The sequence below is a fragment of the Klebsiella sp. M041 genome (genome assembly GCF_059759695.1).
The window spans coordinates 284,080-340,279 of the sequence record NZ_JCAXWU010000005.1; the positions used below are offsets into that span (position 1 = coordinate 284,080).

General features: G+C 60.3%; 56 protein-coding genes (2 of these 56 running past the window's edge). 24 read left to right on the top strand and 32 right to left on the bottom strand.

What is annotated here, in order from left to right; genetic code table 11:
• From AC6CWS_RS08655 to AC6CWS_RS08665, 3 genes are all read right to left on the bottom strand, one after another.
• Nucleotides 1–1,791, bottom strand: the 5' portion of a protein-coding gene (locus tag AC6CWS_RS08655; protein ID WP_023288587.1) for an amidohydrolase. It extends 78 nt beyond the left edge of the window; only the first 1,791 of its 1,869 coding nucleotides appear in the window; its start codon is at nt 1,789–1,791; the stop codon falls past the left edge of the window.
• A gap of 24 nt (nt 1,792–1,815) precedes the next feature.
• Nucleotides 1,816–2,361 carry an antibiotic biosynthesis monooxygenase gene (locus tag AC6CWS_RS08660; protein WP_023288586.1) on the bottom strand — a complete coding sequence of 182 codons (546 nt, stop codon included), beginning with the start codon at nt 2,359–2,361 and terminating at the stop codon, nt 1,816–1,818.
• A gap of 136 nt (nt 2,362–2,497) precedes the next feature.
• A complete protein-coding gene (locus AC6CWS_RS08665; protein WP_002890357.1) occupies nt 2,498–3,139 on the bottom strand; it encodes a hydrolase in 642 nt (213 codons plus the stop codon).
• A 265-nt stretch (nt 3,140–3,404) separates the two neighbouring features.
• Here AC6CWS_RS08665 and AC6CWS_RS08670 point away from each other — a divergent pair, with 265 nt between their 5' ends.
• The gene (locus AC6CWS_RS08670; protein ID WP_498256398.1) at nt 3,405–4,307 is read left to right on the top strand and encodes a LysR substrate-binding domain-containing protein; all 903 of its coding nucleotides are present in this window, start codon (nt 3,405–3,407) and stop codon (nt 4,305–4,307) included.
• Here AC6CWS_RS08670 and malZ read toward each other — a convergent pair.
• The 5 genes from malZ to phoB all read right to left on the bottom strand — a co-directional run bounded on the left by malZ (nt 4,304) and on the right by phoB (nt 11,473).
• On the bottom strand, nt 4,304–6,121 hold the full coding sequence (gene malZ / locus AC6CWS_RS08675; RefSeq protein WP_080901329.1) for a maltodextrin glucosidase: 1,818 nt from the start codon (nt 6,119–6,121) through the stop codon (nt 4,304–4,306). The two genes, AC6CWS_RS08670 and malZ, sit on opposite strands and share 4 nt — an antisense overlap.
• Nucleotides 6,122–6,272: 151 nt before the next feature.
• Nucleotides 6,273–7,646 (bottom strand): proline-specific permease ProY, encoded by a 1,374-nt coding sequence (gene proY, locus AC6CWS_RS08680; RefSeq protein ID WP_044521225.1) that lies wholly within the window; start codon nt 7,644–7,646, stop codon nt 6,273–6,275.
• Between the two features lie 86 nt (nt 7,647–7,732).
• Nucleotides 7,733–9,052 (bottom strand): branched-chain amino acid transporter carrier protein BrnQ, encoded by a 1,320-nt coding sequence (gene brnQ, locus AC6CWS_RS08685; protein WP_023288582.1) that lies wholly within the window; start codon nt 9,050–9,052, stop codon nt 7,733–7,735.
• 414 nt (nt 9,053–9,466) lie between these two features.
• Nucleotides 9,467–10,762, bottom strand: coding sequence for a phosphate regulon sensor histidine kinase PhoR (phoR, locus tag AC6CWS_RS08690; protein WP_023288581.1), 1,296 nt, complete (start codon nt 10,760–10,762; stop codon nt 9,467–9,469).
• Nucleotides 10,763–10,783: 21 nt separating this feature from the next.
• Nucleotides 10,784–11,473, bottom strand: coding sequence for a phosphate response regulator transcription factor PhoB (gene phoB, locus AC6CWS_RS08695; protein WP_004204861.1), 690 nt, complete (start codon nt 11,471–11,473; stop codon nt 10,784–10,786).
• A 182-nt stretch (nt 11,474–11,655) separates the two neighbouring features.
• On the opposite strand from phoB, the gene sbcD reads away from it, so the two are divergent.
• On the top strand, nt 11,656–12,861 hold the full coding sequence (gene sbcD, locus AC6CWS_RS08700) for an exonuclease subunit SbcD (protein ID WP_065882837.1): 1,206 nt from the start codon (nt 11,656–11,658) through the stop codon (nt 12,859–12,861).
• Nucleotides 12,858–15,995 (top strand): exonuclease subunit SbcC, encoded by a 3,138-nt coding sequence (sbcC, locus tag AC6CWS_RS08705; RefSeq protein WP_065882838.1) that lies wholly within the window; start codon nt 12,858–12,860, stop codon nt 15,993–15,995. Before sbcD ends, sbcC begins: the two co-directional genes overlap by 4 nt.
• Nucleotides 15,996–16,069: 74 nt before the next feature.
• Here the strand turns inward: sbcC and mak are convergent, their stop codons facing one another.
• The gene (gene mak, locus AC6CWS_RS08710) at nt 16,070–16,984 is read right to left on the bottom strand and encodes a fructokinase (RefSeq protein WP_049013804.1); all 915 of its coding nucleotides are present in this window, start codon (nt 16,982–16,984) and stop codon (nt 16,070–16,072) included.
• 91 nt (nt 16,985–17,075) lie between these two features.
• On the opposite strand from mak, the gene rdgC reads away from it, so the two are divergent.
• The gene (gene rdgC / locus AC6CWS_RS08715) at nt 17,076–17,987 is read left to right on the top strand and encodes a recombination-associated protein RdgC (RefSeq protein ID WP_002890285.1); all 912 of its coding nucleotides are present in this window, start codon (nt 17,076–17,078) and stop codon (nt 17,985–17,987) included.
• Nucleotides 17,988–18,059: 72 nt separating this feature from the next.
• Here rdgC and ppnP read toward each other — a convergent pair whose 3' ends face one another.
• The 4 genes from ppnP to aroL all read right to left on the bottom strand — a co-directional run bounded on the left by ppnP (nt 18,060) and on the right by aroL (nt 20,148).
• Nucleotides 18,060–18,344 (bottom strand): pyrimidine/purine nucleoside phosphorylase, encoded by a 285-nt coding sequence (gene ppnP, locus AC6CWS_RS08720; protein ID WP_002890284.1) that lies wholly within the window; start codon nt 18,342–18,344, stop codon nt 18,060–18,062.
• 77 nt (nt 18,345–18,421) lie between these two features.
• Entirely contained in the window at nt 18,422–19,102 is a 681-nt protein-coding gene (locus AC6CWS_RS08725) for an AroM family protein (protein WP_074442636.1), read from the bottom strand.
• A 249-nt stretch (nt 19,103–19,351) separates the two neighbouring features.
• Nucleotides 19,352–19,543: a YaiA family protein gene (locus AC6CWS_RS08730; RefSeq protein WP_008805350.1), complete on the bottom strand. Its 192-nt coding sequence runs from the start codon at nt 19,541–19,543 to the stop codon at nt 19,352–19,354.
• A gap of 71 nt (nt 19,544–19,614) precedes the next feature.
• Nucleotides 19,615–20,148, bottom strand: a complete 534-nt coding sequence (aroL, locus tag AC6CWS_RS08735; protein ID WP_023288577.1) for a shikimate kinase AroL — start codon at nt 20,146–20,148, stop codon at nt 19,615–19,617.
• 328 nt (nt 20,149–20,476) lie between these two features.
• Between aroL and AC6CWS_RS08740 the strand changes: the two genes are divergently transcribed.
• Nucleotides 20,477–21,169, top strand: a complete 693-nt coding sequence (locus AC6CWS_RS08740; RefSeq protein WP_023288576.1) for a DUF2076 domain-containing protein — start codon at nt 20,477–20,479, stop codon at nt 21,167–21,169.
• Here AC6CWS_RS08740 and AC6CWS_RS08745 read toward each other — a convergent pair.
• Nucleotides 21,166–21,624 (bottom strand): YaiI/YqxD family protein, encoded by a 459-nt coding sequence (locus tag AC6CWS_RS08745; protein ID WP_004204870.1) that lies wholly within the window; start codon nt 21,622–21,624, stop codon nt 21,166–21,168. The genes AC6CWS_RS08740 and AC6CWS_RS08745 overlap by 4 nt on opposite strands.
• A 116-nt stretch (nt 21,625–21,740) precedes the next feature.
• On the opposite strand from AC6CWS_RS08745, the gene proC reads away from it, so the two are divergent.
• Nucleotides 21,741–22,550, top strand: a complete 810-nt coding sequence (gene proC, locus AC6CWS_RS08750; RefSeq protein WP_023288574.1) for a pyrroline-5-carboxylate reductase — start codon at nt 21,741–21,743, stop codon at nt 22,548–22,550.
• Nucleotides 22,551–22,617: 67 nt separating this feature from the next.
• Here the strand turns inward: proC and psiF are convergent, their stop codons facing one another.
• From psiF to AC6CWS_RS08775, 5 genes are all read right to left on the bottom strand, one after another.
• Entirely contained in the window at nt 22,618–22,935 is a 318-nt protein-coding gene (psiF, locus tag AC6CWS_RS08755) for a phosphate starvation-inducible protein PsiF (protein ID WP_023288573.1), read from the bottom strand.
• 91 nt (nt 22,936–23,026) lie between these two features.
• A complete protein-coding gene (phoA, locus tag AC6CWS_RS08760; RefSeq protein WP_074442637.1) occupies nt 23,027–24,457 on the bottom strand; it encodes an alkaline phosphatase in 1,431 nt (476 codons plus the stop codon).
• A gap of 89 nt (nt 24,458–24,546) precedes the next feature.
• Nucleotides 24,547–24,807 carry an anti-adapter protein IraP gene (gene iraP / locus AC6CWS_RS08765; RefSeq protein ID WP_004204875.1) on the bottom strand — a complete coding sequence of 87 codons (261 nt, stop codon included), beginning with the start codon at nt 24,805–24,807 and terminating at the stop codon, nt 24,547–24,549.
• Nucleotides 24,808–25,108: 301 nt separating this feature from the next.
• The gene (locus AC6CWS_RS08770; protein WP_023288571.1) at nt 25,109–26,308 is read right to left on the bottom strand and encodes a multidrug efflux MFS transporter; all 1,200 of its coding nucleotides are present in this window, start codon (nt 26,306–26,308) and stop codon (nt 25,109–25,111) included.
• Between the two features lie 169 nt (nt 26,309–26,477).
• On the bottom strand, nt 26,478–27,161 hold the full coding sequence (locus AC6CWS_RS08775) for an extensin-like domain-containing protein (protein ID WP_065882841.1): 684 nt from the start codon (nt 27,159–27,161) through the stop codon (nt 26,478–26,480).
• 99 nt (nt 27,162–27,260) lie between these two features.
• On the opposite strand from AC6CWS_RS08775, the gene ddlA reads away from it, so the two are divergent.
• Nucleotides 27,261–28,358, top strand: coding sequence for a D-alanine--D-alanine ligase (gene ddlA / locus AC6CWS_RS08780; RefSeq protein ID WP_023288569.1), 1,098 nt, complete (start codon nt 27,261–27,263; stop codon nt 28,356–28,358).
• Between the two features lie 31 nt (nt 28,359–28,389).
• Here ddlA and AC6CWS_RS08785 read toward each other — a convergent pair whose 3' ends face one another.
• The gene (locus AC6CWS_RS08785; RefSeq protein WP_004204881.1) at nt 28,390–28,593 is read right to left on the bottom strand and encodes a DUF2754 family protein; all 204 of its coding nucleotides are present in this window, start codon (nt 28,591–28,593) and stop codon (nt 28,390–28,392) included.
• A gap of 252 nt (nt 28,594–28,845) precedes the next feature.
• On the opposite strand from AC6CWS_RS08785, the gene AC6CWS_RS08790 reads away from it, so the two are divergent.
• A complete protein-coding gene (locus tag AC6CWS_RS08790; RefSeq protein ID WP_023288568.1) occupies nt 28,846–29,148 on the top strand; it encodes a YaiY family protein in 303 nt (100 codons plus the stop codon).
• Here the strand turns inward: AC6CWS_RS08790 and AC6CWS_RS08795 are convergent.
• The 3 genes from AC6CWS_RS08795 to AC6CWS_RS08805 all read right to left on the bottom strand — a co-directional run bounded on the left by AC6CWS_RS08795 (nt 29,145) and on the right by AC6CWS_RS08805 (nt 32,120).
• Nucleotides 29,145–30,251: a DUF1615 domain-containing protein gene (locus AC6CWS_RS08795; RefSeq protein WP_017898945.1), complete on the bottom strand. Its 1,107-nt coding sequence runs from the start codon at nt 30,249–30,251 to the stop codon at nt 29,145–29,147. The two genes, AC6CWS_RS08790 and AC6CWS_RS08795, sit on opposite strands and share 4 nt — an antisense overlap.
• Before the next feature lie 18 nt (nt 30,252–30,269).
• Nucleotides 30,270–31,490 (bottom strand): peptide antibiotic transporter SbmA, encoded by a 1,221-nt coding sequence (gene sbmA / locus AC6CWS_RS08800; protein ID WP_032453450.1) that lies wholly within the window; start codon nt 31,488–31,490, stop codon nt 30,270–30,272.
• A gap of 117 nt (nt 31,491–31,607) precedes the next feature.
• On the bottom strand, nt 31,608–32,120 hold the full coding sequence (locus AC6CWS_RS08805) for an isochorismatase family protein (protein WP_072096510.1): 513 nt from the start codon (nt 32,118–32,120) through the stop codon (nt 31,608–31,610).
• 219 nt (nt 32,121–32,339) lie between these two features.
• Between AC6CWS_RS08805 and ampH the strand changes: the two genes are divergently transcribed.
• The 4 genes from ampH to olsF all read left to right on the top strand — a co-directional run bounded on the left by ampH (nt 32,340) and on the right by olsF (nt 37,225).
• On the top strand, nt 32,340–33,500 hold the full coding sequence (gene ampH, locus AC6CWS_RS08810; RefSeq protein ID WP_044521218.1) for a D-alanyl-D-alanine-carboxypeptidase/endopeptidase AmpH: 1,161 nt from the start codon (nt 32,340–32,342) through the stop codon (nt 33,498–33,500).
• Nucleotides 33,501–33,606: 106 nt separating this feature from the next.
• Nucleotides 33,607–34,581 (top strand): porphobilinogen synthase, encoded by a 975-nt coding sequence (gene hemB / locus AC6CWS_RS08815; protein WP_002890201.1) that lies wholly within the window; start codon nt 33,607–33,609, stop codon nt 34,579–34,581.
• 255 nt (nt 34,582–34,836) lie between these two features.
• A complete protein-coding gene (locus AC6CWS_RS08820) occupies nt 34,837–35,328 on the top strand; it encodes an REP-associated tyrosine transposase (RefSeq protein ID WP_072013399.1) in 492 nt (163 codons plus the stop codon).
• Between the two features lie 178 nt (nt 35,329–35,506).
• Complete coding sequence (gene olsF / locus AC6CWS_RS08825; protein ID WP_065882842.1) at nt 35,507–37,225, top strand: bifunctional ornithine lipid synthase OlsF; 1,719 nt, start codon at nt 35,507–35,509, stop codon at nt 37,223–37,225.
• Between the two features lie 161 nt (nt 37,226–37,386).
• Here the strand turns inward: olsF and tauD are convergent, their stop codons facing one another.
• The 7 genes from tauD to AC6CWS_RS08860 form a co-directional block, all read right to left on the bottom strand.
• Complete coding sequence (gene tauD, locus AC6CWS_RS08830; RefSeq protein ID WP_023288563.1) at nt 37,387–38,238, bottom strand: taurine dioxygenase; 852 nt, start codon at nt 38,236–38,238, stop codon at nt 37,387–37,389.
• On the bottom strand, nt 38,235–39,062 hold the full coding sequence (tauC, locus tag AC6CWS_RS08835; protein ID WP_032453385.1) for a taurine ABC transporter permease TauC: 828 nt from the start codon (nt 39,060–39,062) through the stop codon (nt 38,235–38,237). The genes tauD and tauC overlap by 4 nt, the downstream gene beginning before the upstream one ends.
• Nucleotides 39,059–39,826, bottom strand: a complete 768-nt coding sequence (tauB, locus tag AC6CWS_RS08840; protein ID WP_023288561.1) for a taurine ABC transporter ATP-binding subunit — start codon at nt 39,824–39,826, stop codon at nt 39,059–39,061. The genes tauC and tauB overlap by 4 nt, the downstream gene beginning before the upstream one ends.
• Nucleotides 39,827–39,837: 11 nt before the next feature.
• Nucleotides 39,838–40,800 (bottom strand): taurine ABC transporter substrate-binding protein, encoded by a 963-nt coding sequence (gene tauA, locus AC6CWS_RS08845; RefSeq protein ID WP_065882843.1) that lies wholly within the window; start codon nt 40,798–40,800, stop codon nt 39,838–39,840.
• 240 nt (nt 40,801–41,040) lie between these two features.
• Nucleotides 41,041–41,973, bottom strand: coding sequence for a homocysteine S-methyltransferase (gene mmuM, locus AC6CWS_RS08850; protein WP_064157847.1), 933 nt, complete (start codon nt 41,971–41,973; stop codon nt 41,041–41,043).
• Entirely contained in the window at nt 41,960–43,369 is a 1,410-nt protein-coding gene (gene mmuP / locus AC6CWS_RS08855; RefSeq protein ID WP_065882844.1) for an S-methylmethionine permease, read from the bottom strand. The genes mmuM and mmuP overlap by 14 nt, the downstream gene beginning before the upstream one ends.
• An 82-nt stretch (nt 43,370–43,451) precedes the next feature.
• Nucleotides 43,452–43,580 (bottom strand): hypothetical protein, encoded by a 129-nt coding sequence (locus tag AC6CWS_RS08860; protein ID WP_072199122.1) that lies wholly within the window; start codon nt 43,578–43,580, stop codon nt 43,452–43,454.
• A gap of 62 nt (nt 43,581–43,642) precedes the next feature.
• On the opposite strand from AC6CWS_RS08860, the gene eat reads away from it, so the two are divergent.
• From eat to eutC, 3 genes are read left to right on the top strand one after another with little or no spacing between them, the layout of a single operon-like run.
• A complete protein-coding gene (gene eat / locus AC6CWS_RS08865; protein WP_032453381.1) occupies nt 43,643–45,022 on the top strand; it encodes an ethanolamine permease in 1,380 nt (459 codons plus the stop codon).
• Nucleotides 45,023–45,031: 9 nt separating this feature from the next.
• Complete coding sequence (locus AC6CWS_RS08870) at nt 45,032–46,420, top strand: ethanolamine ammonia-lyase subunit EutB (RefSeq protein WP_023288556.1); 1,389 nt, start codon at nt 45,032–45,034, stop codon at nt 46,418–46,420.
• A complete protein-coding gene (eutC, locus tag AC6CWS_RS08875; protein WP_023288555.1) occupies nt 46,417–47,193 on the top strand; it encodes an ethanolamine ammonia-lyase subunit EutC in 777 nt (258 codons plus the stop codon). The genes AC6CWS_RS08870 and eutC overlap by 4 nt, the downstream gene beginning before the upstream one ends.
• A gap of 441 nt (nt 47,194–47,634) precedes the next feature.
• Here the strand turns inward: eutC and AC6CWS_RS08880 are convergent, their stop codons facing one another.
• Nucleotides 47,635–47,778 (bottom strand): hypothetical protein, encoded by a 144-nt coding sequence (locus AC6CWS_RS08880; protein WP_032428606.1) that lies wholly within the window; start codon nt 47,776–47,778, stop codon nt 47,635–47,637.
• On the opposite strand from AC6CWS_RS08880, the gene AC6CWS_RS08885 reads away from it, so the two are divergent.
• The 5 genes from AC6CWS_RS08885 to AC6CWS_RS08905 are packed head-to-tail and all read left to right on the top strand — an operon-like array spanning nt 47,771 to nt 52,302.
• Entirely contained in the window at nt 47,771–48,877 is a 1,107-nt protein-coding gene (locus tag AC6CWS_RS08885; RefSeq protein WP_072096492.1) for an ABC transporter substrate-binding protein, read from the top strand. The genes AC6CWS_RS08880 and AC6CWS_RS08885 overlap by 8 nt on opposite strands.
• A 19-nt stretch (nt 48,878–48,896) precedes the next feature.
• Nucleotides 48,897–49,796 carry a branched-chain amino acid ABC transporter permease gene (locus tag AC6CWS_RS08890; protein ID WP_002890128.1) on the top strand — a complete coding sequence of 300 codons (900 nt, stop codon included), beginning with the start codon at nt 48,897–48,899 and terminating at the stop codon, nt 49,794–49,796.
• The gene (locus AC6CWS_RS08895) at nt 49,796–50,845 is read left to right on the top strand and encodes a branched-chain amino acid ABC transporter permease (protein WP_065882845.1); all 1,050 of its coding nucleotides are present in this window, start codon (nt 49,796–49,798) and stop codon (nt 50,843–50,845) included. Before AC6CWS_RS08890 ends, AC6CWS_RS08895 begins: the two co-directional genes overlap by 1 nt.
• Nucleotides 50,832–51,614 carry an ABC transporter ATP-binding protein gene (locus tag AC6CWS_RS08900; RefSeq protein ID WP_032453292.1) on the top strand — a complete coding sequence of 261 codons (783 nt, stop codon included), beginning with the start codon at nt 50,832–50,834 and terminating at the stop codon, nt 51,612–51,614. The genes AC6CWS_RS08895 and AC6CWS_RS08900 overlap by 14 nt, the downstream gene beginning before the upstream one ends.
• The gene (locus AC6CWS_RS08905) at nt 51,607–52,302 is read left to right on the top strand and encodes an ABC transporter ATP-binding protein (protein ID WP_004204908.1); all 696 of its coding nucleotides are present in this window, start codon (nt 51,607–51,609) and stop codon (nt 52,300–52,302) included. Before AC6CWS_RS08900 ends, AC6CWS_RS08905 begins: the two co-directional genes overlap by 8 nt.
• Before the next feature lie 116 nt (nt 52,303–52,418).
• Here AC6CWS_RS08905 and AC6CWS_RS08910 read toward each other — a convergent pair whose 3' ends face one another.
• On the bottom strand, nt 52,419–52,589 hold the full coding sequence (locus AC6CWS_RS08910) for a hypothetical protein (RefSeq protein WP_002890108.1): 171 nt from the start codon (nt 52,587–52,589) through the stop codon (nt 52,419–52,421).
• Between the two features lie 833 nt (nt 52,590–53,422).
• Between AC6CWS_RS08910 and AC6CWS_RS08915 the strand changes: the two genes are divergently transcribed.
• The 4 genes in view from AC6CWS_RS08915 to AC6CWS_RS08930 are tightly spaced (at most 1 nt apart) and all read left to right on the top strand, a layout consistent with a single transcriptional unit that may run on beyond the window.
• Complete coding sequence (locus tag AC6CWS_RS08915; protein WP_002890106.1) at nt 53,423–54,232, top strand: ABC transporter substrate-binding protein; 810 nt, start codon at nt 53,423–53,425, stop codon at nt 54,230–54,232.
• Nucleotide 54,233: 1 nt separating this feature from the next.
• Nucleotides 54,234–55,052: an amino acid ABC transporter ATP-binding protein gene (locus tag AC6CWS_RS08920; RefSeq protein WP_023288551.1), complete on the top strand. Its 819-nt coding sequence runs from the start codon at nt 54,234–54,236 to the stop codon at nt 55,050–55,052.
• Entirely contained in the window at nt 55,049–55,801 is a 753-nt protein-coding gene (locus AC6CWS_RS08925) for an amino acid ABC transporter permease (RefSeq protein WP_023288550.1), read from the top strand. The genes AC6CWS_RS08920 and AC6CWS_RS08925 overlap by 4 nt, the downstream gene beginning before the upstream one ends.
• A protein-coding gene (locus tag AC6CWS_RS08930) for an amino acid ABC transporter permease (protein WP_017900979.1) crosses the window boundary here: on the top strand, nt 55,791–56,200 show its 5' portion. The gene runs 280 nt beyond the window's last position; 410 of the gene's 690 nt are visible here — the first part of the coding sequence; its start codon is at nt 55,791–55,793; its stop codon lies beyond the right edge, outside the window. Before AC6CWS_RS08925 ends, AC6CWS_RS08930 begins: the two co-directional genes overlap by 11 nt.

Sequence of the window (56,200 nt, forward strand, 5' to 3'; positions counted from 1 at the left end):
GATATCATGCTGATGGCCGTGAACGCCGCAGCTACCGCAGCACTGGTGCATCTGTACCATGGCGCCAATTTTAGCCGCCGCCGGCGGAGCGGAACGGTAATGGCCCGGGACCTTCACCACCGGCGACCACTCCGGCAGCACCGGAATCGGCGGCGGCGCCAGCGGCGAGAAGTGACCGGCGGCATACACCACTTTGCCGTCAACCACCGTCAGCACCGACTCAATGCCTTTGATCTCCTCTTCCGCGACGCTGAAATAGTCCTTCGACAGCACCACCAGATCGGCAAGCTGACCGGCGGCCAGACGGCCCTTTTTCCCCTGCTCGCTGGAGAACCAGGCGCTGCCCGCCGTCCACAGCTCCAGCGCGACATCGCGCGGCAGCCGGTTGTTGTCGTCATACATCGCCATCCCGCCGACGGTGCGCCCGGAGACCAGCCAGTACAGCGCGGTCCACGGGTTATAGCTGGCGACGCGAGTGGCATCGGTCCCCAACCCTACCGGTACGTCCAGCTCCAGCATTTTCGCCACCGGCGGCGTATGTTTCACCGCCTCTTTGCCGTAGCGATCGACAAAATATTCGCCCTGGAAGGCCATCCGGTGCTGCACCGCAATGCCGCCCCCCAGCGCCTTCACCCGCTCAATATTGCGCTCGGTAATGGTCTCGGCATGGTCGAAGAACCAGTGCAGGCCATTAAACGGAATGTCGCGGTTCACCTTCTCAAACACGTCCAGCATCCGGCTGATGGACTCGTCGTAGGTGGCATGCAGGCGGAACGGCCAGCGATGTTCCACCAGGTGGCGCACCACCCGCTCCAGCTCATCCTCCATGCCTTGCGGCAGATCCGGCCGCGGCTGCAGGAAATCTTCAAAATCCGCCGCCGAAAATACCAGCATCTCGCCGGCGCCGTTGGCGCGATAGAAGTCGGTCCCCTGCCCCGGCTTCAGCATGTCGGTCCAGCGTTCGAAGTCCTCCAGCTCCTGCTTCGGCCGCTGGGTAAACAGGTTGTAGGCGATGCGCACGGTCATTTGCTCTTTCGCGTGCAGCTGTTCGATAATTTCGTAATCTTCCGGGTAGTTCTGGAAACCGCCCCCGGCGTCGATGGCGCTGGTCAGCCCCAGCCGGTTCAGCTCGCGCATAAACTGGCGGGTGGAGTTCACCTGCAGATCCAGCGGCAGCTTCGGCCCTTTGGCCAGGGTGGCGTAGAGGATCATGGCGTTTGGTTTGGCGATCAGCATCCCGGTCGGGTTGCCGTGGCTATCGCGGACGATCTCGCCGCCCGCCGGATCCGGCGTCTCTTTGGTATATCCCACAGCTTTCAGCGCCGCGCGGTTCAGCAGCGCGCGATCGTAAAGATGCAGCACAAACACCGGCGTATCGGGCGCCGCGTCGTTTAGCTCTTCCAGGGTCGGCATCCGTCGTTCGGCGAACTGGAATTCGCTCCAGCCGCCGACCACCCGCACCCACTGCGGGGAGGGTGTCCGATCCGCCTGCTCCTTGAGCATTCGCAGCGCATCGGCCAGCGAGGGCACCCCCTCCCAGCGGAGCTCAAGGTTGTAGTTCAACCCACCGCGGATCAGGTGCAGGTGAGAATCGTTGAGGCCCGGGATCACCGTATGCCCTTTGAGATCGACGATCTGCGTCCCCTCGGCGGCAAAGCTCATGATCCGATCGTGGCTTCCGGTGGCAACAATTTTTCCGTCGGCGATGGCCACGGCTTCCGCCAGCGGATTCGCGCGATCGAGGGTATGAATCTGGCCGTGGGTCAGAATCAGTGTGGCAGTTTGCGACATAACGCACTCCTTGGGGAGGCTGACTCAGTTTTTCTTCAACCAGCCAGCAAACAGGCGGGTCACGATGGGCATCCAGAACCAGACCACCAGCGCAACCACGCAGGCATCATTGATCAGGTGCAGCAGCAGGCTCCCCTTCAGCGAGGGCAACAGCATGCCGGTCACCGCCGGCACCAGGTTGGTGCTGGGGAAAATCACCAGCAGGGTGATCAGAAACTGTTTCCAGCGCCGCGGCTGGCGCACATTTGCCACCGGCGGGGTAAACCAGAAGGCCGGTTCGGTCCGCACCTCCGTCCGATCGCCCTCCGTCAGCAGCGGGGCAATCTCTGCCACCAGCTGACGACGGGTTTCCGACTGCGTCCAGGCGTAGAGATGCTCCAGGGTGTCGAAGCGGATAATCACGCTCCACAGATTCTGCCCTGCGGCGGGCCGGATCACATTCGCCCCGAGATGGCCGGGAAATTCAGCCGCGATGGGCATGATTTTGCCGAGCCACTCTTCGTAGCGCTGGCCGTGTTGCGGATCGAGCAGATGGCTGATGACCAGGGTCACCGATTTTTGCTGCGCCATAAAGAGTTCCTTGCTTCAGGGGAATGGCAGGATTGCTCCTGCCATTAGCGATAAATGGCTCTGCACAACATCATTCATGCTGCGTCTGGGCGGACAAACCCAGCCAACAAAGAGGCAGCCTGAAGGATGAAGTGAGTTACGCTTTACGCTCTGGCGCGCCGTGCACCATGGTATAAGCGTAATCCACGCCCATCCCGTAGGCGCCGCTGTGTTCGCGCACCAGGTCCATGACCGCATCGTAAGTCGCTTTGCGCGACCAGTCGCGCTGGTACTCCAGCAACACCTGCTGCCAGGTCACCGGCACCGCACCCGCCTGCACCATCCGGTCAATAGAACGCTCATGGGCGTCGACAGAAGTACCGCCGGAGGTATCGGTGACCACATACACTTCGTAGCCCGCCTCCAGGGCCATCAGCGCCGGAAACGTCAGGCAAACTTCGGTCCACAGAGCGGAGATCACCAGCTTTTTACGGCCGGTCGCTTTCACCGCCGCGACGAAGGCATCGTCTTCCCAGGAGTTCATTGAAGTACGCTCAATCGGCTTGACGTCAGGATGCACGGCCAATAATTCCGGCCAGATATAACCGCTGAAGCTTTTGGTCTCTACGGAAGTGTAAATCACCGGTACATTAAAAATTTTGCCGGCTTTGGCCAGCGCCACGGTGTTATTTTTGAGGGTCTGGCGATCGATATTCGCCACGCCAAATGACATCTGTGGTTGATGATCAATAAAGATAAGGGCGGAATTAGTGGGATCGAGCAGTTCACGAATGGACATTAAATACCTTCTTAATCAATGAGTTAAAAAGATGACATGATGGTTAATGCGTCGTGTAGATCCTGACTGATAAAGCATGGTGAGTATAGCCAGTTATTTCTAACAAGTTATTAAAGTTTTTTTGTGATTTATATTTTGTCGGCGGTTAGTATTGACTCACGCCAGCTTTCATCAAATTTTTACGTCAAACTGTTCTGATTTATTCACTGGCATTGATTATTGCGCTTAGGTACAACAAGGGAAAATAAATTAATGGAAACCCCTGATGCGCGTAAACTTTGATGTTCTGATGATCCTTGATGCGCTGGACCGACACGGATCCTTCGCCACCGCTGCGGAGTCGCTGTATAAAACCCCCGCGGCGCTGAGCTATATGATCCAGAAGCTGGAGAACGATCTGGACATTGTCTTATTGGATCGCCCCGGTCACCGGGCGAAGTTTACCGATACCGGGCGATTGATGCTCGAGAAAGGACGCCAGCTGTTGAGCGCCGCCAGAGATCTGGAAAAGCAGGCCCAGCAGCTAAGCGCCGGCTGGGAGCGAGAGCTGGCGATCGCCCTCGACGCCTCGTTTCCCTTTTCAGCCCTGCTGCCGCTGATCGCCGAGTTCTACGCGCAAAACCCGCAGACGCGGCTGAACTTCAGTCATCACACCCTCGCCGGTTCGTGGGAAGAGCTGACCCACCATGGCGCGGATATTATCCTCGGCGCCATCAATGAGCCGCCTACCTCCGCCGAGTGGTCATGGCAAACCCTCGGCGCGCTGGATAACATTTTCGTGGTCGCCCCGGCCCACCCGCTGGCCGGCGCGGAAGCGCCGCTCAGCAATAAGCAGCTCAGCCAGCACCGGGCGGTAGTGATCCGCGACAGCGCCCGCTATTGCCATCCGCTGAACAGCAACCTGCTTGATGAACAACCGCAAATCGGCGTCGATGATTTCGCCAGCAAAGTCGAACTGCTGTGCGCCGGGCTGGGCTGCGGCTTTCTGCCGCGTCATATCGCCCGCCCGTGGCTGGAAAAAGGCTGTCTGGTGGAGAAAAGCGTCGCCTGCTGGCGGGAAAAAGATATCACCTACATGGCCTGGCGCAGCGGGAATGACGGGCTGGCTCAGCGCTGGTGGCGGGAGGCGCTCCTCCGCGACGACCTGCTGAGCCAGCTCTATCGTTAACGGCCGGACCAGACGCAGGCGGAGATAGCCGGGAGGGTCAGCACCCCGTCATGGAAGGCGCCGGCGCCTTCCTGCAGCGTCCAGGCCCCCACGTCCAGCAGCGGCGAATCCTCGATAACCACCTCGCAGGCTTCGCCGCGGTTAATCGCCACCAGCACCCGCTGCTGTTTATAAACGCGGACAAACACCACCACGTTATCCTCGGCGTAAATCACCTGGCAGCCGCCGTAGCGCATCGCCTGCTGGGCTTTACGCAGTTTCGCCATCCGCTGATACAGCGCCAGCAGCTGGGTATCCTGCAGCGCCGGATCCCACGGGAACGGTTTACGGCAGAACGGATCGTTATTGCCATCCACGCCCACCTCGTCGCCGTAGTAGATGCACGGTACCCCCGGCCAGCTGAACAGCCACACCACCGCCAGCGGCAGGCGCGCTACGTCTTTGCCAAGGAGAGATTTAAAACGCGCTGTATCATGGCTGTCGAGCTGATTGAACATCCGTAGCTGCTGCTGATGCGACAGCCCGGCGCGATAATTATCCATCCACGCCATACAGGTCTGGGCGTCTATCTTCTGCGGATCGTAAGAGATATCGGTATTGGCAAGGAATCCCCAGATCGGGAAGGTGAAGCCGCGGTAGTTCATTGCCGAATCTTCGGCATCCGCCTGCAGCCACTGGCGCGCGTCGCCAAAATGTTCTCCAAAGACAAAGGCTTCCGGCTGCGTTTGCTTCGCCGCCTGGGTGATGCCGGCGATATGCCGCAGGTTATTTCGCGCCCCGCCGCCTTCGCCGAGCATATGCACCACGTCCAGACGCCAGCCGTCCATGCTCCACGGCGCCTTCAGCCAGTGGCGTACGATGCTGTCCTCGCCGGCATAGATCTCGTTGACCAGGCTGGTCGACCGATAGTCGAGCTTCGGCAGACTGGCATAACCCAGCCAGTTGTGCGCCTGCCCCTCCCCGGAGAAGGTAAACCAGTCGCGCCACGGGGAGTCCGGATGATGGCCGGCGCCGCCGCTGCCCTGCTGGTGACGGTCGAACCAGGGATGGGAATCGCCGGTATGGTTGAACACGCCGTCGAGGATCATGCGCATTCCCGCCCGCTGGGTGTTATGGCGCAAGCGGAGCAGCGCCGCATCGCCGCCAAACTGCGGATCGACGCGCCGATAATCCTCCGTGTCATATTTATGCACGCTGGGGGCGGCGAAGACCGGGTTCAGATACAGGGCGGTCACGCCGAGCTGCTTCAGGTACGGCAGTTTTTCGCTGATGCCGTCGAGATCGCCGCCGTAGAACGTCGAACCGCCCGCCTCGCCGGTAAGCGGTTCGTCCCACGCCTTGCGCACAATCTCCCGTCCCGCCGCGTGATGGTAATAGACCGCGTCCTGTTCGCCGTCACGCGCAGCGCTGCGGGCAAAGCGATCGGGGAAAATCTGATAGAAAACCTGATCGGCCACCCACTGCGGGCCGGCGTCCGGCAGGTCGACGGCGAACTGCTCCAGCCTGGCCGGCGGGAAACGGCTGAAGCCCTGCGGCGTAAACCAGCGCTGATGGTCGGCCCACAGCAGCTTAAAGCTGTAGCGGCGGCGCGGCTGACCGCTGGCGAGATGGATTTCACCGCGCCATGCCACCACCCCCGGCCTCGGCGCCTGGCGGAGGCGCTGCATCGGCAGCGACAGCTCTTCGTTATCTTCTTCCGCGCGCAGCGTGATCCGCTGCGGCAGCGACTCACCGCTTAACCACAGGGTAATAAACAGTCGGTCCTGTTGCACCTTGATAAAGGGTGCAACCGGAAGGTGCCATGCCTTCAACATCGTGAATCCTCATTGTGCAGAATGGGCACACCTTGCCATAGCCGTCAGGCGCAGAACTCATCGTCACAGGATTTTTTGGGGGAGGATAACGGGGGAGGACGCGGGTCGGCAAGCCGCCCCGGTCGCGCGATGCTGACCGGGGCGATGTCGATTACTGAGCCTGCGCCAGGCGGCGATCGCGACGGGTCTTAAAGACCCAGCCCAGCAGCAGCAGCGCAATCCACGCCATACCGACATACAACGAAATGCGGGTGTCCGGATGATAGCCGATCAGGGCGATAATAAACGCCAGGAACACCAGGCCGACAACCGTGGTCGCCACCCCGCCGGGGACTTTGAATTTCAGGGCCTTGACCTCCTCCGGCGACAGACGGCGGCGGAAGGCAATCTGCGACAGCAGGATCATAATCCACACCCACACGGTGGCGAAGGTGGCCAGCGAGGCGATCACCAGGAAGACGTTTTCCGGCATGATGTAATTGAGGTATACCGCAAACAGCAGCGCAATGGTCATCACCATCACCGTCACCCATGGAATACCGCGACGCGAGGTTTTGGCGAACACCTTCGGCGCGCTCCCCTGCTCGGCCATGCCGTGCAGCATACGGCCCACGCCGAACACGTCGGAGTTAATCGCCGACAGCGAGGCCGTCAGGACCACGAAGTTAAGAATGCTGGCCGCGAAGGTAATGCCCAGATGCTGGAAGGTCAGGACAAAAGGGCTGCCGTCGGTACCCACCTGGTTCCACGGATAGATAGACATAATGACGAACAGCGTGCCGACATAGAACACCAGAATGCGCATCGGCACCGAGTTGATGGCGCGTGGAATGGATTTCTCCGGATCTTTCGCCTCACCGGCGGTAATGCCGATGATTTCGATACCGCCGTAGGCGAACATCACCATCTGCAGCGACATCACCATTCCCAGCCAACCGTTGCTGAAGAAGCCGCCGTTGCTCCACAGGTTATGAATCCCCGTCGGCTGGCCGCCGTTGCCGATCCCCCAGATAATGATGCCGAACCCGGCGAGGATCATGATGATGATGGTGGCCACTTTGAAGAACGAGAACCAGAACTCCAGCTCGCCAAACACCTTGACGCTCATCAGGTTGACGGCGCATATGATCAGCACCACGCTGAGCACCCAGATCCAGTGCGGCACCGTCGGGAACCAGACGCCCATGTAGATCCCGAAGGCGGTGACGTCGGCGATGGCGACAATCAGGATTTCAAAGCAGTAGGTCCAGCCGGTGATATACCCCGCCAGTCCGCCGAGGTTTTCCTGGGCATAGCGGGAGAATGAGCTGGCGGAAGGGTTATGCACCGACATCTCACCGAGCGCGCGCATAATGATATATGCCGCGACGCCGCCGATAATGTAGGCCAACAGTACGCTGGGTCCGGCCATTTTAATCGCGTCGGCTGAACCGTAAAAAAGCCCGGTGCCGATGGCGGAACCCAGGGCCATAAAGCGAATGTGCCGGGTGCTTAGCCCGCGCTTAAGCTTGTTACTACTTTCCATCGTGGTTTTTCAATGCCGTTTAACACAAAAAATAAAAAACCACGGAACCCGAAGTCCCGTGGTTAAACGCTTGTCCTCAACGCCGGTTAGTGCGCGCTGGAGGTCACCTGACGTCCGGCGGCACGGTCCCAGATCACCGCGAGAATTGCCATCACGGCGGTCGGCATCAGCCAGGCCAGGCCCTGCTCCGCCAGCGGCAGACGCGCGGTCCAGGCCGGCAGGATAGCGGCAAACGCCGATGACTTAATCCCGTCAATGATACCAAACATCAGACTGATAAACATGGCCGGCGCGATAACACGGGACGAATTATGCCACCAACTGCGGGTAAAGCTTAATACAACCAGTGCGATACACGGCGGGTAGATAGCGGTCAGCACCGGAATCGACACCTGAATCAGGTGGCTCAGACCGAGGTTGGAGACCGCCATCGAGAACAGGCCGAGGATAAAGACCAGCGTGCGATAGGAGAACGGCAGATACTGGGCAAAGAATTCGGCGCAGGCGCAGGTCAGGCCCACCGCCGTCACCAGGCAGGCGATGAAGATCAGCGCCGCCAGCAGGAAGCTGCCCGCCCCGCCGAAGGTATGCTGCACGTAGGCGTGGAGGATCGCCGCGCCGTTAGCGGACTGGTCCACGAGGGTGGCGCTATCAGAGCCCAGACGGAACAGCGCCAGATACAGCAGGGTCAGACCGACGCCTGCCATCAGGCCCGCCCAGACGGTGTAGCGGGTCAACAGACGCGCTTCGCTGACGCCGCGGGAGCGTGCGGCATTGACAATCACGATCCCGAACACCATCGCGCCGAGAGTGTCCATGGTCAGGTAGCCGTTGACGAAGCCATTGGAGAATGGCGCGGTACGATACGCTTCCAGCGCGTCGCTGATCGGGCCTGCCGGCCAGACAATAGCGGCGACCGCCAGCACAATCAGGGCGATAATTTTCAGCGGCGCCAGGAAATTGCCCACCGTATCCAGCAGTTTGCCCGGATAGAGCGAGACCAGGATCACCAGCGCGAAGTAGATAACGCTATAGATCAGCAGCGGCAGCGGGCCGTCGCCGGTCAAAGGCGCAATCCCGACCTCAAAAGAGACGGTCGCGGTGCGCGGGGTCGCGAACAGCGGTCCCACCGCGAGATAACACACCACCGCCAGCAGGATACCAGCCACTTTACCAATCGGGGTGCTCAGGCTTTCAACGCCGCCGCCGACTTTCGCCAGCGCCACCACCGTCAGCACCGGCAGACCCACCGCGGTGATCAGGAAGCCGATCGCCGCCGTCCAGACGTGCTCGCCCGCCTGTAAGCCAACCATCGGCGGGAAAATAATGTTGCCTGCGCCAACGAACAACGCGAAGGTCATAAAGCCCAACGCTATGATGTCGCGAGATTTTAACTGATGGGTCATAAATTCATTACTGCCTGTGGATGTGGTGTTGTAAAAAAATGGAAAAATACCGCGCTACCCTCTCAGGGACGATACAGCGGCGATTGCCGGTAAACTCAGCGAGATATGCTCCCGAAGCGGCGTGGGAAAGAATTGTTTTTGGTATTACCACGCAAAAGCAGTCTGTCATCGACTACGCAGGCGCAATTTAAACGCTTATAACGTTTTAAAGCAAGGCACGATCGCAAAAGCAGATGATTATGCTGGTTATCAGTTTCACGCCAGAATCATTTACCATATTGATGGAAAACCCGTGGCTTATCATGCGAACAAAAAAGCAGCGCGCGTTCATTAAATAGGCGAGAGAAAAACGACTGCCAGGGAAAATGACCAGCCGAAGCTGGTCATTGGCAAGATAAGCTGACAGCGCGCCGCTCAGGCGTCGTTTCTGGCAATTAATCGTTCCGGGAGCAGGAAGCTAAAACGGGTTCCCTTGCCCACCGTGCTGTCGATCTCCAGCCGGCTGTCATGATGGTTGACCGCGTGTTTGACGATCGCCAGCCCCAGGCCGCTGCCCCCGGTTTGCCGGGAGCGAGCCTTATCCACCCGATAGAAGCGCTCGGTCAGACGGGGAATATGCTCCGGCGCAATGCCCGGCCCATTATCCTCGACGCTGAACAGCGCCCCCTGGGGCGTTCGCTGCCAGCTGACGCGAATTTCGGTGCCCGGCGGGGTGTGGTTCACCGCGTTATAGACCAGGTTAGAAATGGCGCTGCGCAGTTGTTCCTCGTTGCCCAGCACCTTGAGCTGCTCATCGACGGTAAAAATCAGCGTCTGCTTATCCTGGCTGAGGGTCTGCGCCTCGCGCTCCACGACCCGCAGCATCATCGGCACGTCGATGCGGTCATTCATCGCCAGCGCCGGCGCCGCTTCAATACGCGACAGCGTGAGCAACTGCTTCACCAGCCCCTCCATACGCTGGGTTTGCTCACGCATGGTGTGCAGGGCTTTTTCACGGGTCGCCCCTTCCAGCACCTGCTCCTGCATCATCTCCAGATAGCCCTGCAGCACCGTCAGCGGGGTGCGCAGCTCATGGCTGACGTTGGCGAAAAAGTTACGCCGCGCCCCTTCCAGCTGATGCATCTGCGTCACGTCGCGCGCCACCATCAGCCACTGTTTGTCGCTGTAGGGCATCACGCGAATTTCCAGATGACGGGCATTATTCAGCACCAGATTGAGCGGCTTTGAAAAATCACGCTGTTTCAGGTAGTTGGCGAACTCAGGATAGCGCAGAAGGTTAAGAATGTTTTGCCCACTGTCGTCCGGCCAGCGCAGGTTTAAAATCTGCTGCGCCAGACCGTTACACCAGAAAATGGCCCCCTCTTCCGTGGTCAGGACCACCGCGTCCGGCAGGGATTCCGCCCCGCTGCGAAAGCGCTTGATCAGGCTTCCCAGCTCACGTCGACGCTTTTTATTACGCATCTGCATCTGGTGCAGACCATATAGCAGCGGCTCCCAGCTGCCGCGGCCGGGCGGAGGGGTCATGCTCCGGTCCACCCACAGCCACCACGACAGGCGCATCAAATTCCAGAAATGCCAAATCAACAAACCGGTCACTGCCGCCAGTAAAAACCACGGCAAATGACCCACAAACGCCCCCAGAATCAGGGCCGGAATACACGCTAAAAAGAGCTCCAGCGCCAGCCTTTTCCATGACAGCCGTTCCAGCACGGGTCACACTCCTGTCAAAATTCAGAAACGGGCGGAGAAACGATACCCCGTGCCGCGAACCGTTTGCACCATGCGATCATGGCCACTGTGTTCCAGCGCTTTACGCAGGCGGCGAATATGGACGTCTACCGTGCGGTCTTCCACATAGACGTTGGTTCCCCAGACGTGGTTCAGCAGTTGCTCGCGGCTGTACACCCGCTCCGGATGGGTCATAAAGAAGTGCAATAATTTAAATTCCGTTGGCCCCATGTCCAGCGGACTTTCGCCGGTCATCACCCGGTGCGATGAGGGATCGAGGCTCAGCCCCTGCATTTCAATCACCTCTTCCACCGCCATCGGCGAAATACGGCGCATCACCGCTTTGATTCGCGCCACCAGCTCCTTCGGTGAGAAAGGCTTGGTAATGTAGTCGTCCGCCCCGGTCTCCAGGCCGCGAACGCGATCCTCTTCTTCTCCGCGCGCGGTCAGCATCACCACCGGAATATCCCGGGTCATCGCCTCGCGCTTGAGCAGCTTAATAAACTGCAGCCCCGAACCGCCCGGCAGCATCCAGTCAAGGAGAATCAAATCAGGCCAGGGTTCATTGAGTTGATTCACCGCGCTGTCATAATCTTCCGCTTCGACAGGCTGAAAGCCATTTTGCTCCAGAACAAAGCAGACCATTTCGCGGATTGGAGCTTCATCTTCAACGACCAGAATTCTTCTCGCCATTATTTACCCTGTGTTTTTTAGCCATCAGTATAGAAGTGCGGCGTCATTATGCGTCACTTTTGTGACAGATTTATGAAAAAAATGACCGTCTGACGATCGGGTATTTTGAAGCATGACGCGGACTTACCCCTCTCCGACAAATGGTATACTGCCGCTCATGCTTTTTTCGCTAGGGAAGATTTATGCGCATCCTTCACACCTCCGACTGGCACCTGGGCCAGAATTTTTACAGCAAAAGCCGTGCGGCCGAACATGACGCCTTCCTGACCTGGCTGCTGGCCCGCGCGCAGGAGCATGAAGTCGACGCCATCATCGTGGTCGGCGATATTTTTGATACCGGATCGCCGCCGAGCTACGCTCGCGAACTGTATAACCGCTTTGTCGTCCAGCTGCAGCAGACCGGCTGTCGCCTGGTGGTGCTGGCGGGCAACCACGATTCGGTGGCGATGCTTAATGAATCCCGCGATATCCTCGCCTTTTTACACACCACCGTCGTGGCGAACGCCGGCTGCCCGCCCATTGAGCTGCCGCGGCGCGACGGCACCCCAGGCGCTATCTTCTGCCCGGTGCCGTTTTTACGCCCGCGCGAGCTGGTGACCAGCCAGGCCGGCCACTCCGGTCGGGAAAAACAGCAGCAGCTGCTGCACGCCATCAGCGACTATTATCAGGAGCAGTATCAGCAGGCCTGCGCCCTGCGCGGCGATCGGCCGCTGCCCGTCATTGCCAGCGGCCATCTGACCACCGTCGGCGCCAGCAAAAGCGATGCCGTTCGCGACATTTATATCGGCACGCTGGATGCCTTCCCGGCGCAGCACTTCCCCCCTGCCGACTACATTGCGCTGGGCCATATTCACCGGGCGCAGGTGGTTGGCGGCTGCGAGCACATCCGCTACAGCGGCTCGCCGCTGCCGCTGAGCTTTGATGAAACCGGTAAAGCGAAATCGGTACATCTGGTGAGCTTTAGCGATGGGCGACTCAGCGCCGTGGAGACCCTTGAGGTGCCCGTCACCCAGCCGCTGGCGGTCATCAAAGGCGATCTGGCCGCCATCACCGCCCAGCTGGCGCAGTGGCGCGGCGTTGAACAGGACCCGCCGGTGTGGCTGGATATCGAAATCGCCACCGAGGAGTACCTGCACGATATTCAGCGTCATATTCAGGCGCTGACGGAGGATCTGCCGGTGGAAGTCTTGCTGGTGCGCCGCAGCCGCGAGCAGCGCGAGAAAATACTGCTCAACGCCCAGCGGGAGACCCTCAGCGAACTGAAGGTGGAAGAGGTGTTCGAGCGCCGGCTGGCGCTGACCGAGATTGACGATGAGAAGCGCGCACGGCTGCACGAGCTGTTCGCTCATACGCTGCATACGCTCACCGCGGAGGACGAAAACGCATGAAAATCCTCAGTCTGCGTCTGAAAAACCTCAACTCCCTGAAAGGGGAATGGAAGATAGACTTTACCGCCGAGCCGTTCGCCAGCAACGGCCTGTTCGCCATTACCGGCGCCACCGGCGCCGGGAAAACCACTCTGCTCGACGCCATTTGCCTCGCGCTCTATCACGAGACGCCGCGCCTGAATAAAGTCTCCCAGTCGCAAAATGACCTGATGACCCGCGATACCGCCGAGTGTCTGGCGGAGGTGGAGTTTGAAGTGAAAGGCATCGCCTACCGCGCCTTCTGGAGCCAGAACCGGGCGCGTAACCAGCCAGATGGCAACCTGCAGGCGCCCCGCGTCGAGCTGGCGCGCTGCGCCGACGGCAAAATCCTCGCCGATAAGGTCTCGGATAAGCTGGAGCAAACCGCGACGCTCACCGGCCTCGACTATGGCCGCTTCACCCGCTCGATGCTGCTCTCCCAGGGGCAATTTGCCGCCTTTCTGAACGCGAAGCCGAGCGATCGCGCGGAGCTGCTGGAGGAGCTGACCGGCACGGAAATCTACGGTCAGATTTCGGCGATGGTCTATGAGCAGCACAAAGCCGCTCGCCATACGCTGGAGAAGTTCGAAGCCCAGGCGGCGGGCATCGTCCTGCTGACGGAGGCCCAGCAGCAGGCGCTGCAGGAAAGTTTGCAGGTACTTACTGACGAAGAGAAAGCCCTGCTGGCGCAGCAGCAAAACCAGCAGCAGCAGCTTCAGTGGCTAACGCGTCGCGATGAGCTGGCGCAGCAGCAGCAGCAGGCGGTCAGCGGCCAGCAGCAGGCCCGTCAGGCGCTGGCCGACGCCGCACCGGCGCTCGCCAGGCTTGAGCTGGCCCAGCCCGCCGCCCAGTTGCGCCCCTTATGGGAGCGGCAACAGGAGCACGCGGCAGGCCTGGCGCAAACCCGCCAGCGAATCAATGAAGTGAATGCTCGCTTACTTACCAGCACGGCGCTGCGCGCGCGCATTCGCCGTAGCGCCGTGCATGCCCAGCGGCAGCGTCAGGCTGAACTGGCCGACCTGGCGCAGTGGCTGGCGGCCCATGAGCGATTTCGCTTATGGGGCCAGGAGATCGCCGGCTGGCGGGCGCAATTTTCGCAGCTGACTCGGGATAATCAGCAGCTGACGGCCCAGACCACCCGCCTGGCCGCGCTGCGCCAGAAGCTGGCCGATCTGCCGGCCAGCCCTCTGTCGCTGACCGCCGATGACGTTGCGGCGGCGATGGCGCAGCAAACCCAGTCGCGACCGCTGCGCCAGCGGCTGCTCTCCCTTCATGAACAGCATCAGCTGCTGCGCAAGCGTCTGCGCCAGAACGCCGAAAGCGTACAGCAGGCGCAGGCGGAGCAGGCAAAACTCAACGCCACCCTGGCGCAGCGCCGGGAGCAGTACAAAGACAAAAACCAGCACTATCTCGACCTGAAGGCGCTCTGCCAGCGGGAAGAAACGATTAAAGATCTGGAGGGTTACCGCGCCCGGCTTGAGGCCGGTAAGCCCTGCCCGCTGTGCGGCTCCTGTGAACACCCGGCGATTGAACAATACGCCTCGCTGACGGTCACGGATAACCAGCGCCGCCGCGATGCGCTGGAAAAAGAGGTCGCCGCGCTGAAAGAAGAAGGTCTGCTGATCCTCGGGCAGGTCAACGCCCTGACGCAGCAGCTCCAGCGTGAAACCGAAGCGGCCGGGCGGCTCGCTGAGGAAGAGCAAGCGCTCACTAAAGCGTGGCAGGAAACCTGCGCCTCTCTTCAGGTCACGCGGGATATTGCGCAAGAGATAAACGACTGGATACAGGAGCAGGAGCGCTACGAGCAACAGCTCTACCAGCTCAGCCAGCGCCTGATGCTGCAGAGCCAGCTTAACGATCAGGAGGCGCTGGCGCGCCAGGCTCAGCAGCAGCTGACGGCCACGCGCCAGGGGCTGGAAAGCGCCCTGCAGACCCTGACGCTGAACCTGCCGGAAGAAGGGACAGAAGCCGCCTGGCTGAACGCTCGCGAAAGCGAATTTGCCCAGTGGCAGGCGCAACAGACCCGGCATGGCGCCATTCAGGAGCAGATTGCCGCCCTGCAGCCGCTGCTGGAGACGCTGCCAGCCAGCGACGAGGCAGAGGCTGAAGCTGAGCCGGTGGTTCCCGACAACTGGCGCGCTATCCATGAGGAGTGCCTGGCGTTGCACAGCCAGCTTGTCGCCCAGCAGCAGCTGGAGACCGAAGAGAAGGCGCGCCTGGACCAGTCGCAGGCGCAATTTACCGCCGCCCTGGCCGCCAGCCGCTTTAGCGATCGGCAGGCGTTTCTCGCCGCGCTGCTGGATGACGAGACCGTCCAGCGGCTGGCGCAGTTAAAACAGACGCTGGAGCAGCAGCTCCAGCAGGCGACGGCGCTCTGCGAGCAGGCGACCCGTCAGCAGCAGGCGCACCTGGCGCTGCGTCCGCAAGGGACGGACGCGGACATCCCCGCCCTGCAAACCCAGCTGCAGGCCCTGGCGCAGCGGCTGCGGGACAACACCACCCGCCAGGGCGAGATCCGCCAGCAGCTCAGGCAGGACACAGAGAGCCGTCAACATCAGCAGGCGCTGGGGCGACAGATTGCAGAGGCGGCGCAGCGGGCGGATGACTGGGGCTATCTCAATTCGCTGATCGGCTCCAGCACCGGCGACCGGTTCCGCAAATTCGCCCAGGGGCTGACGCTGGATAATCTGGTCTGGCTGGCAAACCAGCAGCTTAACCGCCTGCACGGGCGCTATCTGCTGCAGCGCAAAGCCAGCGAAGCGCTGGAGCTGGAGGTTGTCGATACCTGGCAGGCCGACGCCGTACGCGACACCCGCACCCTCTCCGGTGGCGAAAGTTTCCTCGTCAGCCTGGCGCTGGCCCTGGCGCTGTCAGATCTGGTGAGCCATAAGACGCGGATTGATTCCCTGTTTCTTGATGAAGGCTTCGGCACCCTCGACAGCGAAACGCTGGACACGGCGCTGGACGCGCTGGACGCGCTGAACGCCAGCGGCAAGATTATCGGGGTGATCAGCCACGTGGAGGCGATGAAAGATCGCATTCCGGTGCAGATCAAAGTGAAGAAGATCAATGGCCTGGGCTACAGTCGGCTGGACAGAGCGTTTGCGGTGGAGTGAGGTTTGAATCATTGCGATGTCCCCTCACCCTAACCCTCTTCCGGAGCGAGAGGGTCGGGGTGAGAGGGAGCGGTTCAGGTCCCCTGGAGCGGCCACAGCCATGCCGCGCCGCGTACTCCGCTGGAGTCGCCGTGCATCGCTTTGCGGATCGGCGTTGCACACTCGCCGCCGAAGACCCACTGTTTCACCAGGTCCGGCACCGTCTGATACAGCCGCTCGACGTTGCTCATCCCGCCGCCCAGCACGATAACGTCCGGGTCGAGGATATTCACCACGTGGGCCAGCGATTTCGCCAGCCGCTGCTCGTAGCGGCTCAGCGCCAGTTCGGCTTTTTCGTCTCCTTCCCCCACCAGGCGCATAATCTCGCTGCCGGTTAACCCCTTGCCGCTCAGCCGCTGGTAGTCAGTGGCAAAGCCGGTGCCGGAGATAAAGGTTTCGATACATCCCTGTTTACCGCAGTAGCAAGGCACTTCCGCACGGTAGCGCAACTCATCGTCGTTCATCCACGGCAATGGGTTATGTCCCCACTCGCCGGCGTTACCATTGCCGCCGATATGCGCCCGCCCGTTGAGCGCCACGCCCGCGCCGCAGCCGGTGCCGATAATCACCGCGAACACCGTGTGCGCCCCCGCCGCCGCGCCGTCCACCGCTTCCGACACCGCCAGACAGTTGGCGTCGTTAGCCAGCCGCACTTCACGGTCGAGGCGCAGGCTGAGGTCCTTATCAAAGGGCTGGCCGTTGAGCCAGGTCGAGTTGGCGTTTTTCACCACCCCGGTATAGGGCGAAATCGCGCCCGGGATCCCCATCCCCACGGTGCCACGCTGTCCGGTCGCCTGCTCGGCCATCGCCACCAGGGTAGCGATAGTCTCGATGGTTTGCCGGTAATCCTCCCGCGGCGTGGGTAACCGATGGCGAAACAGCTGCTCTCCCTGGTCGCTCAGGGCTATCACTTCGGTTTTTGTGCCACCTAAATCAATACCAATACGCACGCTCAGCTCCTCACCCCGATTAACAATGCAAGCATAGCGACAATTCGCTATCATGCCCGCCTGATTTAACGACAAAGCCGTGGAAATTATCATGCTGTGGTTCAAAAATTTAATGGTTTACCGTCTCAGCCGCGATATCGAATTGCGCGCCGAGGAGATGGAAAAACAGCTGGCCGAGCTGACATTTACCCCTTGTGGCAGCCAGGATATGGCGAAAACCGGTTGGGTATCGCCTATGGGATCGCACAGCGACGCGCTGACGCATACGGCGAACGGCCAGATCATTATCTGCGCGCGTAAAGAAGAAAAGATCCTGCCGTCGCCGGTGATCAAGCAGGCGCTGGAGGCGAAGATCCAGAAGCTGGAAGCCGATCAGGGGCGCAAGCTGAAGAAAACTGAGAAAGATTCCCTGAAAGATGAAGTGCTGCACTCGCTGCTCCCGCGCGCCTTCAGCCGCTTCAGCCAGACGATGATGTGGATCGACACCGTCAACGGCCTGATCATGGTGGACTGCGCCAGCGCGAAGAAAGCGGAAGATACCCTGGCCCTGCTGCGTAAAACCCTCGGCTCGCTGCCGGTGGTGCCGCTGACCCTGGAGAATCCGATTGAGCTGACGCTGACCGAGTGGGTCCGCTCCGGCACCGTGGCGCAGGGCTTCCAGCTGCTGGACGAAGCCGAGCTGAAAGCGATGCTGGAAGATGGCGGCGTGATCCGCGCCAAGAAGCAGGATCTGGTGAGCGACGAAATCGCTGTGCATATTGAGGCCGGGAAGGTCGTCACCAAGCTGGCGCTGGACTGGCAGCAGCGTATTCAGTTTGTGATCTGCGACGACGCGTCAATTAAGCGCCTCAAGTTCTGCGATGAATTACGCGACCAAAACGAAGATATCGATCGGGAAGATTTCGCCCAGCGCTTTGACGCCGACTTTATCTTAATGACCGGCGAACTGGCTGCCCTGATCCAAAGCCTGGTGGAAGGGCTCGGCGGCGAAGCGCAGCGCTAAGCGCCGCTTTCCTTCCTGCCAGGCAGGAAGGAAAAATACAACCCGGCGGCAAGCGCCGGGCGTTACGCTGGCTTACAGATAGCGGCACAGATAAGAGGTTGGCTCAGCCACCTGCAGATGGAATTCGCTGTTGCCTGGCACATTGAAGACTTCGCCGGCGGCGTAAACTTTCCACTCAGTCTCACCCGGCAGCAGGACATTCAGCGCCCCGCTGACCACCGTCATCTCTTCCGGCTGCGCCGTACCAAAGGTGTATTCCCCTTCCGCCATCACGCCAACGCTGGCGCGACCGGTACTGCTGCTGGTGAAGCCAATGGATTTCACTTTTCCGTCAAAGTATTCATTGCTTTGAAGCATAAACAAGCCCTTCTGATCGTCGTTGAAAGGCTCAATATAGGGGGCGCTCCTTGCCCCTGTCACGTGAAATTAACACATTAGACTAATAGTTCTGCCGCCAGTCGGGAAACCAGCACATTCGACAGCAAAACCGGGACATCAAGGGCTTTTTGTAACACATCGCGATGATGCTGATAGTAACCAAGACAGTCGAGGACCAGCACGTCGGCGCCCTGCTCCAGCAGCGATTTACCGGCGGTTAACAGCTCGCTGTCGCTACCGGTAAACGGGTTGGCCAGCGCGTAGTACGGCGACTTCTCCAGTGAATGCCACTTTTGCCGCTGCATGGGCATGATCTCTTCCACCGGCACGATCACCCCGACCTGGTGCCCATCGACGATCGACGCCACCAGCGGCGGAATGATCCGCTGCGGCTCGAGGAGGATCGCGTGGTGGGTGGTAAACCCGGTCAGCTGTTCGGAGCTGAGCAGCAGGATCACATCAAAATGCTGTCGATCCAGCATGGCGATCACGCTGCGAACATCACGTTCAATTTTTTGTCGCGACACCATCACCAGCTGGTTATCGCTGAGCAGGGTCAAGAGACCCTGTTCGCCGTCACCCACGGCGTACTCTGCCATCACGTCATCACGCGTCATCTCGCCCAGCAGGCTGATGTGAGCGATCTGTTCTTCCCTGATATGTTCGGTCAGGAGCGGTAATACTCCCGCCAGCGGCACAACGCCGATGGTCAAAATTGCCATCGTTGCACTACTCATATCATGTACCTTTTCACTACCACTGCTTCAACACAGGCTTACCACACACAGCATTCGCCCCCCTGGTGAGTAAAAATCAACCGTCGAGAAGCGTAGCAGCTCCACGCCGCAGTAGAATGTAAAGATTGCCCGGCGGCGGCGGCGCGCCTGAAAAATCCGTGTGTTAGATATTCATTAGTACGACTGATAAATAAAAAGTGTGAGGTATGCCCGATATTGCCCGCAGAGCAGGCAATCCGGGCTCAGGGGTTACGACTTGTCAGGATCTTCGTAGCGCCGCTTGGCATCCACGGCTTCCTGCTCGGTAGGATGTTCGCTGATCAGCGAATTGGGTTCAGGATAGTCCGCGCGAAGTTGATACCAGGTGACCGTCTGACCCTGCGGGCCTTTCTCTACCGCAACCACGCGCGCTTCTCTCGGATATGGGGGCCTGTTTGGCATAGTTCTTCCTTCTTCTGGTATCAGAACTATCAAGTATAGGCGCCCCTCGCCGCCTTAATGTAAGTAAATTCTTAACTTACCGGGGTGGCCGCCGCGCCGCACAGCATGGTCATAATCTGTTCCACCACCCGATCCGGGGCGGCCGTAGCATCGACAATATGATGGGCAGCGTCACGGTATAACGCTTCACGCTGCGCCAGCACCTCGCCCACTTCCTCACGCACCGGTTTCCCTGTGAGCGTCGGCCGCTGTTCGGCTTTCGGGTAGGCTTCCAGACGGTCAATCAGCGCCGATACCGACGCCTGCAGATAGATCACCACGCCGTTCTCCCGCATAAACTGGCGGTTACATTCCGCAAGGATGATGCCGCCGCCGGTGGCAATCACCGTATTCGGCAGGGTCACGGCCTTCAGCGACAGGGTCTCCAGCTCGCGAAAGCGCGCCCATCCTTCCGCCTGCACGATCTCCGCCACCGTCCGCTGCTCATGGGCCTGCAGCCGATGATCGGTATCGGAGAACTGAAAATGCCGCGCTCGCGCCAGCGCATGGCCGACGGTGGTTTTACCGCAGCCGCGTGGCCCGATGAGAAAGATTGGCTGTGTCATAACCGAAGACCCCCTGGTTCCGTCTGTCGCAAAAAAAGGAAAACGAAAGAACGTATTATCGCTGTCTGTTCCGCAACGCATACGTAAAGAAAACGTTACACAACTTCTTTACACCCCATCACCACAGTGAGACAAGGGGCTCTTAATGTAAACTTATCATTGCATGTACTGTTTAACCAGCTTTACTTTCCGCCGGGCGTTATTTTTTATCCGCTGCTGGCGTAAACGGTAACACATTTATGCATAGCTTTACGAAGCAACATATTTACAACATCGTGTTTCAGACGCACCCTGATGCCTATTCGACAGTGTGACAGAGGAATGTAACATGCAATCTGAAGAACAACGCCTTATTGATGGACTGTTTTCCCGGCTGAAAGAGGCTGAGGCGCACAGTGCATCGCGCGATGCCAGCGCCGAGGAGCGGATTGCCCAACACGTGAGCGCGCAGCCGGCGGCCCCCTACTATATGGCGCAAACCATTCTTATCCAGGAAGCCGCGATTAAACAGCTCAACGATCGCATCCAGGCGCTGGAGAGCCAGGTCAGCCAGCTGCAGGCGGCGAAGCCCAGCAGCGGCGGATTCCTCTCCGGCCTGTTTGGCGGCGGCGGCTCGTCACGCGGTTCTGACCCGATCCCGGGCGCGGAGCAATACGGTCGCCCGCAGGCCAGCGCCCAGCCGCAGTATGCCCCACAGCAGCAGCAGAGCTATGCCCCGCAGGCTGCCGCACGCGGCGGCGGCTTTATGGCGGGCGCGCTGCAAACGGCCGCAGGCGTAGCGGGCGGCGTGGTGCTGGGCAATATGCTGACCAATATGTTCAGCGGCTCGCACCCGCAGGAGATTGTTAATATCATCGAAGAGAAGCCGCAGCCTGATGCCGCCGCGCAGGACGCCGCCGCAGGTGACGATCCGTTCCGTCAGGGAGACGATCAGTTCCTGGCCGACAACACCTGGAACGACGACTTCGACGCCGGCTTTGGCGATGATGATATTGGCAGCGATGACGACAGCTGGGTTTAACCCTGCTGACGTTTAACCGCCAGCAACCACTTCTCCAGCTCGGCGGCAAACTGTTGCCGATCGCGCTGCGATAAACTATCCGGGCCGCCGGTCTGAACGCCGCTGGCCCGTAATGTCTCCATAAAATCCCGCATCGTCAGCCGCTCGCGGATCGTCGCCTCGCTGTAGCGCTCTCCGCGCGGATTGAGCGCCGCCCCGCCCTTCGCCAGCACCTCCGCCGCCAGCGGAATATCGGCGGTGATCACTAAATCCCCCGCCGCGCACTGACGGACGATTTCGTTATCCGCCACGTCAAAACCCTGCTCAACCCGCAGGGTGCGGATGAAACGCGACGGCGGTACGCGCAGCGGCTGGTTCGCCACCAGCGTCAGCGGCGTCTGGGTCCGCTCTGCCGCGCGGAACAATATCTCTTTAATCACGTTCGGACACGCGTCTGCATCCACCCAAATGGCCATGCCAGCTCCTGTTACCTGCAATAAGTGCCGCCAATGTTACCTGCTTTTCTCCCCCATGAAAGCGCCAGGATGATAAGCTAATCAGATCGTAACGAAAAAAGCAGAGGGGAATGGTGATGGATAAGAAAATTGGCTTTATCGGCTGCGGCAATATGGGTAAGGCCATTCTGGGTGGACTGATCGCCAGCGGCCAGGTACAGCCGGGACAAATCTGGGTCTACACCCCGTCGCCGGACAAGGTTGCGGCTCTGCGCGACCAGTACGGCATCAACGCCGCCGATAGCGCCCAGGAAGTGGCGCAGATTGCCGATATCGTCTTCGGCGCGGTGAAGCCGGGGATCATGACCAAAGTGCTGGGCGATATCGCCTCCAGCCTGAATAAAGAGTCGCTGGTGGTCTCCATCGCCGCCGGCGTCACGCTTGACCAGCTGGCGCGCGCGCTCGGCCACGATCGCAAAATTATTCGCGCGATGCCCAATACGCCGTCGCTGGTTAACGCCGGCATGACCTCCGTTACGCCAAATGCGCTGGTGAGCAGCGAAGATGTGGCCGAAGTGCTGACCATTTTCCGCTGCTTTGGCCAGGCGGAGCAAATTGCCGAACCGATGATCCATCCGGTGGTCGGCGTTAGCGGCTCCGCGCCGGCCTATGTCTTTATGTTTATCGAAGCGATGGCCGATGCCGCCGTGCTCGGCGGAATGCCGCGCGCCCAGGCTTACAAATTCGCCGCTCAGGCGGTGATGGGCTCCGCCAAAATGGTGCTGGAGAGCGGTGAGCATCCGGGGGCGCTGAAAGATATGGTCTGCTCTCCTGGCGGGACCACCATCGAAGCCGTGCGCGTGCTGGAAGAGAAAGGCTTCCGCTCCGCGGTGATCGAAGCCATCACCCAGTGCATGGAAAAATCAGAGAAACTGAGCCGCTCCTGAAGCTGAGCAGGCGGGCTGCAAGCCCTGAGAGGTCAAAGAACAAGGGAGCGCGAGCGCTCCCTTTTTTTCAGGCTTTCTTCAGGCAGCTACTCATGAAGGTGTTGCGTTCATCGCCCTTCAGTGATTTTGCCGAAGCCGCTTTGTTGCAGTCGCTCATCTTCTGCTGCTGAGGCGTGAGGGTCTTTCCTTGCGGCGTGGTGGTCTCTTTTTTCAGGCACTGGCTCATAAAGGTTTTGCGCTCATCCCCCTTCAGCGCCTTGGCTGACGCTTGCTGATTGCAGTCCGTCATCTTTTGCTGCTGGGGAGTAGGCGTTTTTTCTGCCGCGCCAACCGCGCTGATAAAGATCAAGCCAAACAGTAGGGTCATCAGTAAGGTTATTTTCATCGCACCATCCTTCTGTGAGTGGAACGTTGTAAGTCTGGACGCAGATAGAAAAAAAACCAGCCGGTGACGCGAATTCGCCACCGGCAGCGACTTATTTGAGACTCAGGGCCGCTTTCATGGTCGAGAAGAGGTCGGTCTGGTCGGTCAGGCCGACGACGTTAGCCGCATGCGGACCGTAGGCCGCAATGCGCAGCTGGGTGCCGGTGTGCTCCATCGACTCTTCCTCGGAGTTACCATAACTCATCACCATCACCGCGCCATCCTGCGTGTTCAGGGCCTGGGTCAGCCCCGGGGCTTTGCTATCCGCCGGGATAATCTGGCTGGCGTGCGCATGGTCGGCGGTGACGATCACCAGGGTATTGCCGTCTTTTTTGGCAAATTCCAGCGCCTTCTGCACCGCCTCGTCGAGGTCCACGGTTTCGCCGATCTGGCCGCACGGATTCGCCGCATGATCCTGCTTATCGATGGAGGCGCCTTCCACCTGCAGGAAGAAGCCTTTCTCGTTGCGGCTCAGCAGGTCAATCGCTTTCTCCGTCATCTGCGCCAGCGTCGGCACCGAGGCGTCGCGTTTCGGGTTTGGCGTACAGGTCACCGGCGGCTTATCGATATTACCGTGATAAGACGCCTTCGGCCCTTCCCAGCGTACCGGCATATTGCCGTCGGCGAAGAGTCCCAGCAGCGGTTTATCCTGGCTGGCTGCAGTCGCGGCGGCAAGAGAGGCCGCGTCGGTTACAATCTGGTAGCCGCGCGCTTCCGCCTGCTCGCGCAGGGTTTTGCCCTGCCACTCGCCCGCCGTCGCCGTTTCGGCAAAGGTCTTCGCGCCGCCGCCCAGGGTGACATCCGGCCGGGCGTTCAGCAGCTGTTCGGTAATGGAGCCTTTGCCCCCTTTCTCCAGCGCATTGCTGGGGCATTTTTCGCTGGTGACCGTGGGGCCGTAGCATTTACGCGATGTCACATGCGCCACCAGCGCCGCAGGGGTGGCGTCCTGCAGCTCGGCGGTAGAAACGTTGCCGGTGGCCAGGCCCGCCGCTTTCGCCAGCTCGAGGATGGTCTGATGCGCGTTCTCATGAATATCGACGCCCAGCGCGCCGTTATAGGTCTTCACGCCGGTGGTCCAGGCGGTGGCGGAGGCCGCCGAGTCGGTGACGTAGTCCGGTTTACCGGTTTTTTTATCCAGCGAATAGTGCGTGTACTGCCCGGTTAACGGCAGGGCGTCAATGCCTTTAAAGAAACCGCCCGCCCCTTCCGCATAATTTCGCGCAGCGGTAATTTCAGAATCACCCATGCCATCGCCAATCAGCAAAATAACGTTTTTGGCCGGCTTATTGATTATCGAGGCGCGCAGCGCTTCGGTTTGATCGCCCGTTAAACGACGCGCGCCGCCGGGAGTGGTGATATCTCCCTGGGCAGCGCGATTTTCCAGAGCCGGCGCGGCAGTAGTTTCCGCATGAATAACCGGCGAGCCCAGCAGAGGCAGCAGGGCAATAAACAGGGCGCTTAATTTCACTTTTGTCATCTCCATGTAAAAAATACTTAAAAAAACAAAACGTGGGAGACTTTATAAAAGGGAGATGACAGAAAAATGACGGCATCCTTGTCGCGTCGCAAAGATTAGCTACGAGGATGCCGCAACAGCTTCTTTAGATATTGCTGCAGCAGGATGGCATCCTGGTCGTTGACCGGCGGACAGGGCGTCACCTGGTCTATCGCCTGCTCAATATCCTGAATCAATGCCTGCTGGGCATCATGCTCCATATGGCGCAATAATGCGGTGACCACGATCTCCAGCGCTTCAACCTGCACCGTCAGTTCCTTTGCTTCTTCTTCCTTTTGCGCCAGTTTAACCAGTAACTCAGCAATGAGATTCTTCATAGCACCAGTTCCTTATGCGAGGTCTGTTTTTCGATTGAGATGTCATACCCGATGACGGACCTCAGAATTACTTAAAATAAGAATCGTCGCAACACCCAATATACAGCGAAACGTTTTACCACAACAAAATACCACTATAAATAGTATTGTTTAATCATGAGCGGCGCTGTTTATAACCAAAGTACGTCGGAAATAATAAAACGGAATAGCGCTCACGCCATGGCGATAACAAAAAGTAATGATAAATCTACTGTCGGTGAAAAACGCTGACGGTATGGCGTTAAATACCGTCAGCCGAGGTTCAGGCCTTCGCCCGGCGGGTGCGGCGCAGCATCCATGCCAGCTGCCAGAGGTTGATGAAGACGATAATCGCGGTGGCAATAAATACCCAGCGGAAGCCGGCCATCGCCGATACGGAGGCGCCAATCAGCGGCCCGGCGACGTTGCCCAGATACATAAACGACTGGTTATAGCCAAAGATGCGCCCGGTGACGCTGTCGCTGCTGTATTTCAGCAGCAGGGTCTGCACCGCCGGAAGCATCGCGCCATCGGCAAAGCCGAGCAGAAAACGTAGCGTCCCCAGCTGCAGCGGGGTGGTGACAAAGGACATGGCGAAGAACATCACCACCGCGCAACAGAGCGTCGCCAGCAGGATCCGCGAAGTGCCGATGCGGTCGCCAAGCTTACCCAGCCGTGGGGCAGAGATCAGCGCCGACACCCCGGGCACCGCGGCGATCATCCCGGCCAGAAAAGCGATATTGTTGCTGTCCGGCGCCATCGACTTGATAAACAGCGCCAGGATCGGGCCAATTGAGCCGTTGCACAACTGGATCACCAGGGTGGTGAAAAAGAGGCTGATCACCAGCCCCGGATAGGGCAAGGAGGCAAAGACCTGTTTCCCGGTGAGACGATCGGTTTTGCTGACCGGCGGGCGGCCCCCCTCTTTGATCAGAAACAGGGTGACCAGAAAACTGATGGTCAGCAGGATCGCCGTAATAAAAAAGACCATCCGCAGCCCGACGTGGTCCGCCAGGAAACCGCCCAGCAGCGGGCCGCCGATCACCCCGCTGATTTGCGCCGTCGACAGGGTGCTCAGCGCCCAGCCGCTACGCTCGCGCGGCACCTGGGAGGCCACCAGCGCCATGGCGTTGGGGATATAACCGGAGGTTAAACCCATGATCGCGCGCAGGATAAACAACTGCCAGACGTTGGTGGCGAAGGCCTGGAGTAAAATGGCGATCGCCATTCCCAGCGAGGCGCGCAGCAGCATCAGCTTGCGGCCTTTGCGGTCCGCGAGGCTCCCCCACATCGGCGAGACGATCGCCGAGACCAGAAAGGTGACGCTGAAGGTCAGCCCCGACCACATCGACAGCGCTTCATGCGAGGTGACGCCCAGCTGGGAGACGTAGAGGGGTAAAAAGGGGAGAATTTGACTGATCGCCAGGCCGGTAAAAAAGCACCCAAACCAGACGGAGATGAGATTAACCTTCCAGGATTCCATAACTACGCGTATTCATTAATGATTTGCCAATTATTACCTAGCTTAGCAATTTCATTCCACTGGTGTACTACCATAGATGCGCTGGCGGTGAGTTTGGTGTTTTATGAATGCGCATGAGAGGCTGACGAAGCATTTTCTGGTCATTCAGGCTGCTCACAGGGCTTTATGCTCAAAAGCAGAAGCCCTGCCCGCGCATGCCAAAGTGAAAATGGTTGGCGTGCGCCGCGTTGTACTCCGGCCCCAGCGCGTTGCCGAAGTAAGGGCAGCTGTTGCTTAGCAGCGCCGCCAGCCAGGGGTGAGAGCGCTCGCTGCGCCAGCCCCGCAGGACGCTGATGCGTCTGCCGTCCGTCAGGCGGAAGCCGCTAATATCAAGGGCATCCGCCGTCGCGTGTTCACTGCGCCGCGCCTGTTCCCGATGGTAGATATTACGGCAGGCGAAGCTGCCGAGATGATCGATCTGGCGCAGATCGCTGGCCATCAGCTGACGGGTCAGCGGCTTCGCCTGCTGTTCGACGTACAGCGCGCTGCTGAGCGCCAGCGGGCAGCTGGCGAGGAAACTGCTGCTCAGCTGCACCGAGCCAAAATTAGCCACCCGCACCACGTTACGCAGCGGGCAGGCGCCCTCGCTGTCGGCCACCGGCTGGCTGGCGATGAGCCGCCGGCGGTTGGCCTCCGCCAGCAGAGAGGCGCACTGGTCGGCCGTCAGGCTGCGCAACTTGAACGACGTCAGCCAGCCCGGGGGATCGTCAAGGGCCAGCGGCGCCAGCGGATTCAGGTGTGGCGGCAGATAGCGATATCCCACCAGGCCCGCGCCGAGCAGCCCGGCCAGCACCAGCAGCGTCTTTCCTCTCACGCCCGCTCCCGTCAATTGATCAGGTAAATATTATGGCAGGCAGGCGGCGGTTTCACATGGTATGTTATGCCCTTTGATGTAATCTGGATGGAAGTTGAAATGGCAAAGATGAGGGTTGGGATCGTTTTTGGCGGTAAGTCGGCAGAGCATGAAGTGTCGCTGCAGTCAGCGAAGAATATCGTGGAAGCGATTGATAAATCACGCTTCGATGTGGTTCTGTTGGGGATTGATAAACAGGGGCTATGGCACATCAACGACGCCGGCAACTACCTGCTCAATGCTCAGGATCCTGCCCGCATCGCCCTGCGCCCTTCAACGGTGACCCTGGCGCAGATCCCGGGCCGTGAAGCGCAGCAGCTGATTAACGCCGAAAGCGGCCAGCCGCTGGCGGCCATCGATGTAATTTTCCCCATCGTCCACGGCACGCTGGGCGAAGACGGCTCCCTGCAGGGGATGCTGCGCATGGCCAATCTGCCTTTCGTCGGATCCGATGTGCTGGGCTCTGCGGCCTGTATGGACAAAGATGTGACCAAACGCCTGCTGCGCGACGCCGGGCTCGCCGTCGCCCCGTTTATCACCCTGACCCGCGCCAACCGCGCGCAGTTTAGCTTTGCCGATGTCGAAGCGAAGCTGGGCCTGCCGCTGTTCGTTAAGCCGGCCAACCAGGGATCGTCGGTTGGCGTCAGCAAAGTTAAAAACGAAGAGCAGTACCATCAGGCGGTGGCCCTGGCCTTTGAATTTGACCATAAAGTGGTGGTAGAGCAAGGCATTCAAGGCCGGGAAATTGAGTGTGCGGTGCTGGGTAACGACCACCCGCAGGCCAGTACCTGCGGCGAAATTGTCCTCAACAGCGAGTTTTACGCTTACGACACCAAGTATATCGACGACCAGGGCGCGCAGGTGGTGGTCCCGGCCGCTATCGCCCCGGAGATCAACGACAAGATCCGCGCTATCGCGGTGCAGGCTTACCAGGCCCTGGGCTGCAGCGGCATGGCCCGCGTCGACGTCTTCCTCACCGCCGACAACGAGGTGGTGATCAACGAGATCAACACCCTGCCGGGCTTCACCAACATCAGCATGTATCCGAAGCTGTGGCAGGCCAGCGGCCTCGATTACACCAGTCTGATCACTCGCCTGATTGAGCTGGCGCTGGAGCGCCATGCCGCGGACCGGGCGCTGAAAACCTCCATGAACTAAAACGCGTTTACCCCGCCTGGCAGCGGCGGCCTCAGGCCTCTTCTGCCGGGCGGCGGCGGATCACAAAGCCCGCGATCCAGAAGCTTATCACCCAGGTGACCAGACCGACGGCGTAAGATTGCCAGCCCTGCGTCTCAAACCCCAGCAGCCCCACCACGCCATTAAGAATAAAAATTAACCCCAGCGCCACCGCGTAGTAGTGCCAGTCGCGGCGAATTTTATCAGTGAGCTTCATGCGGCCTCCAACAGCAAAAAACGCATCTTCGCATAGCCGCCCGCGGCGGTCTGTAGCGATATGGAGAATGTTGCTGGATTGCGACGCCGGTCTCCCTTTTCCCTTCCTGTGGCGCGGTTAACACAACGGCGAAAACAGGATTATTCCTGGAGGGCAATTACCAGCAATCTGATACTGGCGACGGCGTCGCACTGCCAGAATACCTGCCATAGAGCTGGAGAAAAAACCAGCAGTACAGAGGTGGGAGGGCCTATGGCTGAATTCAGTTTTTCAAAATCGCTTTTGGGAAATAAAAAAAGAGGGGCGCTGACCGGCAGCCATGTCGCTTACGGACTGTTCGTCCTGATCTGCTGCTGGGCCGGCGCGCAGATGCTCAGCATGCTGATCCACGCCCCGGGAGTCTTTGAGCGCCTGATGCAGGCCCAGGACGCCAGCCGTCCGCAGGTCGACATCAGCCTCGCCGTTGGCACCCTCTTTGGCCTGATCCCTTTTCTGATCGGCTGCTCGTTCATCGGGCTGCTGGCGCTCATTGTGCGCTGGCGTCGGCGCCGTTAACGCCGCGCCATACAGCTTGCCCGCCGCTCATCGACCCGTTTCGCAAACCACGCCGTCGTCAGATTACGGGTGATTTTCGGACTCTCAAGCTGGATCCCCGGCAACATCTCCCGCGGCAGGGTTTTGCCCGCTTTTTTATCCGCGAGGCGGAAAACCTGTTGATAGAGGTCAGTCTTCTCAAACGCCAGGCTGTCGCCCTTTTTCAGCTGGCTATGGATCTCGCTGTCGCTCATCCCCAGCTGGCCCGCCAGGCGACGCACCGCCAGCTCGGTGCTGCCCGGCTCATCGCTGTCATAGCGGATAAGGTCGCCGTCGAGCGCCAGTTTCACCCCGCTGGCTTTCACCACCGCGTTCTGGAAGGCCGCGTTACGGCTGGCATACCAGCCGGCGTTAAAGTCGGCAAAACGGTACAGCGGCACGCTGTAGCTGGCCGGGTAGTTCAGCAAATGATAGGTGCCAAACCACAGGCCGCCGCGCAGGCTGAAGACCTCCTGGCGCACCGTACCGTTCATTTTCCACGGGTAGCCGGAGGTGTGCTGCTCGGCAAAGGCGATGCTGACCTGCATTGGGCCGCCGGTGTGCACCGGGTTCAGGGAGCCGAACAGCTTCTGCCCCATCGGCACCATCCCGATAAAGTCATCAAAAATAGCGCTCAGCTGCTTTTCCGTCTTCACGTTGTCCAGACGGTCGCTGTAGCTTTTGCCGTTTGGCGAGGTGATCTTCAGCGCGGTATGGACCAGAAACAGCGGAATGTGCATTTTTTCCGCCCGGCGGTCGATCTCCTGCCAGGCGATTTTATTCAGCCCCGGCACCACCGGGTCGGACTGATAATTGGACTCCTGCTGCGCGACCGCCAGCACCGAGCAGACGTTCTCTTCCGTCGGCGCCAGCTTCTGGCTGTCAAAGGCGGTGGCGATGGCTTGCGCCCAGGCCTCCCGATCCTTGACGCTGGCGGGCATTTTCTGCCGCACCACCGACGCCACGTCAACGGGCTTCTCGCCCTCTTTCAACACCGGCGCCTGTTGGCTGGTACAGGCGCTTAGCACCACGGCCGCCAGCAGCGTCAATGAACCGGGTATAATGCGCGATAAACGTGCGGCCATCCTGCTTCCTTGTCTTGATTAACGTAATGTCGGGATCGCTTCCTGCAACGGTTTGCCGTCCAGTTCGCGCTCAAAGCTGCGCAGACGTTTGTAGATGGACATCAGTTCCACCAGCGTCGTCCACGAGCTGATCAGGTACTGGAACGAACCGCGCACCTGGCCGAAAACGTTGGTAATTTGCGTCATCAGCCCGAGGGTAATCGTACCGGCAACGATCGACGGAAACAGCAGGAAAAGGCCGAAAACGTTATCCACCTGCAGATAGAGAATGCGGGCGATATTGAAATACATATAGTGGAAATAGAGACGGAAATAGTTGCGACGCACCGCGCTGAACAGCTCGCGCACCGTCGGCGGCGTGGCGCGGGTTTCATCGTCCTCGCCGTAGACCAGCTCTTTACGATAGGCCGCTTCCACGCGCTGGTTTTTAAACTCCAGACCCGGCAGCTTAATCCCCACCACCGCCAGCAGGCCGGTCCCCATCAGCGACCAGACGATCGCGGCAATCACCAGGCCATACGGCAAGTGACCGACGATGGGCAGGTCGGGAACGTGTTGCGAGAGCGTCACCAGCACCGGCAGGAAGGCGATCAGGGTCATCACCGCGTTGATAAAGCTCACGCCCATATCCTCCAGGGTGGAGGCAAAGCGCATGGTGTCTTCCTGCACACGCTGCGCGGCGCCTTCGATATGGCGCAGATGCTGCCAGTGGGCCATGTAGTGTTCGTTCATCGCCGTGCGCCAGCGGAAGACGTAGTGGCTGACGAAAAAGTTGTTCATCACGCCGATGATCACCGCGATGAGCGCGATGCCGAGAAAGATGCCGATCTCATGATAAAACTGGTTGATGCTGACCTTATGCGGGGTGGCCAGCGCGCTCTGGATCAGGTCATAGAACGGCGCATACCAGGCGTTGATCGCCACCCCCACTTCCACCAGAAACCAGGTGACGAAGATGATGAGCGACGTGCCGAGAATCGACCAGTACTGCCAGCGATGCGGGCAGTAGACAAACCAGAACAGCGCAAACACGCCGACGCAAAACAGATAGTAAGCGTAGAACACCAGATAGTTGAGCGACCAGAAGCGCGCCGCGCTGATCGCCACATCCTGCGATGCCCCGGTGACCCGCAGCAGCCAGTCGCCGCCGCCCGCCTGCCAAAAGATCACCGCCAGCAGCGACCAGATAAAGGCAGAAATAAAAAACGGCCCCGGTTTGGGGAAAAAAGATTTAAACATCATTGTCTCCTGCTAACTTCTTATCGTTCTGCTATTGCTGTATACGACGCATACGTCGGCCGCCGCGTGAAAGCGTTCTCGCGGGGCAGACGGATGATAAGACCGGATATCAACAGCTTAGTTCTGCTGCCAGGCGTGCAGAATTGTTTCTGTGGGTTTCACCTGTAAAGGATTGCCAGGAACGGTCAGCGTACGCCACACCTCATTGTAGTGGGCGATGAGCGTCGCGGCCTGCGCGGCGGGGCGGTTGGCGGTGGTGTGGGCATCTTCCGCGATAACAATGCCGTATCCGCGGCTGGCGCCGTTTTTAATGGTGGTGTCGAGGCAGTAGTCGGTGGCGCAACCGCAGATGACAAACTGCTGAATGTCGTGTTCCCGCAGCACCTGCTCCAGCGAGGTGTGATAGAAGGCGTCGCAGGCGGTTTTAGTGACATAGAGCGCGCCGGCCGGCTGCTCCAGCTCAGGGAGCAGGGCGAAGCCTTCGCTGCCGGCTTCGAGGCCGCCGGCCTCATCATGTTGAATAAAAATGACCTTATCCGCCGCGCGCACCAGACGATTAATTTGCGCGACGCAGCGCTCACGCGCCAGACGCGGCGTGGCGAACACGCCGTTTTGCATATCCACGACCATCACTACCCGTTGAGCCGCCATTGTTTTCTCCCGCGAACCTTCAGCCAAACGGTCATCATACGCGCCGGCGAAAAAAGCCGATATCCGAAAGCGTAAAAAAGTCTTTTTTACGCACCGTTACCTTTTTCCTGCAGGAATGTCGTGAATCCCGCTTTGTTCTGCGCCACTTCGTAGTATAAATACCCTCTTCTCTTTTATTTATTTAATGGATGATTTCCGTTGAAACGTAGTTTGCTCATTTTTGCTGCGCTGTGCGCGGCGTCGTGGACCTCGGCGCAGGCCGCACAGCCCACCGTTGACCCGGTTTTCGCCTCGGATGTGGTCGATCGTTACGCCAATCATATCTACTACGGCAGCGGCGCCACCGGCATGGCGCTGGTGGTGATCGATGGCAATCAGCGTGTGTTTCGCAGCTTTGGCGAAACCCGCCCCGGGAATAATCAGCACCCGCAGCTCGACTCGGTGATCCGTATCGCCTCCCTCAGCAAACTGATGACCAGCGAGATGCTGGTGAAGCTGCTCGACCAGGGGGTGGTGAAACTCGACGATCCGCTGAGCAAATACGCCCCGCCGGGCGCCCGGGTGCCTGACTGGCAGGGAAAACCGATCACCCTGGTGAATCTCGCGACCCATACCAGCGCCCTGCCGCGCGAACAGCCTGGCGGCGCCGCCCATCGCCCGGTGTTTGTCTGGCCGACCCGCCAGCAGCGCTGGAGCTGGCTCTCTACCGCGACCCTGAAGACCGCGCCGGGCTCGCAGGCGGCCTACTCCAACCTGGCCTTCGATTTGCTGGCGGACGCGCTCTCCACTGCCGCCGGCAAACCTTATCCGCAGCTATTTGAAGAGCAGATCACCCGACCGCTGGGGATGAAGGACACCACCTTTACCCCGTCGCCGGACCAGTGCCAGCGGCTGATGATCCCGGAAAAAGGCGCCAGCCCGTGCAACAACACCCTGGCGGCGATCGGCAGCGGCGGAGTCTACTCGACGCCGGGGGATATGATGCGCTGGATGCAGCAGTTCCTGTCATCCGATTTCTATACCCGCGGCCAGCAGGCCGACCGGATGCAGACGCTGATTTATCAGCGTAACCAGCTGACCCGGGTGATCGGTATGGACGTGCCGGGCCGCGCCGACGCGCTGGGGCTTGGCTGGGTGTATATGAAGCCGAAGAATGGCCATCCGGGGATTATTCAGAAAACCGGCGGCGGCGGCGGGTTTATCACCTATATGGCGATGAATCCGCAGGCTAACGTCGGCGCTTTTGTGGTGGTGACCCGCTCGCCGTTAACCCGCTTCAACAATATGAGCGATGGCATCAACGACCTGGTCAGCGAACTGAGCGGCGCGCAGCCCAACATGCAGACGGCCAGCCAGTAAGCCCGGAGGAGGTTTCGCCGATGCGACATAACGATCGTTTTGGCGAAACATCCCGCTGCCATTTCAGTTACACTACCGTCTTTCATTTCACAAAATCAGGCAAACCATGACAGATTTAATCACTCGCCCCCGCCGCCTGCGTCAATCCGCTGCGCTGCGCGCCCTGTTTGAAGAGACAACACTGAGTTTGAACGACCTGGTGTTGCCGATCTTTGTTGAAGAAGAAATTGATGATTACAAAGCGATCGAGGCTATGCCCGGCGTGATGCGTATTCCGGAAAAATATCTGGCGCGTGAGATCGAACGCATCGCCAATGCCGGCATTCGCTCGGTGATGACCTTTGGCATTTCTCATCACACCGACGCCACCGGCAGCGATACCTGGAATGAAAATGGTCTGGTGGCGCGTATGTCGCGGATCTGTAAGTCCACGGTGCCGGAGATGATCGTCATGTCCGATACCTGCTTCTGCGAATACACCTCCCACGGCCACTGTGGCGTGCTGTGCGACCACGGGGTGGACAACGACGCGACCCTGGAAAATCTCGGCAAACAGGCCGTTGTCGCCGCCGCCGCCGGCGCGGACTTCATCGCCCCTTCCGCCGCGATGGATGGTCAGGTGCAGGCGATTCGCCGCTCGCTGGATGCCGCCGGTTTCACTAATACGGCGATCATGTCCTACTCGACCAAGTTCGCGTCTTCCTTCTACGGCCCGTTCCGCGAAGCGGCCGGTACCGCGCTGAAGGGCGATCGTAAAACCTATCAGATGAGCCCGATGAACCGCCGGGAAGCCATTCGCGAGTCGCTGCTCGATGAAGCCCAGGGCGCCGACTGCCTGATGGTGAAACCGGCTGGCGCCTACCTGGATATTCTCCGCGATATCCGCGAGCGCAGCGATCTGCCGCTCGGCGCGTATCAGGTCAGCGGGGAGTACGCGATGATCAAATTCGCCGCCCAGGCGGGCGCTATCGATGAAGAGAAAGTGGTTCTGGAAAGCCTTGGCGCGATCAAACGCGCGGGCGCCGACCTGATCTTCAGCTATTTCGCCCTTGACCTGGCCGAGAAAAAAATCCTCCGTTAAGCCTCCCTCTCCCCGGTGGCGCTGCGCTTACCGGGGCTACCAAACCTCATCCCCGGTGTGCTGTATTTATCGCGACCACCACACCGTAGCCCGGATAAGGCGCTTGCGCCGCTATCCGGGGACAGGCGCTAACCAATATCTGTAGCTAAAACTTTGCGCGCCGCTTTCCACCTTCTGCGCCTTCTCCTTGGCGTACCGGATTTCGCCTTCTAACGTGTTAAACCACATCATAAATACCGAATTCCAGGAGATCCTGTGGTGGCTTATCGACGTTATTACATTAAGGGGGGAACCTGGTTCTTCACTGTTAACCTTAAAGACCGTAGAAGCATGCACCTAACTGAAAACATAGAATTATTGCGCTACTCTGTCGCCGTTGTTAAACAACATCGCCCCTTTATTATTGATGCCTGGGTGGTGTTGCCTGAACATCTGCATTGCATCTGGACACTACCTCATAATGATGACGATTTTTCTTCACGCTGGAGAGATATCAAAGGCTGTTTTACCAGAACGTTAAAACGACAACCCCTCTGGCAACCGCGCTTCTGGGAGCATGCCATACGCGATGAAGATGATTACCGCCGACACGTTGATTACATCCATATCAATCCACTTAAGCATGGCTGGGTCACCCGGGTGATCGATTGGCCATTTTCAACCTTTCATCGCGATGTCCAGCGCGGGCTATATCCCCCAAATTGGGCTGGCGATAGCTTTGATCTTAGCTGCGGTGAACGCCGATAGCCTCTCCCCGGTGGCGCTGACGCTTACCGGGGCTACAAATCGGCGCCAACCGTAGCCCGGATGAGGCGTTAGCCGCTATCCGGGAAACCTCCCCCGCTGCGAGCGAAACTTCACCCAACTGTAATCTGAACGACATCTCTACCTTCTACTGTCTGGGCAGGACGGAGGAGGAGCCACTATGTTTAGTCTCGACAACGTACTCGATGACCTGTGGCCTCAGGCGAGGCCCGCCCCCTGGCAAAAGAAACTGTTAAAAAAGCTATTTTATGAGGAAGAGTTTCAACAATTTGCCGACCGTCACCGCCACCTGAAGGGGCTTGATACGGTCGAACAGGTGCTGGAATACCTCAATATCCGCTGCGCTATCCCGGCGCACGATCTCGAACAAATCCCCGAATATGGCCCGCTGGTCATTATCGCCAACCACCCCACCGGCACCCTCGACGGCCTGGCGCTCCTGTATGCGGTATCCCGCGTGCGCCGCGATGTCAAAGTGGTCACCAACCGCATGCTCACCCACCTTGAGCCCCTGAGCTCGCTGTTTATCCCAGTGGATAATATTCATGGCCGCACCGCTAAAACGGCGCTGCAGCAGATGGACCAGCAGCTGCAGGCCGGCGGGGTGCTGATCTTCTTCCCGGCGGGGGAAGTCTCCCGCCTCACCCGTCGCGGCATCCGCGATAAAAAATGGCACTCGGGCTTTATTAAGCTGGCGGCAAAATATCGCGCCCCGCTGCTGCCAGCATGGATTAACGCCCACAACAGCGCCCTGTTTTACGCCAGCACCCTGGTCTCCGACAACCTGCCGCTGCTCCTGCTGATGCAACAGATGTTTCGCCGGCGCAACAGCAGCCTGCCGGTGCGCATCGGCCAGCAGATCCCCTGGTCGAGCTGGTTCGATGCCCAGTCCAGCGCTCGCGAGCTTACCGGCCGCTGCTATCAGCACCTTGACCAGCTGCGCAAAGGGCTGCCGGGGCGGTTTAAAACCGAAAGCGCCATCGCCCGTCCGGAAGACCGGGCGCGGCTTAAACGCGAACTGCACAAGGCCGAATGCCTGGGCCGCACCGCCGACGGCAAAGTGATTTACCTCTGGCAGCGCAACGGCCAGGAGGAGGCGCCGCTGCTGCGCGAGCTGGGACGCCTGCGGGAAATCGCCTTCCGCGCGGTCGGGGAAGGCAGCGGCAAACGGCGGGATATCGACCGGTATGACGACGACTATCTGCATCTGATCCTGTGGGATGAAGAAGATCTGGAAATCGTCGGCGCTTACCGCTTTATGCCGACGGCTATACAGCTGGCAAAGCGCGGCCTCGAGGGGATCTACAGCTCCAGTCTCTTCCACTACGACGGGCGGATGGACGACATCCTGCAGCACGGCATTGAGCTGGGGCGCAGCTTTATCCAGCCGCGCTACTGGGGTCGACGCGGGCTGGACTATCTGTGGTCCGGCATCGGCGCTTATCTGGCGCGCTATCCGCACTATCGCTATCTGTTTGGCCCGGTGTCGATTTCTGGCGGGCTGCCGCCCGCCGCTCGCGATCTGCTGGTGGCGTTCTACCGGCTGTGGTTCCCGGCGACGCATCCGCTGGCGGAGTCGCGTCGCCCTTATCCGGCGTCGCTGCCCGACGTGCTGGCGCAGTTTGGCGGGGAGGATTACAACGACGACCTGGCCCGGCTGAAGTCCCTGCTCGGCAATCTCGGCTGCGCGATCCCGCCGCTGTATAAGCAGTACTCGGAAGTGTGCGAGCCGGGCGGAGTGCAGTTTATCGATTTCGGCAGCGATCCGGATTTCAATAACTGCGTGGATGGTCTGGTGCTGGTGGATCTCACCTACCTGAAGGCGAATCGCTATCAGCGCTATATTGGCGAGCATCTGGGTGCGCAAAAATCGGCATAAACGCTTTTTCCCGGCTTGCGGCGCGTTGCGCCTTAGCCGGGCTACGGTTCACCGTTTCCGACGGTTCGGTAGCCCGGAAAAGCCGCGTCAGGCGCCGCCTCCGGGAAGCAGCGGGCAATGCAGCATCCGCTTTTCCCCGCGGCTCGCGGCTGATACAAGCCTTACCCCGCCCGGTAATACGGCTTATCGCCAAGGATCGTCGCCCGGTGCATGATCCGCCGCTGCGGCAGATAGTCGGCATTGGCGTAATGCTGCGTCACCCGGTTATCCCAGATAGCGACATCGTTCGGCTGCCAGCGCCAGCGCACCTGAAACTCCGGTTTGGTGATATGGGCAAACAGGAAGCTCAGCAGCGCCGCGCTCTCTTTCTCGGTCACGTCGACAATCCGCGTGGTAAAGCCTTCGTTAACGAACAGCGCCTGCTTGCCGGTCACCGGGTGGGTACGCACCACCGGGTGCAGCAGCGGCGGATGCTTCGCCACCGCCTCCTGCCAGCGCCGATGCTCGGCTTCCGTGTGGTTGTACTTATACTCCTGGAACGATTTACGGAAATCGTGTTCCGCATGCAGGCCGCTCAGCAGCTGCCGGAAGGGCTCTGACAGCGCCTCCCAGGCGGCGATACCGCTGGTCCACAGGGTGTCCCCGCCGGTCGTCGGCAACTCTTTCGCCGCCAGAATAGCGCCGGCGGGCGGCGTGTCGATAAAGGTGACATCGGTATGCCAGTTGTCATTATCCGGCGGATTATCGTTGTGGGTATCGAGGACGATAATCTCCTCCACGCCTGGGGCGTGAGGGTAGACCGGATGAATATGCAGGTCGCCAAACCGCAGCGCCAGGTCGCGCTGTTGCGCCGGGGTGATATTTTGCTCGCGCAGGAATACCACCTGATGACGCAGCACAGCGTGATACAGCTGTTCAAACTGGTTGTCGCTCAGCGGACGGGTTAAATCCGCCCCGGTCACCTGCGCGCCAATATACGGCCCCAGCGGGGTAATGCTCAGACGTTCACTCATTGTACTTCTCCATGCCAGGGCGTCAGGCGCCGCTGCAGCGCGCGCAGACCCAGTTCCAGTAAAAAGGCGATAATGGCAATCACCGCGATCCCCGCCAGCACCACATCGGTGGCGAGAAACTCGCCGGCGGACTGCACCATAAACCCTAACCCGCGGGTGGCGGCGATCAGCTCAGCGGCCACCAGCGTTGACCAACCGACGCCAAGACCAATGCGCAGCCCGGTGAGGATCTCCGGCAGCGCGCCGGGCAGGATCACCAGCCACAGCACCTGCGCCCGGCTGGCGCCCAGCGAACGGGCGGCGCGAATCCGCACCTGCTGCGCGCTTTTTACCCCCGCCAGCGCCGACATCGCTACCGGGGCGAAAATCGCCAGGTAGATCAGCAGGATCTTCGACGTTTCACCGATGCCAAACCAGATCACCATCAGCGGTAAGTAGGCCAGCGGCGGCACCGGACGATAAAGCTCGATCAGCGGATCGAGGATCCCGCGCACCGTTGAGTTGAGCCCCATGGCGATCCCCACCGGCACGCCGATCAGCACCGCCGCCAGCAGAGCGATAACGATCCGCGTCAGGCTCGCCGCCAGGTGCTGCCAGAGCGTCGCATCCATAAAGCCCTGCGGCCCGGCGATAGTGATAAGCTTCTGCAGCACCTGGCCCGGCGGCGGCAGAAACAGCGGGCTAATCAGCTGCAGCGCCGCGACCGCCCACCAGACGGCCAGCAACACCGCCAGGGTCGCCACGCTGAGGGTGAGCTGACGGGAGAGCGGCCAGCGCCACTTCAGCGTCAGTTGACGCGGTTTGTCGTTCAGTACCACGCTCATGAGAAAGCCTCCCGTTGGTCAAACACCCGGCTCAGAATGTATTCCCGCTGTTCAATAAACCGCGGGTCGGATTTGATGCTGCGGCAGGGTTCGCCCGCGACAAAGCGGCGGCTGAAATCCAGCGGCAGCCGCTCCACCACCCGTCCCGGCCCCGGCGACAGCAGCACCAGCTCGGTCGCCATAAAGATGGCCTCTTCAATGTCATGGGTGATGAGCAGCACCTGTTTGCCGGTCTCATGCCAGAGCGTCAGCAGCAGCGTTTGCATCTGCTCGCGGGTAAAGGCGTCAAGCGCGCCGAAGGGCTCATCCAGCAGCAACAGCTGCGGATTCGCCGCCAGCGCCCGGGCGATGCCCACCCGCTGGCGTTGACCGCCGGACAGCTGCCAGATAAAGCGCTTTTCCGCCCCTTCGAGGCCGACCTTTTTCAGCATCTGCGCCGCCGCTTGCCGCCGCTGCGCTTTATCCACGCCCGCCAGCTGCAGCCCCAGCGCCACGTTATCCTGCACATTGCGCCAGGGCAGCAGGCCTTCGTTCTGGAAGACCACGCCGCGCTCTGCGCCCGGCCCGGTCACCCGCTGACCTTCGAGGGTGATGCTGCCGTGCTGATAGGGCACGAATCCGGCAATCAGGTTCAGCAGGGTAGTTTTACCGCAGCCCGAAGGCCCCAGCACCACCAGCAGCTCCCCACTCTCCAGCGTCAGGTTGATATCCGCCAGCGCCGGTTTACCGCCATAGTCGGCGGAAAGATGCGAGATTTGCAGCATCGCCGCCTCCTTTACTTCACGAAACGGTCAGTAACGTACTGACGATAATCGGTTCCCGCCGCGGGCACTTTGCCCTGCTCTTTCAGAAAGCGCGCGGTATCGACAATGGCCTGATTGACCGGCCCATTCAGCGCCTGCGCCTGCTCAGCGGCGGTCAGGTAGGTGTTCCCCTTCACCAGCCCGGGGACATCGGCTTCCGGCACGCCGCTCAGGCGCGCCAGCTTGCTGATGTGGTCCGGCTGCTTCAGCCACTCATCCGGGTTGGCGATGTAGGGCTGCTGGGCGTCGATGGCGCTTTTAGCAAACGCTTTAACGATCTCCGGATGCTGCTCGGCGAAGTCCTTACGGACCACCCAGACGTCGAGGGTCGGTGCGCCCCACTCCCCGACCTGCGCGGAATCGGTCAGCACCTTGCCCTCTTTTTCCAGTTCGTTAACCGCTGGCGCCCAGACGTAAGCCCCGTCGATATCCCCGCGCTGCCAGGCGGCGATAATCGCCGGCGGCTGCAGGTTAATAATCTGCACCTGGCCCGGCTTGATGCCCCAGTGTTTGAGCGCCGACAGCAGGCTGTAGTGGGTGGTGGAGATAAACGGCACGGCAATGCGCTTGCCGATCAGATCTTCCGGTTTGGTGATGCTTTTCTTCACCACCAGCGCTTCGGAGTTGCCGAGCTTTGAGGCGAGCAGGAACACTTCAATCGGCACCTGCTGGCTGGCGGCCACCGCCAGCGGGCTGGAGCCGATATTGCCGATCTGCACATCGCCGGAGGCCAGGGCGCGCACCACGCTGGCGCCGCTGTCAAATTTCCGCCAGTCGACGGTCGCCCCGCTGGTTTTGGCGAAGGTGTTTTCCGCCTGGGCGACTTTCGCCGGCTCAGCGGAGGTTTGATACGCCACGGTCACATTGACCGCCTGCGCCTGGAAGGCGGCGACGGCCAGCGCCGCCAGAAGAGTAATTCGCGATGTGAATGCCATAATGTCTGCTTCCCCTGAGTTGTTATAGGTGCAGTATTTCCGGCATCAGGATGGAGATGAAGTAATTAAAAATTCTGGCTAATAGCGAATCGTTTTTAGAACAAAAGCGGGAAAGGATAGTTGATTTTGCGCGGTGGGTTGGCGGCAGAGGGTTGGCGCCGGGTGGCGGCTACGCCTTGCCCGGCCTACAGATCGCGCAAGGTGTAGGCCGGGTAAGCGCAGCGCCACCCGGCACAAAACTCAGCGCTTCGCGTTAAGCTCAGCGATATCCTTCGGCGTGGTGCGGCAGCAGCCGCCGATCAGCCTCGCCCCGGCCGCCAGCCACTGCGGCAGATAATCCGCCAGGCTGGCGCAGGCTTCGCCATGATGGTGCCAGGTCTTGCTCACCGCATCATAATGCTCACCGGAGTTAGGATAGACCACCAGCGGCAGCGCCGTCAGGCTGTGCAGATGCGCCAGCGCCGCGGGCGTATTTTCCAGCGCGATACAGTTGATCCCCACCGCCACCACCTGCGGGTTATCCGCCAGAGCGGCCATCACCTCGCGCAGCGGCGTGCCATCGCTGAGATGTTCGGCATCGCGCAGCGTGAAGGAGTACCAGGCGCGGGCGCGGGGATACTCCTGCAGTAGGGCTGTCAGGGCCTGGATCTCGGCGAATGACGGCAGGGTTTCACAGGCCAGCAGGTCAGCGCCCGCATCCAGCAGCGCTTCGACGCGCGGGCGGTGGAAGGCCTGGAACTCTGCCGCACTGCGCTGATAATCGCCGCGATACTCCGAGCCGTCGGCGAGAAATGCGCCATACGGCCCCACCGAACCGGCGACCAGCAGCGTGCCGGCGTGAGGATTCTCGGCGAGGTACGCCTCGCGCGCTTTGCGCGCCAGCTCGACGCTTTTGCCGATCAGCGCCCGGGACTGCGCATCATCCAGGCCGCGCGCGGCAAAGCCGGCGGGAGTGGCCTGATAGCTGGCGGTGATCGCCACCTGCGCCCCGGCGCGAAAGTAGTCGAGATGCACATCGCGGATCAGCTGCGGGTTCTCCAGCAGCACTTTCGCCGACCACAGGCTGTCAGCCAGATCGCAGCCGCGGGCCTCCAGCTCGGTGGCCATGGCGCCGTCCAGCAGCACAAAAGGCTGGGCGGCAAGCAGGGCGGTAAACGGATTAGTCTGCGACATGTTGTGGCTCCTGAGTCATTTTCCGTGAACGAGTAAGATACCAGGCACCATAGCACAGGGCCACAAAGGGGATCCCGCACCACAGCGCAATTCTCTGGCTCGGGTCAAAAGCGAGGCCCACGCAGGCCACCAGGCACAGCACAAAGCCCAGAATCGGCACCACCGGATACCAGGGGGCGCGATACTGCAGATCGCTCAGCGCCTTACCCTGCTGCAGATGGCGGCGGCGGAACATAAAGTGCGAGGCGCAGATGCTCAACCACACCGCCACCACCGCAAAGCCGGAGATCGCTGACAGCGCCACAAACACCGTATCGGGCGCCACCACGCTGGAGAACAGCGCCAGCACGCCGCCCAGCATACTCACCGACAGCGCGGTCACCGGCACGCCCCGTTTATTGACTTTGGCAAAGCAGGCCGGCAGCGTCTTCTCGTTCGACAGCGACCAGAGCATCCGCCCGGAAGCGTACAGGCCGGAGTTGGCCGCCGAGAGGATCGCCGTCAGGATCACGAAGTTGAAAATATCCGCCGCGTAAGGGATGCCCACCTTTTCAAACACCAGCACGAAGGGGCTTTTCTCCACCCCCGCCTGTTGCATCGGGATCAGCGCCGCCAGCACAAACACGGTGCCGATAAAGAAAATAATCAGCCGGGCGATGGTGGTGCGGATGGCGACCGGAATGACCTTATGCGGGTTTTCCGTTTCTCCGGCGGCAATGCCGATAAGCTCCGTCCCGGAGAAGGCGAAGTTCACCGCCACCATGGTCATCAGGATCGGCAGGCCGCCGTGCGGGAACCAGCCTTCGGCGGTGAGATTGCGCAGGCCCGGCGCCGGGGAGCCATCCTGCATCGGAATGATGCCGAAAATGGCCGCGCCGCCGAGAACAATAAACGCGATGATGGTGATCACTTTCACCAGCGAGAACCAGAACTCGCCTTCGGCGAAGAAGCGGGTCGAAATGATGTTAAGACCGAAAATCACCGCGCAGAACACCACGCACCAGATCCAGACCGGCACCTGCGGGAACCAGTACTGCATACAGAAGCCGGCGGCGGTGAAGCTCGAACCCAGCGCCACCGTCCACGTCAGCCAGTAGAGCCACGCCACGGTATAGCCCGTCGCCGGGCCAAGGTAGCGCGCCGCGTAAACATGGAAGGCGCCGGTCTCCGGCATCGCCACCGACAGTTCGCCGAGGCACTGCATCACCAGCCAGACCACCAGGGCGCCAATCAGATACGCCAGCAGCGTTCCGGCCGCGCCGGTGGTGGAGATGATATAGCCGGTATTAAAGAACAGGCCGGTGCCAATCACGCCGCCGAGCGACAGCATGATCAGATGGCGCGTTTTCATGGTGCGCTTCAGTTGCCCACCTTGTTGTTGTGTTGTGCTTTGCATTTTATTTTCTCACGCCAGCCCGCTTGCCCGGGCCATGATGCGTATAAACGTATAGACATCTAAACATCCAAAAGAAGATGTGTTATACCGTGCCACCGCGGAAAAAGCAAAGCCGCTGCACCAGGTCGCGCGCCGACAGCGTGCAGCCTGCCCCATTTTTGCGCAGCGCCGGTGAGCGCGCCACGGGCTGGCGCCTCATCGCGGCGGACAACGTTCTGGCACTCTCTTTGCAGCCTGTCGTTCAGAACCTTTCTATCTGGCGAGGCAACACGTATGACAGAGCACACCACCACCTTAAAAAGAACGCTCGGCAGTTTTCGTTTATGGGGGATCGCCGTCGGACTGGTGATATCCGGGGAGTACTTCGGCTGGAGCTACGGCTGGTCGCAGGCGGGCACGATGGGGTTTATGGTCGTCGCCCTGGCGGTCGCCGCCATGTACTGCGCCTTTATTTTCAGCTTTACCGAGCTGACCACCGCCATCCCGCACGCTGGCGGCCCTTTCGCCTACGCCTACCGCGCCTTCGGGCCCACCGGCGGCTTTATCGCCGGTTTTGCCACCCTGATTGAATTCGTCTTCGCCCCGCCGGCCATCGCCATGGCCATCGGCGCCTACCTCAACGTGCAGTTTCCGGCGCTGGATCCGAAATGGGTCGCCTGCGGCGCTTACGTGATCTTTATGACGCTCAATATCCTCGGCGTCGGCATCGCCGCCACCTTCGAGCTGATCGTCACCCTGCTGGCCATCTTCGAGCTGCTGGTGTTTATGGGCGTGGTCGCCCCCGGCTTCTCCTGGAGCCACTTCACCGCCAACGGCTGGGCGGGCGCGGAAAGCTTTAGCGGCCTGGCGCTGCCGGGGATGTTCGCCGCCATTCCGTTCGCTATCTGGTTTTTTCTCGCCATTGAGGGGGCTTCCATGGCCGCCGAAGAGGCCAAAGATCCGCAGCGCACCATTCCGCGCGCCCTGGGCGGCGGCATTCTGACGCTGACGGTGCTGGCGATCGGCGTGATGGTCTTCGCCGGCGGCGTCGGCGACTGGCGCGCGCTGTCCAATATCAACGACCCGCTGCCTCAGGCGATGAAGACGGTGGTGGGCAACGGCAGCGGCTGGCTGCATATGCTGGTGTGGCTGGGGCTGTTTGGCCTCGTCGCCTCCTTCCACGGCATCATTATGGGCTACTCGCGGCAGATCTACTCCCTCGCCCGCGCCGGCTATCTGCCCGCCGGGCTGGCCTCCCTCAATCGCCGCACCCGCACCCCGCATCTGGCGATCCTCGCCGGCGGCGTGGTGGGTATCGCCGCGATCTTCTCCGACTCGCTGATCACCATCAGCGGCATGCCGTTGACCGCCTGCATCGTCACCATGTCGGTATTTGGGGCTATTGTTATGTATATCACTTCCATGGCGGCGCTGTTCAAACTGCGCCGTAGCGAGCCGAAGCTGATCCGTCCGTTCCGCGCGCCGCTCTACCCGCTGGCGCCGGCCTTTGCCCTCGGCATGGCGGTGATCTGCCTGGTGGCGATGGTCTGGTATAACCTGCTGCTGGCGCTGATTTTCGCGGCGATGATGCTCGGCGGCTACCTGTGGTTCCGCAAAACCGCAGCGGCCCGTGAACGGGCGCCAGTGGATCCTCAACTGCGCACGGTCTCCTGAGGAGGCGGCATGTATAAAACCACGCTATCGGGCCAGGTATGGCGCTTTGATAGTCTGAAAACGCTGATGGCGAAAGCGTCGCCGGCCCGCTCCGGCGACGCCCTGGCGGGCGTTATCGCCCACTCGGCCGAAGAGCGGATGGCGGCGAAAATGACCCTCGCCGAGGTGCCGCTGACCGACATTCTCGACAACCCGCTTATCCCCTACGAGCAGGACGAAGTGACCCGCCTGATCCTCGACACCCATGATGCGCAGGGCTTTGCCGCCCTGCGTCACCTGACGGTCGGCGATTTCCGCGACTGGCTGCTGGACGATGCCACCGATACCGCCACGCTGCAGCGGGTCGCCCGCGCTATCACCCCGGAGATGGCGGCGGCGGTAAGCAAGCTGATGCGCAATCAGGATCTGATCCTCGCCGCCAGCAAATGTCAGGTGGTGACGCGCTTTCGCAACACCATCGGCCTGCCCGGCCACCTCAGCGTGCGCCTGCAGCCCAACCATCCCACCGATGACCTGAAAGGCATCGCCGCCAGTATGCTCGACGGACTGCTGTACGGCGCCGGGGATGCGGTGATCGGCATCAACCCGGCCAGCGACAGCTTACCGGTGCTGGCGCAGCTGAACGTGATGCTGGACGATATTATCCAGCGCTTCGCCATTCCCACCCAGTCCTGCATTCTGACCCACGTCACCAATACGCTGCAGCTGATTGAGCGCGGCGCGCCGGTGGATCTGGTGTTTCAGTCGGTGGCGGGAACCGAAGCGGCCAACAGCGGCTTCGGCATCAACCTTGCCATGCTGCAGGAGGCCCGCGAGGCGGCCCTCAGCCTCGGTCGCGGTACCCTCGGCAACAATGTAATGTATTTTGAGACCGGCCAGGGGAGCTGCCTGTCGGCCAACGCCCACCACGGCGTCGACCAGCAGACCTGCGAGGCGCGCGCCTACGCCGTCGCCCGCCACTTTGAACCGCTGCTGGTCAATACGGTGGTCGGCTTTATCGGTCCGGAGTATCTCTACGACGGCAAGCAGATTATTCGCGCCGGGCTGGAGGATCACTTCTGCGGCAAGCTGATGGGCCTGCCGATCGGCTGCGACGTCTGCTATACCAACCACGCGGAAGCGGATCAGGATGATATGGACACCCTGCTGACCCTGCTGTGCGCCGCCGGGCTCACCTTCCTGATCGGCGTGCCAGGGGCGGACGATATCATGCTTAATTACCAGAGCACCTCGTTCCATGACGCGCTCTACGCCCGTCGTCTGCTGGGCTTAAAGCATGCCCCGGAGTTCGCCGACTGGCTGGCGAAGATGCAAATTATCGATCCGCACGGCGCGCTGCGGCTCACCGACGCCCGCCATCCGCTGCTGTCCGTTCTGCCGCAAGGAGCCCCCGTATGAACCGTCCCGACGCGTGGAACCCGCTGCGTGAATTTACCGATGCGCGGATCGCCCTGGGCCGCAGCGGCGCCAGCCTGCCGACCCGCGAAGTCCTTAACTTTGGTCTGGCCCACGCCAGAGCGCGGGACGCCATTCATCAGCCGTTCGCCAGCCAGCAGCTGGTGGCGCCGCTGGCGGCGCTCGGCCTCGACACCCTGACGGTGCACAGCGCCGCGCCGGACCGTCATACCTATCTGCGGCGCCCGGATCTCGGGCGGCAGCTCGCCGACGAGAGTCGCGCCGACCTCGCCGCCAGCGGCGTCCGCCCCGCCGACCTGCTGCTGGTGATCGGCGACGGCCTCTCTTCCTGGGCGGTAGAGCGCCAGGCGGTGCCGTTGATCCGCGCCCTGCTGCCCTGGCTGCAGACGCTGGGGATCGGCCTGGCGCCGGTGGTGCTGGCCCATCAGTCGCGGGTGGCGCTGGGGGATGATATTGGCGAAACCCTGAAAGCCCGCGCGGTGGCGATCCTGATTGGCGAACGACCGGGCCTCTCCTCGCCGGACAGCCTCGGCGTCTACCTCACCTGGCAGCCCCATCGGCAGCGGCTGGAGTCAGAGCGCAACTGTATCTCCAATATTCGCCCGGAAGGGCTGAGCCATGACGCCGCCGCCTTTAAACTGGCCTGGCTGCTGGAGCAGGCTTTTTTACGACGGCTTACCGGCGTGCGCCTGAAAGATGAAAGCGATAATCCGGCGCTGCATGGAAAAATAAAACCATTGACCCCTTTAAAATAATAAGTCACGCGAGCCGAAGAATAGATTTTTAATATTACCTGGCGCACCTGAATATTATATTCGGGTGCGCTGAAATCGCCCGGCGGCGCTTCGCTGGCGCGAGCCTGTGGAAACCGTTAAACCGGTTTATATTGCTTTTTTTTCCAGGCCGGATAAGGCGCCAGTCGCCCCCCGGCAAAATACGTTCAGCGTATCAAAAGCCGTGTTGTCACCAGCCTTATGCCCTTGCCTGCAGGTAATAAGAATATTGCATGAGTAAAAACGAAACGGACGTTGTAAGGTAATTCAGCGCCTTAAAAAATACCCGTCATACTTTAAGTTGCATGTGCGTTGGCTGCGTTCTCTCCCCCCAGTCACTGACTTCTGTAAGCGCCTGGGGATTCGCTCACTTGCCGCCTTCATGCGACTCGAATTATTTAGGGTATATATCTCGTTATCTATTCAACATAACAGCCAATAATTCGCCAGATACGCTGGCGAATTATTCCTCAATGTTATGCAGTCATTGATGGTTAAAGATAAATAATCGACCGACGGAGAAATACCAATGAAATCGTTTTCCGGGAAAGCGTCTTTAATGGCCACGCTGGTAGCCGCGCTGGCCGGCGCGAGCAGCGCGCAGGCAGCGGAAATTAAAATCGGGGTGGTATTACCCCTGAGCGGCGCCCTCAGCGGCTATGGTCAGCCGTCGCAGAAAGGGCTGGACATTATTCAGACCATCACCCCGACGTTAAAAAATGGCGATACCATCAAGCTTATCGTTATCGATGATAAAAGCGACAAAGTCGAAGCGGCCAACGCCATGCAGCGGCTGGTCTCCAGCGATAAAGTGGATGCCGTGATCGGGGAAGTCACCTCCTCCAACACCCTGGCGATGACCAAGATCGCCGACGACAGCAAAACGCCGCTGGTCTCCTCCACCGCCACCAACGACCGCGTCACCCGCAACCATCCGTACGTCAGCCGGGTCTGCTTCTCGGACAGCTTCCAGGGGGTGGTCGGGGCCAATCTGGCCTCCCGCGATCTGAAAGCCAAAACCGCCGCCATCGTGTTTGACAGTAGCAACGATTACTCCGTCGGCCTGGCGAAAGCGTTCCGCACCCAGTTCCTGAAAAACGGCGGCACCATTCCCATCGAGGTACAGGCCCCGGGCGGCAGCAAGGACTTTAAAGCCCAGCTGGCGAGCGTCAAGGCGAAGAATGTCGACATGATTTATATGCCGATCTACTACACCGAAGGGGCGCTGATTGCCGTGCAGTCAAAACAGCTGGGGCTCAACAAACCGGTGGTGGGCGGCGACGGTCTGGCCGCAGATCAGGTCTTCTTCGATGTGGGTAAAGACGCGGTCAACGGCTATATGACCACCGATTACTACTCGCCGAACGCCAAAGAGCAGACCCCGGCCGGGGAAACCTTCATCAAAGCCTGGGAAGCCAAATACCAGCAGCCGACCCATACCTGGGGCGCAATGGCGGCGGACGCCTATAACGTCATCGTCAACGCCATGAACCAGTGCAGCGATCCCCACGATCGGGTCTGCGTGAATGAAAAAATCCGCGCCACCAAAGATTTCCAGGGCGTGACCGGCACGCTGACGTTACAGAACGGCGACGCCATTCGCAGCGCGGTCATCAACGAAGTGAAAGATGGCAAGCTGGCGTTTCGTACCGTGGTTAACCCTTAAGTTGTGACGAGGCTACAAAATGGACGGCGCCATTTTTCTCCAGCAAGTGGTCAATGGAATGAGTCTTGGGGGCATGTACGCCCTGATTGCCATCGGTTATACGATGGTTTATGGCGTGCTAAGGCTGATCAACTTCGCCCATGCGGACGTGATGATGGTCGGCGCGTTTAGTACGCTGTTTTTATTTTCTTCGGTTGGGCTACCCTTCGGGGTAGCCGTTTTCCTGACCCTCGGGCTGTGCGGCCTGTTTGGCATGCTGATTGACCGGGTCGCCTATCGTCCGCTGCGCCAGGCCTCGAAAATCTCCATGCTGATCACCGCCATCGGCGTCAGCTTCTTCCTCGAAAACCTGTTTAATGTGCTGTTTGGCGGCAGCTCGCGCTTCTTCTCCGCCCCTGACTTTTTCAACCAGACCCGGGCCTTCGGCAGCGTCATCATTACCAACGTGGCGTGGATTGTGCCGCTGATCACCGTCCTGCTGCTGCTGGCGATCCTCTGGCTGCTGTACCGCACCCGCTATGGAATGGCGATCCGCGCGGTAGCCTTTGACGTCAACACCGTGCGTCTGATGGGCATTGACGCCAACCGGATCATCTCCCTGGTCTTCGCCCTCGGCAGCAGCCTCGCGGCGCTCGGCGGCGTGTTCTACTCCATCAGCTACCCGACGATCGATCCCCTGATGGGCGTGCTTATCGGCCTGAAGGCCTTCGCCGCCGCCGTGCTGGGCGGGATCGGCAGCGTCACCGGCGCGGTGCTCGGCGGCTTTATTCTCGGCTTTACCGAGGTGGTCGCGGTGGCGATCTTCCCCGAACTGGGCGGCTATAAAGACGCTTTCGCCTTCCTGTTCTTGATTCTGGTCCTCTTGTTCCGCCCGGTCGGCATTATGGGCGACGAACGTCTGGAAAGGAGCCGTTTCTGATGCTCAACGCGACGACCACCGCCGGGGCGCAGCTGCGCAACCTGGCCATTATTGTCATCTGTATCGCGCTGCTGGCCGGAATCAACGTGGTTTTCAATGACTACATTGTTCGCGTCATCAGCACCATTTTTATCTTTATGATCCTCGCGGTCAGCTACAACCTGATCAACGGCGTGACCGGCCAGCTGTCGCTGGAGCCGAACGGCTTCGTGGCGGTGGGCGCCTACGTCACCGCCCTGCTGATCCTCTCCAGCGACAGCAAGGTAGACATGTTTGAAATGGCCGCCCCCAGCCCGTGGATCCTCAGCCTGCACGCGGGCTTCCTCCCCGCCCTGCTGATAAGTGGCCTGTGCGCGGCGGCGCTGGCGGTGTGCCTCGCCGTGCCGGTCTTCCGGGTGCGCGGCGACTACCTGGCCATCGTCACCCTCGGCTTCGGGTTTATCATCAAGATCCTCGCCATTAACAACCCGCAAATCACCAACGGCGCCATCGGGCTGAACGATATTCCGCAGCAGCCGCATCTCCTGTTCTGGTGCGGCCTGTTCGCCCTGCTGGCCACCGGCATGATCCTCCAGCTGGTGTGGTCGAAGTATGGCCGGATGATGAAAGCCATTCGCGACGATGAAGATGCGGCGATCGCCATGGGGGTCAACACCTTCCGCATTAAAACCTGCGCCTTCGCCACCAGCGCCTTCTTCGAAGGGATCGGCGGCGGTCTGCTGGCTTCCCTGCTGACCACCATTTCCCCGGGGCTGTTCGACTTTATGCTCACCTTCCAGCTACTGATTATTATCGTCCTCGGCGGACTCGGCAGCACCACCGGCGCCCTGCTCGGCACCGTGCTGGTGGTCGGCAGCGGCGAGTGGCTGCGCTTTCTCGACCAGCCGCTGCAGTTATTCGGTCACGATCTCGGCGCCTATCCGGGCCTGCGAATGGTGGTCTTCTCCCTGCTGCTGCTGATCATCATGCTTTTCGCCCGCGAAGGGCTGCTGGGGAAAAAAGAGATTTGGCAGATGGGAAGAAGGAACAGCAGCTATGGCGGAAAATAAAATCATCCTTCAGGTGCAGGACGTCACCATGCAGTTTGGCGGCCTGCGGGCCATCGACAACGTCAGCTTCCATGTTGACGAAGCGGAGATCTTTGGCCTTATCGGCCCGAACGGCGCGGGCAAAACGACCCTGTTTAACGTCATCACCGCCAACTATAAGCCCACCAGCGGCAGCGTCACCCTCGCGGGCACCTCGCTGAAGGGGCTAAAGCCCAACCAGGTGGTCAACGCCGGGATCGCCCGCACCTTCCAGAATATCCGGCTGTTTAACTCGATGACGGTGCTGGAGAACGTGATGGTCGGGCTTGACCGGGCCAGCCGCTATTCGCTGCTGGAGGCGGCCCTGCACATTGGCCGCTACTTTCCGGCCGAGCGGGCGGCGAAGGCCAAAGCGATGGCCATTCTGGAAGACATCGGCATCGCCCACTTCGCCCATATGCAGGCCACGAACCTGAGCTATGGCAACCAGCGCAAAGTGGAGATCGCCCGCGCGCTGGCCACCTCGCCGAAGCTGCTGCTGCTCGATGAGCCGGCCGCCGGGATGAACCCGAAGGAGACCGAGGATCTGGCGGAGCTGATCTTCCGCATGCGCCATGACTATCAGCTCAGCGTCCTGTTAATCGAGCACGATATGCCCTTCGTCAACCGCCTGTGCGAACGGGTGATGGTCCTGGAGTATGGTAAGCCATTGTTCAGCGGCCTGATGGCCGAGGCGATCCAGCATCCGGACGTCATTTCCGCTTATCTGGGAGAAGCCAATTATGCTTAACGCCAGGGAACTGAAGGTCTTTTACGGCGTGATCCAGGGACTGAAAGGCGTCGATATCGATGTTTATGACCGGGAGATCGTCACCCTGATCGGCAGCAATGGCGCCGGTAAAACCTCTACCCTCAATGGGATCGTCAACCTGGTGCGCTCCAGCGGGCGCGTCAGCTTCCTCAACGACGATATCTCGCGCAGCCAGACCCACCAGATCGTACGTCGCGGGCTGGCGCTGGTGCCGGAGGGACGCCGGGTCTTTACCAACCTGACCATCGAAGAGAACCTGCGCATGGGCGCTTACAATAATCTCGCCGGCTACACCCGCCTGCGCGATCGTATGTACGCCCTCTTTCCACGGCTCAAGGAGCGGCGTCATCAGATGGCGGGCACCATGAGCGGCGGCGAGCAGCAGATGCTGGCCATCGCCCGGGCGCTGATGAGCGAGCCGGTGTTATTGATGCTGGATGAACCAAGCCTCGGGCTGGCGCCGAAAATTGTCGGCGAGCTGTTCGGCATCATTAAGCAACTGCGCGAAGAGAATATGACGGTGCTGCTGGTGGAGCAGAATGCGACGGCCGCGCTGGCGATCGCCGATCGGGCGTATGTCCTGGAGAATGGCCGGATCACCTTGTCAGGCGCGGCGCGGGAGATGCTGACTAACCCGGAAATTAAGCGGATGTATCTGGGGGGATAAGGGTGGTTAAAACTGCCTGGGCTGCGGCGGCGCCTCCTGCGATGCCGCAACCTCAGGCAGTCTCTTGCTACACAAAGCACACCTCGTTCCAGTAGGCTTCACGCGTCCTGCGTCGCTCAGTATGTCTTATCATGACGGAACCACCGGGTTTCCACGTTGCCAATGTCCACGCCGTAGAGGCTGGCCACCGGCAGGATCGCCTCCATGACGCGTTGAGTATCTTGCTGTCCGGCTTCACCGTTGGACAAAAAAGCCAGCCAGCCCGTTAACCGTTGCCACAATGCCACTTTCGTTTTCTCCTCTGTCGGGAAGCGAATCGCCTGGGTCTATTTCAACCACAGTTGGCCGGGCGCGGGAAATATTAATTCCGAATTTGCAATCCTGGCTGGCGCATATTACGCCCGGTCCTGTCACCCTCACCCTCTCTCCGGAGGGAAAGAGGGCCGTTCGGCTGTCGTTGCCGCACCGGTATACACCGCGGGGCCACAGGGAAAGGCACATACCATTTTTAACGGATATGTTCTGATAGCTATGAAATGGCTCCTGAAACCTACGGGCGTGCAGCGGGCCCGATTCCCGCTGAAATCGGCGAACCGGAGGTCGGCAGACAAGGGCTGGCCGCCATGGAGGGCGGCCAGAGGCGATTCGAGACACGACAAAATTGCCGGGAGCAATTTTGAACAGCGCTTGCGCTGGCCCCGCAGGGGCGAGTCCCAGGGATGGGACGAGTAGTATCGAGTTGAGCCGACCGCAGGCTGATGACCGGGAGGTGAGCGTAGTGCGCAGCACCGATTTCTCTGCGGGACCGGGGGGATTGTAAAGGGGAGACGGTTTTCTCCCCCTTTACCCGTTCACCGGCAAAGAACCACCATTTTCTCGCAAACGCAAAGTGAACGGAAAATTACCCCTATCCCTCACCCTCACCCTCTCTCCGGAGGGAAAGAGGACCGCCCGGCAGTCGTGACTGCGCCGGTAAAACGCTACCTGCGCATAAAGAATACCCACAGGTTTGTTAAGTTCTTTTTCGTTATAGATAAGAATTTTTTCTTCTTTGCCGCCGACGGGGAATGTGTGGGAGCGTGATGTCCACAAAACAAAACAGGGATTCAGGGGAAAAAATATGCGCAACAAAACCACAAAAATCGCACTGGCGCTGGGTATGCTGCTGCTCGCCTCGCAGGCGCAGGCCGACCAGCTGGCTGACATCAAAGCCGCCGGCGTCGTGAAAGTCGCCACCTTTGACGCCAACCCGCCGTTCGGCTCCGTGGACGCCAAAACCCACCATATCGTCGGCTACGACGTCGACTTTGCCCAGGCGCTGGCGAAAGCGCTCGGCGTCAAACTCGAACTGGTGGCCACTAACCCGGCCAACCGTATTCCGCTGCTGCAGTCCGGCAAAGCCGACCTGATCGTCGCCGACATTACCATCACCCCGGAGCGGGCCCAGGTTATTGATTTCTCAACGCCGTATTTCGTCACCGGCCAGCAGTTCCTCGTGCCGGCCGGCTCTCCGGATAAGCTTGATGAGTACAGCAAAGCGCGCATCGGCGCGGTGAAAGGCACCACCGGCGAACAGGCGCTGCACCAGCGTTTCCCGCAGGCTCGCGTCCTCTCCTATGACGATATTCCGCTGGCCCTGACCGCCCTGCGCAACGGCAACGTCCAGGCCATCACCCAGGACAGCACCATCCTTGCCGGTCTGCTGGCGGAAGCGCCGGATAAAGCCAAGTTTAAAATTCTGCCCGACCTGCTCAGCAAAGAAGAGATTGGCGTGGGGGTGAAGAAAGGCGAACCAGCCCTGCTGAAGGCCGTCAACGATGAGCTGGTGAAGCTGGAGAAAACCGGCGAAGCTGCGAAAATTTACGATGTCTGGTTTGGCCCTGCCACTAAAACGCCGCAGCCGCGCGCCTTTACCATAGAAGCGAAATAATATGTTCTCGGGTTTATTCTCCCACTCCGCGGCTCCGGCCGCGGATTTTTCACGTCTGCAGCGCGCCAGCATTACCTTTCGTGAGGTGGCCAAGCGCTACGGCGATCATCAGGTGCTTAACGCCATCAACCTGCAGGTCGATCCCGGCGAAGTGGTGGCGATCCTCGGCCCTTCCGGATCGGGAAAATCGACGCTGATCCGCCTGATCAACCAGCTCGAATCCTTAAGCGGCGGCGAGATCCTGATCGACGGCAAACCCACCAGCCGGCTGAGCGGCAGCGCCTTGCGCCAGCTGCGCAGCCGAGTCGGCTTTGTCTTCCAGCAGTTCAACCTTTACGCCCACCTGACGGCGCAGGAGAACATCACGCTGGCGCTGGAGCGCGTCCACGGCTGGGGAAAAAGCGCGGCACAGGAGCGGGCGCTGGCGCTGCTGCGTCAGGTTGGGCTGGAGGAGAAAGCGCAGCAGATGCCGGCGCAGCTCTCCGGCGGCCAGCAGCAGCGGGTGGCGATCGCCCGCGCCCTGGCCTCCTCGCCGCAGATTATCCTGTTCGATGAGCCCACTTCGGCCCTCGACCCGGAGATGATCGGCGAAGTTTTGCAGGTGATGAAAAACCTCGCCCACAGCGGGATCACCATGCTGGTGGTGACCCACGAGATGCAGTTTGCCCGCGAAATTGCCGACCGGGTGGTGTTTATCGACGGCGGCGACATTCTCGAGGTCGCCCCGCCGGCTGAGTTTTTCGCCCATCCGCAGCATGCCCGCGCGCGGCGTTTTCTGCAGAAGGTGCTGGATCCGCTGCACCAGGAGAGCCTCGAGTGACGCCGATGCTTGACTGGCACGGCGTCCTGAGCGGACAGCCGTTGCAATGGATTATCTCTGGTTTTCTCACCACCGTCTGGGTCAGCGTCGCCGGGATCCTGCTCGCCACCCTGCTGGCGGTTCTGCTGCTGGCCCTGCGTCTCGGCGGCGGCCGCGCGGGGCGCGGGCTGGTGGCCGCGTGGGTCTCGCTGTTTCGCAATACCCCGCTGCTGGTCCAGCTGCTGTTCTGGTACTTTGCCGCCTGGAACCTGCTGCCGCTGGCGGTGAAGAACGTGGTGAACGACGAGCACGCCTGGTCCATTCTGCCGGGCAACGTCTGGTGGCTGACGCCGGAGTTCCTCTGCTCAATGTGGGGGCTGGGGGTTTTTACCTCCGCCTTTCTGGTGGAAGAGATCGCCTCCGGACTGCGCGCCGTCAGCCACGGGCAGCGGGAAGCCGCGCTGTCGCAGGGCTTTACGCCGTGGCAGGAGCTGCGCTTTATCCTTCTGCCGCAGGGGCTGGCCAACGCCTGGCAGCCGATTGTCGGCCAGTATCTCAACCTGATGAAACTCTCATCGCTGGCCAGCGGCATCGGCTTTGCGGAACTGACCTATCAGGTGCGGCAGATTGAGAGCTATAACGCGCACGCCCTGGAGGCTTTTGCCGTCGGCACCGCGCTGTACCTGGCGCTGGGGGTGGCGATGGGCGTGGCGCTAACGCGTCTCGGCCCGGGAAGAAAACTGCAACGGAGCGCCCAACATGAACGCTAATCTGGCGGTGATCGCCGATAACCTTGATTACCTGCTGTGGGGCCGGCTGGCGGAGGGCCAGCCCGGCGGCGTGGCCCTGACCCTGCTGATGGCTATCGGCGCCACGCTGCTGGCGCTGCCGGGAGGCATTGCGCTGGCGGGCCTGGCCTGGCGCTACGGCGGACTGACGCGGCGTCTGCTGTTTCTGTGGGCGGAAATTATCCGCGGCATCCCGCTGATATTTGTCATCTTCTGGCTGTGGTATCTGCTGCCGATGCTGACCGGCGGCGATCTGCCCGGCGCGGTGACCGTGACCCTGGCGCTGGCGTGGTTTACCGCCGCCTCGGTGATGCACTCGGTGCTGGCCGGGCTGCAGTCGCTGCCGAAAGGTCAGTATGAGGCGGCGCTGACTCAGGGCTT

Coding starts and splice junctions, on each gene's coding strand:
- ddlA (WP_023288569.1), top strand. CDS start 27,261: ATGGCAAAGATGAGGGTTGGGATCGTTTTTGGCGGTAAGTCGGCAGAG.
- AC6CWS_RS08895 (WP_065882845.1), top strand. CDS start 49,796: ATGCTCAACGCGACGACCACCGCCGGGGCGCAGCTGCGCAACCTGGCC.
- tauA (WP_065882843.1), bottom strand. CDS start 40,800: ATGGCATTCACATCGCGAATTACTCTTCTGGCGGCGCTGGCCGTCGCC.
- brnQ (WP_023288582.1), bottom strand. CDS start 9,052: ATGACCCATCAGTTAAAATCTCGCGACATCATAGCGTTGGGCTTTATG.
- AC6CWS_RS08870 (WP_023288556.1), top strand. CDS start 45,032: ATGTATAAAACCACGCTATCGGGCCAGGTATGGCGCTTTGATAGTCTG.
- ppnP (WP_002890284.1), bottom strand. CDS start 18,344: ATGCTTCAAAGCAATGAATACTTTGACGGAAAAGTGAAATCCATTGGC.
- AC6CWS_RS08920 (WP_023288551.1), top strand. CDS start 54,234: ATGTTCTCGGGTTTATTCTCCCACTCCGCGGCTCCGGCCGCGGATTTT.
- mmuM (WP_064157847.1), bottom strand. CDS start 41,973: ATGTCGCAGACTAATCCGTTTACCGCCCTGCTTGCCGCCCAGCCTTTT.
- aroL (WP_023288577.1), bottom strand. CDS start 20,148: ATGACACAGCCAATCTTTCTCATCGGGCCACGCGGCTGCGGTAAAACC.
- AC6CWS_RS08795 (WP_017898945.1), bottom strand. CDS start 30,251: ATGGCCGCACGTTTATCGCGCATTATACCCGGTTCATTGACGCTGCTG.
- sbcC (WP_065882838.1), top strand. CDS start 12,858: ATGAAAATCCTCAGTCTGCGTCTGAAAAACCTCAACTCCCTGAAAGGG.
- eutC (WP_023288555.1), top strand. CDS start 46,417: ATGAACCGTCCCGACGCGTGGAACCCGCTGCGTGAATTTACCGATGCG.
- AC6CWS_RS08670 (WP_498256398.1), top strand. CDS start 3,405: ATGCGCGTAAACTTTGATGTTCTGATGATCCTTGATGCGCTGGACCGA.
- AC6CWS_RS08885 (WP_072096492.1), top strand. CDS start 47,771: ATGGCCACGCTGGTAGCCGCGCTGGCCGGCGCGAGCAGCGCGCAGGCA.
- tauC (WP_032453385.1), bottom strand. CDS start 39,062: ATGAGCGTGGTACTGAACGACAAACCGCGTCAACTGACGCTGAAGTGG.
- eat (WP_032453381.1), top strand. CDS start 43,643: ATGACAGAGCACACCACCACCTTAAAAAGAACGCTCGGCAGTTTTCGT.
- phoB (WP_004204861.1), bottom strand. CDS start 11,473: ATGGCGAGAAGAATTCTGGTCGTTGAAGATGAAGCTCCAATCCGCGAA.
- malZ (WP_080901329.1), bottom strand. CDS start 6,121: ATGTTGAAGGCATGGCACCTTCCGGTTGCACCCTTTATCAAGGTGCAA.
- AC6CWS_RS08725 (WP_074442636.1), bottom strand. CDS start 19,102: ATGAGTAGTGCAACGATGGCAATTTTGACCATCGGCGTTGTGCCGCTG.
- AC6CWS_RS08900 (WP_032453292.1), top strand. CDS start 50,832: ATGGCGGAAAATAAAATCATCCTTCAGGTGCAGGACGTCACCATGCAG.
- proC (WP_023288574.1), top strand. CDS start 21,741: ATGGATAAGAAAATTGGCTTTATCGGCTGCGGCAATATGGGTAAGGCC.
- sbcD (WP_065882837.1), top strand. CDS start 11,656: ATGCGCATCCTTCACACCTCCGACTGGCACCTGGGCCAGAATTTTTAC.
- AC6CWS_RS08790 (WP_023288568.1), top strand. CDS start 28,846: ATGGCTGAATTCAGTTTTTCAAAATCGCTTTTGGGAAATAAAAAAAGA.
- AC6CWS_RS08730 (WP_008805350.1), bottom strand. CDS start 19,543: ATGCCAAACAGGCCCCCATATCCGAGAGAAGCGCGCGTGGTTGCGGTA.
- AC6CWS_RS08915 (WP_002890106.1), top strand. CDS start 53,423: ATGCGCAACAAAACCACAAAAATCGCACTGGCGCTGGGTATGCTGCTG.
- AC6CWS_RS08660 (WP_023288586.1), bottom strand. CDS start 2,361: ATGGCGCAGCAAAAATCGGTGACCCTGGTCATCAGCCATCTGCTCGAT.
- AC6CWS_RS08770 (WP_023288571.1), bottom strand. CDS start 26,308: ATGGAATCCTGGAAGGTTAATCTCATCTCCGTCTGGTTTGGGTGCTTT.
- psiF (WP_023288573.1), bottom strand. CDS start 22,935: ATGAAAATAACCTTACTGATGACCCTACTGTTTGGCTTGATCTTTATC.
- AC6CWS_RS08805 (WP_072096510.1), bottom strand. CDS start 32,120: ATGGTCGTGGATATGCAAAACGGCGTGTTCGCCACGCCGCGTCTGGCG.
- AC6CWS_RS08905 (WP_004204908.1), top strand. CDS start 51,607: ATGCTTAACGCCAGGGAACTGAAGGTCTTTTACGGCGTGATCCAGGGA.
- hemB (WP_002890201.1), top strand. CDS start 33,607: ATGACAGATTTAATCACTCGCCCCCGCCGCCTGCGTCAATCCGCTGCG.
- AC6CWS_RS08785 (WP_004204881.1), bottom strand. CDS start 28,593: ATGAAGCTCACTGATAAAATTCGCCGCGACTGGCACTACTACGCGGTG.
- AC6CWS_RS08745 (WP_004204870.1), bottom strand. CDS start 21,624: ATGGCCATTTGGGTGGATGCAGACGCGTGTCCGAACGTGATTAAAGAG.
- tauB (WP_023288561.1), bottom strand. CDS start 39,826: ATGCTGCAAATCTCGCATCTTTCCGCCGACTATGGCGGTAAACCGGCG.
- rdgC (WP_002890285.1), top strand. CDS start 17,076: ATGCTGTGGTTCAAAAATTTAATGGTTTACCGTCTCAGCCGCGATATC.
- AC6CWS_RS08740 (WP_023288576.1), top strand. CDS start 20,477: ATGCAATCTGAAGAACAACGCCTTATTGATGGACTGTTTTCCCGGCTG.
- olsF (WP_065882842.1), top strand. CDS start 35,507: ATGTTTAGTCTCGACAACGTACTCGATGACCTGTGGCCTCAGGCGAGG.
- AC6CWS_RS08665 (WP_002890357.1), bottom strand. CDS start 3,139: ATGTCCATTCGTGAACTGCTCGATCCCACTAATTCCGCCCTTATCTTT.
- iraP (WP_004204875.1), bottom strand. CDS start 24,807: ATGAAGAATCTCATTGCTGAGTTACTGGTTAAACTGGCGCAAAAGGAA.
- phoA (WP_074442637.1), bottom strand. CDS start 24,457: ATGGAGATGACAAAAGTGAAATTAAGCGCCCTGTTTATTGCCCTGCTG.
- tauD (WP_023288563.1), bottom strand. CDS start 38,238: ATGAGTGAACGTCTGAGCATTACCCCGCTGGGGCCGTATATTGGCGCG.
- AC6CWS_RS08890 (WP_002890128.1), top strand. CDS start 48,897: ATGGACGGCGCCATTTTTCTCCAGCAAGTGGTCAATGGAATGAGTCTT.
- proY (WP_044521225.1), bottom strand. CDS start 7,646: ATGGAAAGTAGTAACAAGCTTAAGCGCGGGCTAAGCACCCGGCACATT.
- mmuP (WP_065882844.1), bottom strand. CDS start 43,369: ATGCAAAGCACAACACAACAACAAGGTGGGCAACTGAAGCGCACCATG.
- sbmA (WP_032453450.1), bottom strand. CDS start 31,490: ATGTTTAAATCTTTTTTCCCCAAACCGGGGCCGTTTTTTATTTCTGCC.